Origin of the sequence: Qipengyuania flavescens (genome assembly GCF_029688735.1) — a bacterium.
GTDB lineage: Bacteria > Pseudomonadota > Alphaproteobacteria > Sphingomonadales > Sphingomonadaceae > Qipengyuania.
This window is the reverse complement of the sequence record NZ_JARULD010000007.1, coordinates 1-41,422: the sequence shown is the minus strand read 5'-3', so window position 1 is coordinate 41,422 and position 41,422 is coordinate 1. Positions and strand designations below refer to the sequence as shown.

General features: G+C 59.8%; 37 protein-coding genes and 1 pseudogene. 19 read left to right on the top strand and 19 right to left on the bottom strand.

What is annotated here, in order from left to right; all coding sequences use genetic code 11:
- Nucleotides 1-182, bottom strand: a pseudogene (locus P8R33_RS14575) (c-type cytochrome); the annotation flags it as partial.
- A 230-nt stretch (nucleotides 183-412) separates the two neighbouring features.
- Here P8R33_RS14575 and P8R33_RS14570 point away from each other — a divergent pair.
- Nucleotides 413-1,135: a c-type cytochrome gene (locus P8R33_RS14570; protein WP_224801992.1), complete on the top strand. Its 723-nt coding sequence runs from the start codon at nucleotides 413-415 to the stop codon at nucleotides 1,133-1,135.
- On the opposite strand, the gene P8R33_RS14565 is transcribed toward P8R33_RS14570, so the two are convergent.
- The 6 genes from P8R33_RS14565 to P8R33_RS14540 form a co-directional block, all read right to left on the bottom strand.
- Nucleotides 1,059-1,709, bottom strand: coding sequence for a cytochrome b (locus P8R33_RS14565; protein WP_224801991.1), 651 nt, complete (start codon nucleotides 1,707-1,709; stop codon nucleotides 1,059-1,061). The two genes, P8R33_RS14570 and P8R33_RS14565, sit on opposite strands and share 77 nt — an antisense overlap.
- Complete coding sequence (locus P8R33_RS14560) at nucleotides 1,706-2,326, bottom strand: cytochrome c oxidase assembly protein (RefSeq protein WP_224801990.1); 621 nt, start codon at nucleotides 2,324-2,326, stop codon at nucleotides 1,706-1,708. The genes P8R33_RS14565 and P8R33_RS14560 overlap by 4 nt, the downstream gene beginning before the upstream one ends.
- Nucleotides 2,327-3,170: 844 nt before the next feature.
- Complete coding sequence (locus tag P8R33_RS14555) at nucleotides 3,171-4,799, bottom strand: sulfatase-like hydrolase/transferase (protein ID WP_278329687.1); 1,629 nt, start codon at nucleotides 4,797-4,799, stop codon at nucleotides 3,171-3,173.
- A complete protein-coding gene (locus P8R33_RS14550; protein ID WP_230832775.1) occupies nucleotides 4,796-5,254 on the bottom strand; it encodes a hypothetical protein in 459 nt (152 codons plus the stop codon). The genes P8R33_RS14555 and P8R33_RS14550 overlap by 4 nt, the downstream gene beginning before the upstream one ends.
- Nucleotides 5,251-5,883, bottom strand: a complete 633-nt coding sequence (locus P8R33_RS14545) for a hypothetical protein (RefSeq protein ID WP_230832774.1) — start codon at nucleotides 5,881-5,883, stop codon at nucleotides 5,251-5,253. The genes P8R33_RS14550 and P8R33_RS14545 overlap by 4 nt, the downstream gene beginning before the upstream one ends.
- A 3-nt stretch (nucleotides 5,884-5,886) precedes the next feature.
- Nucleotides 5,887-6,138 (bottom strand): hypothetical protein, encoded by a 252-nt coding sequence (locus P8R33_RS14540; protein WP_230832773.1) that lies wholly within the window; start codon nucleotides 6,136-6,138, stop codon nucleotides 5,887-5,889.
- Between the two features lie 114 nt (nucleotides 6,139-6,252).
- Between P8R33_RS14540 and P8R33_RS14535 the strand changes: the two genes are divergently transcribed.
- The 6 genes from P8R33_RS14535 to P8R33_RS14510 are packed head-to-tail and all read left to right on the top strand — an operon-like array spanning nucleotide 6,253 to nucleotide 10,706.
- Entirely contained in the window at nucleotides 6,253-6,873 is a 621-nt protein-coding gene (locus tag P8R33_RS14535; RefSeq protein ID WP_230832772.1) for a TetR/AcrR family transcriptional regulator, read from the top strand.
- Nucleotides 6,873-7,787, top strand: a complete 915-nt coding sequence (locus P8R33_RS14530) for a formylglycine-generating enzyme family protein (RefSeq protein WP_413775940.1) — start codon at nucleotides 6,873-6,875, stop codon at nucleotides 7,785-7,787. The genes P8R33_RS14535 and P8R33_RS14530 overlap by 1 nt, the downstream gene beginning before the upstream one ends.
- Nucleotides 7,788-7,846: 59 nt before the next feature.
- Nucleotides 7,847-8,743: a haloalkane dehalogenase gene (locus P8R33_RS14525; protein ID WP_230832770.1), complete on the top strand. Its 897-nt coding sequence runs from the start codon at nucleotides 7,847-7,849 to the stop codon at nucleotides 8,741-8,743.
- On the top strand, nucleotides 8,740-9,645 hold the full coding sequence (locus tag P8R33_RS14520; RefSeq protein WP_230832769.1) for a haloalkane dehalogenase: 906 nt from the start codon (nucleotides 8,740-8,742) through the stop codon (nucleotides 9,643-9,645). The genes P8R33_RS14525 and P8R33_RS14520 overlap by 4 nt, the downstream gene beginning before the upstream one ends.
- A complete protein-coding gene (locus P8R33_RS14515) occupies nucleotides 9,646-10,056 on the top strand; it encodes a DUF1330 domain-containing protein (protein WP_230832768.1) in 411 nt (136 codons plus the stop codon). It begins immediately after the preceding gene.
- Complete coding sequence (locus P8R33_RS14510) at nucleotides 10,056-10,706, top strand: 2-hydroxychromene-2-carboxylate isomerase (RefSeq protein ID WP_230832767.1); 651 nt, start codon at nucleotides 10,056-10,058, stop codon at nucleotides 10,704-10,706. The genes P8R33_RS14515 and P8R33_RS14510 overlap by 1 nt, the downstream gene beginning before the upstream one ends.
- A 60-nt stretch (nucleotides 10,707-10,766) precedes the next feature.
- On the opposite strand, the gene P8R33_RS14505 is transcribed toward P8R33_RS14510, so the two are convergent.
- Both P8R33_RS14505 and P8R33_RS14500 read right to left on the bottom strand, forming a co-directional pair.
- Nucleotides 10,767-12,539 (bottom strand): arylsulfatase, encoded by a 1,773-nt coding sequence (locus tag P8R33_RS14505; protein ID WP_278329686.1) that lies wholly within the window; start codon nucleotides 12,537-12,539, stop codon nucleotides 10,767-10,769.
- A 26-nt stretch (nucleotides 12,540-12,565) separates the two neighbouring features.
- Nucleotides 12,566-13,558 carry a glutathione S-transferase N-terminal domain-containing protein gene (locus P8R33_RS14500; RefSeq protein ID WP_230832765.1) on the bottom strand — a complete coding sequence of 331 codons (993 nt, stop codon included), beginning with the start codon at nucleotides 13,556-13,558 and terminating at the stop codon, nucleotides 12,566-12,568.
- A gap of 261 nt (nucleotides 13,559-13,819) precedes the next feature.
- Here P8R33_RS14500 and P8R33_RS14495 point away from each other — a divergent pair, with 261 nt between their 5' ends.
- Genes P8R33_RS14495 through P8R33_RS14485 form a run of 3 tightly spaced genes read left to right on the top strand, consistent with a single transcriptional unit; the run spans nucleotide 13,820 to nucleotide 16,679 of the window.
- The gene (locus P8R33_RS14495) at nucleotides 13,820-14,512 is read left to right on the top strand and encodes a TetR/AcrR family transcriptional regulator (RefSeq protein WP_230832764.1); all 693 of its coding nucleotides are present in this window, start codon (nucleotides 13,820-13,822) and stop codon (nucleotides 14,510-14,512) included.
- Nucleotides 14,509-15,852: an FAD-binding oxidoreductase gene (locus tag P8R33_RS14490; protein WP_230832763.1), complete on the top strand. Its 1,344-nt coding sequence runs from the start codon at nucleotides 14,509-14,511 to the stop codon at nucleotides 15,850-15,852. Before P8R33_RS14495 ends, P8R33_RS14490 begins: the two co-directional genes overlap by 4 nt.
- Nucleotides 15,849-16,679, top strand: a complete 831-nt coding sequence (locus P8R33_RS14485; protein WP_230832762.1) for a DAPG hydrolase family protein — start codon at nucleotides 15,849-15,851, stop codon at nucleotides 16,677-16,679. The genes P8R33_RS14490 and P8R33_RS14485 overlap by 4 nt, the downstream gene beginning before the upstream one ends.
- Before the next feature lie 164 nt (nucleotides 16,680-16,843).
- Here P8R33_RS14485 and P8R33_RS14480 read toward each other — a convergent pair whose 3' ends face one another.
- A complete protein-coding gene (locus P8R33_RS14480) occupies nucleotides 16,844-17,182 on the bottom strand; it encodes a hypothetical protein (RefSeq protein ID WP_230832761.1) in 339 nt (112 codons plus the stop codon).
- A gap of 161 nt (nucleotides 17,183-17,343) precedes the next feature.
- On the opposite strand from P8R33_RS14480, the gene trhO reads away from it, so the two are divergent.
- Both trhO and P8R33_RS14470 read left to right on the top strand, forming a co-directional pair.
- Nucleotides 17,344-18,336, top strand: coding sequence for an oxygen-dependent tRNA uridine(34) hydroxylase TrhO (gene trhO / locus P8R33_RS14475; protein ID WP_413775937.1), 993 nt, complete (start codon nucleotides 17,344-17,346; stop codon nucleotides 18,334-18,336).
- Nucleotides 18,320-18,985, top strand: a complete 666-nt coding sequence (locus tag P8R33_RS14470; RefSeq protein WP_413775939.1) for a glutathione S-transferase — start codon at nucleotides 18,320-18,322, stop codon at nucleotides 18,983-18,985. Before trhO ends, P8R33_RS14470 begins: the two co-directional genes overlap by 17 nt.
- Before the next feature lie 271 nt (nucleotides 18,986-19,256).
- Here the strand turns inward: P8R33_RS14470 and P8R33_RS14465 are convergent, their stop codons facing one another.
- Together P8R33_RS14465 and P8R33_RS14460 are read right to left on the bottom strand one after the other, a co-directional pair.
- Nucleotides 19,257-20,147 (bottom strand): hypothetical protein, encoded by an 891-nt coding sequence (locus tag P8R33_RS14465; protein WP_278329684.1) that lies wholly within the window; start codon nucleotides 20,145-20,147, stop codon nucleotides 19,257-19,259.
- 377 nt (nucleotides 20,148-20,524) lie between these two features.
- Nucleotides 20,525-21,082 carry a hypothetical protein gene (locus P8R33_RS14460; RefSeq protein WP_278329683.1) on the bottom strand — a complete coding sequence of 186 codons (558 nt, stop codon included), beginning with the start codon at nucleotides 21,080-21,082 and terminating at the stop codon, nucleotides 20,525-20,527.
- An 877-nt stretch (nucleotides 21,083-21,959) separates the two neighbouring features.
- On the opposite strand from P8R33_RS14460, the gene P8R33_RS14455 reads away from it, so the two are divergent.
- Nucleotides 21,960-23,270: a S1 family peptidase gene (locus P8R33_RS14455; protein WP_278329682.1), complete on the top strand. Its 1,311-nt coding sequence runs from the start codon at nucleotides 21,960-21,962 to the stop codon at nucleotides 23,268-23,270.
- Nucleotides 23,271-23,751: 481 nt separating this feature from the next.
- Here P8R33_RS14455 and P8R33_RS14450 read toward each other — a convergent pair whose 3' ends face one another.
- Nucleotides 23,752-24,747, bottom strand: a complete 996-nt coding sequence (locus tag P8R33_RS14450; RefSeq protein ID WP_278329681.1) for a YihY/virulence factor BrkB family protein — start codon at nucleotides 24,745-24,747, stop codon at nucleotides 23,752-23,754.
- A gap of 225 nt (nucleotides 24,748-24,972) precedes the next feature.
- Between P8R33_RS14450 and P8R33_RS14445 the strand changes: the two genes are divergently transcribed.
- The 3 genes from P8R33_RS14445 to P8R33_RS14435 are packed head-to-tail and all read left to right on the top strand — an operon-like array spanning nucleotide 24,973 to nucleotide 31,618.
- On the top strand, nucleotides 24,973-27,222 hold the full coding sequence (locus tag P8R33_RS14445) for an autotransporter assembly complex protein TamA (RefSeq protein ID WP_278329680.1): 2,250 nt from the start codon (nucleotides 24,973-24,975) through the stop codon (nucleotides 27,220-27,222).
- On the top strand, nucleotides 27,222-31,430 hold the full coding sequence (locus tag P8R33_RS14440; protein WP_278329679.1) for a translocation/assembly module TamB domain-containing protein: 4,209 nt from the start codon (nucleotides 27,222-27,224) through the stop codon (nucleotides 31,428-31,430). Before P8R33_RS14445 ends, P8R33_RS14440 begins: the two co-directional genes overlap by 1 nt.
- Nucleotides 31,430-31,618, top strand: coding sequence for a hypothetical protein (locus P8R33_RS14435; protein WP_278329678.1), 189 nt, complete (start codon nucleotides 31,430-31,432; stop codon nucleotides 31,616-31,618). The genes P8R33_RS14440 and P8R33_RS14435 overlap by 1 nt, the downstream gene beginning before the upstream one ends.
- Before the next feature lie 197 nt (nucleotides 31,619-31,815).
- On the opposite strand, the gene P8R33_RS14430 is transcribed toward P8R33_RS14435, so the two are convergent.
- The 5 genes from P8R33_RS14430 to P8R33_RS14410 form a co-directional block, all read right to left on the bottom strand.
- Nucleotides 31,816-32,109, bottom strand: a complete 294-nt coding sequence (locus tag P8R33_RS14430) for a putative quinol monooxygenase (RefSeq protein ID WP_160683805.1) — start codon at nucleotides 32,107-32,109, stop codon at nucleotides 31,816-31,818.
- 266 nt (nucleotides 32,110-32,375) lie between these two features.
- Nucleotides 32,376-33,392, bottom strand: coding sequence for an RNA 3'-terminal phosphate cyclase (rtcA, locus tag P8R33_RS14425; RefSeq protein WP_278329677.1), 1,017 nt, complete (start codon nucleotides 33,390-33,392; stop codon nucleotides 32,376-32,378).
- Nucleotides 33,389-33,811: a hypothetical protein gene (locus P8R33_RS14420; RefSeq protein WP_278329676.1), complete on the bottom strand. Its 423-nt coding sequence runs from the start codon at nucleotides 33,809-33,811 to the stop codon at nucleotides 33,389-33,391. The genes rtcA and P8R33_RS14420 overlap by 4 nt, the downstream gene beginning before the upstream one ends.
- A 30-nt stretch (nucleotides 33,812-33,841) precedes the next feature.
- A complete protein-coding gene (locus P8R33_RS14415; protein WP_278329675.1) occupies nucleotides 33,842-35,068 on the bottom strand; it encodes an RtcB family protein in 1,227 nt (408 codons plus the stop codon).
- Nucleotides 35,069-35,891: 823 nt separating this feature from the next.
- A complete protein-coding gene (locus P8R33_RS14410) occupies nucleotides 35,892-37,451 on the bottom strand; it encodes a vWA domain-containing protein (protein ID WP_278329674.1) in 1,560 nt (519 codons plus the stop codon).
- Between the two features lie 268 nt (nucleotides 37,452-37,719).
- Here P8R33_RS14410 and rtcR point away from each other — a divergent pair, with 268 nt between their 5' ends.
- A complete protein-coding gene (gene rtcR / locus P8R33_RS14405; protein WP_278329673.1) occupies nucleotides 37,720-39,306 on the top strand; it encodes an RNA repair transcriptional activator RtcR in 1,587 nt (528 codons plus the stop codon).
- Between the two features lie 115 nt (nucleotides 39,307-39,421).
- Here rtcR and P8R33_RS14400 read toward each other — a convergent pair whose 3' ends face one another.
- The gene (locus tag P8R33_RS14400; protein WP_278329672.1) at nucleotides 39,422-40,069 is read right to left on the bottom strand and encodes a TetR/AcrR family transcriptional regulator; all 648 of its coding nucleotides are present in this window, start codon (nucleotides 40,067-40,069) and stop codon (nucleotides 39,422-39,424) included.
- Nucleotides 40,070-40,188: 119 nt separating this feature from the next.
- Between P8R33_RS14400 and P8R33_RS14395 the strand changes: the two genes are divergently transcribed.
- Together P8R33_RS14395 and P8R33_RS14390 are read left to right on the top strand one after the other, a co-directional pair.
- On the top strand, nucleotides 40,189-40,929 hold the full coding sequence (locus P8R33_RS14395) for a CPBP family intramembrane glutamic endopeptidase (RefSeq protein ID WP_278329671.1): 741 nt from the start codon (nucleotides 40,189-40,191) through the stop codon (nucleotides 40,927-40,929).
- Nucleotides 40,930-40,963: 34 nt separating this feature from the next.
- The gene (locus tag P8R33_RS14390) at nucleotides 40,964-41,203 is read left to right on the top strand and encodes a hypothetical protein (protein ID WP_278329670.1); all 240 of its coding nucleotides are present in this window, start codon (nucleotides 40,964-40,966) and stop codon (nucleotides 41,201-41,203) included.
- The last annotated feature ends 219 nt before the right edge of the window (nucleotides 41,204-41,422 follow it).

Sequence of the window (41,422 nt, the reverse complement as noted above, 5' to 3'; positions counted from 1 at the left end):
AGACCATATAAATAGGCTGCGATATCTGCCGCCTCAGCCTCGCTAATTGGCATTGGCGGCATGGAAGAGCCCTCCTTCACGGAAGGTGCGTTGCGGATGAAGGCCGCCAATACGTCCGGCCGGTTCGGCAATTGGCCAGCTATCAAGCCGACATCGTCGAAGCCATCAAGCGATGGTCCCAAGCGCCCGGATGGCCAGTCCAGCCCGGGAATTTCGTGGCAAGATCCACAGCCTGCGCGCTTGATTGCTATTAAGCCGCGATCCTTCGGTCCGATAGCCGGCTCTCGCCGCGTCTCGACCGGGTCCTTGCATGCGGCAAGCGCTGCACAAGCGGCTAAGGCTACGCCGGCCACGATGGCTTTCCAATTCCGATGCTCCACACTCCCCATTCCCATGGGAACCGGACAATTGCATGCTTCGTTCCCGCCAGACGATGCTTTTCCGCTCTAACCTGTCCGTCGCCGCCTTTGCTATGGCGCTGGCGTCATGCACTCCTGCCCCGATCGACGATCCATTCGACGACACCGGCGAATTGATTGCCTTATCAGGCGGGGACGCGGGTCCGCAGGCCGCTTGCCACACTTGTCATGGGCTGGACGGCGGCGGCGACGGAGCGTTGGTGCCGAGAATAGCGGGCATGGATACGGGATATCTTGTGCGGCAGCTGGGCTTTTACGCGGACGGCCAACGTAGCCATCCCCAAATGACTTGGCTTGCAGGCCGTCTAAATTCCGAGGAGCGGTTGGCTGTGTCAGCCTATTACGCGGCCATGGACTTTCCCGAGGGCATGGAGGGAAGCACGACTTTGACTGAACCCTCGTGCGAAATTGCGAAAGCATACGAGATCTACCATGCAGGCTTACCCGAACGCGCTCTATCGTCCTGCGCATCTTGCCATGGGGAAACCGGTCTGGGCTTGGGTGGCGGCAATCCACCCCTGGTTGGTCAAAGCGCTGCGTACCACGCCGAACAATTGCGCCGCTGGCGAAACGGTGAGCGATACGGCGATGCACTCAACGTCATGCACGATACGGCCAGCAAATTGCGAGAGGACGAGATCAGCCCACTCGCGGCGTATATTGCTTATGGTCCGGAGCCGTCTCGTCGTCTCGAATTTCCGGTAGAATGCCTCTGACCGTATCATCGCGATCCCAGAAATGATGTTTCAACGCCGCTATTACATGCAGCGGCACCAGCAATGCGAGGCCGATAACGCCGAGGACATGAAGGCTTTCGGCCCAGTCGAGCACTTGATACTGCCACGCAGGGGAGAGCGAATGAAAGGGCATCGGCGGTATCGCGACCAATCCGGCAAGACGCAGAGGCTGCACCGGCTGTATCGCAGACCACATCGCCCATCCGCTCAGCGGAAGTAACGCGAACAAGCCATAAAAGAGGTACTGGGTGATGTGCGCTGCCGTGCTCTGCCAGCCGGGCGCATCAGCGTCATTGACCGGATCAGGGACAAAAAGCCGCCAAGCGAACCTCAAAATGGCAAAAAACAGGATGGTCAGCCCCAGCTCGCTATGCAATTCGTAGGTGGCAAGCTTGCTGGCGCCTACGGGATAGCGCGACATCATCCACCCTGAGCCTAGCTGAAAGAGCACCAGCCCCGCCATTATCCAGTGAAACCAGACACCGACCGGAGAATACTTCCCATGCTCGGTATAACTGACCGCCCATCTGCGGATCAGGTCATGTAGCCTCATGCGGGCGCTCTGCTACCAAGCGATCGATAGAGTATCGTCAAGGCTGCGATTAAATAAACCAGGCTCGCCGGGGCCCACATAACGATACCCGCAATCTGCTGATCCTCTATTGGCGAGAGATCCCACAAGCGGGTCGTTAGCCAATGTGGCGCATAATACGCACGGTGCGCGAAGGTAAGTAGCGCGCCAAGTGCCCCCATTGCGACCATCGTCGCCAACAGTCCTGTCGCGGCAGCTGGTGCCGGCGATCGAATTACCTTGACCCACCATGCTGCTGCCGTAGCGACGATGCTGATTTGCATAAGCCAGAAAACCGCGTGGCTACTCATCGCAAGCTCGTACAATGGAGGTGCATGCCAGGCCCAGAATATGATGGCATGTACCGCAGTCCATACGGTCAACGTCCCGGGCAAGCTCTTGTCCTCGAGCCGAAAGGCCGCAATGAGCAGTGGGGCGAAGACCGCTGCGAGTATGACATCGTGAATGATGCGGACTGTGAACAATGCGGACCCGAGCGCGCAGAAGGGGCTGATGTAGAGAAAGCAGAAGACGGCTAGGAGTGCGTATGTCGGCGTGGTTCTCAGACTTTCGCGTTGCCAATATGCGACCCCGGTCACGACCAGAAGGCAAGCAATCAATTCGGGTGCGAAATTCCAATGGGTCAACCAGCCCCCAGGATCTGGAGCTTTTCCGCAATAGGGCAACCAATCGTGCAGCAGCCGTCTCCCGTGAACGTGTGGTTCGGTCAGCAATTAAATGATCACAACACCTATTGGTGTCCTGCAAACCGACGAAATGAGCAGAAAGCGATCGCAACCTAGGATGAAATACGCTCGGACAGAACTTAGGGTCCCGAGGGCATGTAGGTAGACCAAAATCGGTGAAGTGCATTTGCTCTGGTCATACCCGTGAGCCAGGTGAAGGTCGGCTTTGGCTAGAATCGCATCAGAAGCGGACTGTCCGCTTCCGGCCCATTTCCTGCCATTCCGCCACTCTTCCACAGCTAATACGTGATCGAGTGTAGGCATATCCAACCTGCTCAAAATGGCTCAGCCGCCAATTGCATTTCACGCAACGGCAGCTTCGCGCCCTCATTCCCGCCATCCCAACCCCTTTGCCGATCACCCGAAAGCGGACATCGCTTTGCTGAAGCTCGAATGATGGCAAAGTTGGACGGTGCCGACAGTCCGGATTTAGAAGGCGATTGCGGTCAGCAGACGTTCGTACAGGTGGATCAAATCATCTCAGCAATGCGCCATTGTTGTTATCGGCATCAAAAGATTGCAACGACTTCAACATCCAAAAGGCGTGGCGGGTCAGTGTCTGCGAATTTAGGAGCGGCCTCTACAGCCGGAGCCATTTCGCGTGCCATACGCGCTATCGTGCCATACGCGCTATTAGGTGGAAAGAGGTGAAGGCCGCTGTAAAGGCGACGGACATGACCCAAACATCGCTGCGCGATCAGTTGGCCCAATAGACATATTCCTGATCCTTCTTCCACGGCGCATTGAGCGGAACGTCGATCCGGATCGCACCTTCGAGCAGGCCGGGCCAGAGCGGCTTGGGAAGTCCGGCATTTTGAGCTGCAATCAACTTGCGCAGTTCCGCCACGCGCGCGGGATCCTTGGCGGCCAGATTGACTTGCTCGGTCGGATCGATGGCGAGGTTGAACAGCCAGACCTTGTCAGGCCGCTTTGAAACCTGCAATTTCCAATCGCCTGCGCGCACCACGCGGTAGTCGCCAGAGCGCCAGAAGGTGATTTCGCGCTTCGGCCCGGCCGCCAGCAGGTTGAAGCTGTCCATCTTGCGATCTCCTGGCACGTTCGCACCGGTTGCCGCGGCGATGGTCGCAAACATGTCGAGGTGCTGGGCGACATCGTTGCGGACCGTGCCCGGCGCGATCTTGCCCGGCCAGCGCATCATCATCGGCACATGGATGCCGCCTTCGAAGAAAGTTCCTTTGTAACCGCGATAGGGCGTGTTGTGATCCTTGATGCCGGTATACCAGGCGCCGCCATTGTCGCTTGTGAAGATCACAAGAGTATTCTCGTCGAGCCCCGTGTCCTTCAGCTTTTGCATCACATCGCCGATCCGCCGGTCGAGCTGGCGGATCATCGCGCCATAGACGCGCTGGGTATGGTCCTTGATCTGCGGTAGCGCATCATAGTCACTTTTGAGCGCCTGCAGCGGGGTGTGCGGCGCATTATAGGCCAAGTACATGAAAAAAGGCCGGTTCTTGTTGGCCTCGATCGCGGCCAGCGCATTGTCGGTAAAATAGTCCGTCAGATGGCCCTTTGGGCGAAACCGCTGACTGTTTCCCCAATAGACGGCATGGGGCAGGTTCGCCCATAGGAAGCGGTCGATTGGATCCCATGGCAGCTTCGCGTTGACGACCTGGGGGTCTTCTTCGGCCATGAACAGATCTCCGCCCGAACGCATGCAAAGACTTTCGTCAAATCCCTGCGATGTTGGCCGTAATGGTTCGGCCTCGCCCAGATGCCACTTGCCGATATGGATATTGTGATAGCCCTTGGCCTTCAGCGCCTCGGGCAGCATGATTTCCGCATTGGGCACACCCATGTCGGCATAGGCAGGCAGATCGCGGTTCAGCTCTTCATGATAGATCGGTGGATAGGGTGAATCGCCACCACTATGAGCCAGGTTTGAAGCAAAGGCGGCTGGAACGGCGGTAAATTCAAAACCGAAACGCGTCGGATAACGCCCCGTCATCAAGGCCGCGCGCGACGGCGAACAGGTGGCATTGGCAGCATAGCCGTTGGCAAAGCTGACACCCTGCCTGGCTATTGAATCGATATTGGGGGTCGGCACAGCGCCACCAGCAACACCGCCGCCGTAAAGCGAGATGTCGTTCATCCCCAGATCGTCGGCGACAATCAGGATGACATTGGGCGGACGCTCGCCTGAAGGTGCCACCGCAGGACCCTGCGCCCAGCTGATCGGGCGATTCTCTGCAATGGGTTCCCGCCATTCGCCGATAATGCCGGGAAGGTAGATTTTATACTGCTGAAAACCCAGATAGCCAGCGCCGACCAGCAGCGCCAAAGCCCCGATCCATTTCAGCTTTTTCATGCAAGAATCTCCGGCTGGTGTAGACTCGATTGCCGCACTGACAGCCACAGAAACAGCAGAATTGCCGGCAGCGAAATCAGGCTGGCATAATGTTCGGGTGGGTGGTGGCCGTTAACGGGGAGGTGCTTCACCCAGCCTGACCAGCTGAGCAACAGGCGTTCGATCAGGCTGACCAACAGGAACAGCGGCACAAGCGCCCGGTAACGGAGCGCCACGATCAACGTGACGATCCCGTGCGCGATTTGCGTGGCCCCCGCCCAGGCGAACATCCCGAAAATCATTGTTGGATTGTGGCTCAGGTCCAGCCCCGCAATGGTGCCCGCGCCGCCATCGGGCAGGAAGCTGTGGATCATGCCCGGCACGATCCAGGCGACCCCGTAAAAGGCGAGAAACCAGGCTGCATAGCGCGAGCCGTGATACTGATCACTGGTACTCGGCGGTAGGAAGGCGCTCATCCCGCAAGGCTCAAAAGCGCGAGATGCGCCAATGCCGCGATCAATGCCAGCACCAGCGCCACCGTCACGCGCGGGCTGAGATAGAACGACACCACCCGCTGCGCCGGGAAGGAAAAGGTCGCAAGCGTACCGCGCAGCTTGTCCGGATGGCCCTCCATGAAGGCCGGGTCCATCACCAGCTTCATCATGTCGCGCCGACTGCGGTAACGCATCAGCCCGAAAATCGTCCAGCCTGGATCAGGTTCTGTGTTCCAGGCATCGACATAGCCGCCCACTTTGCGACCGACCATGCCGGGGTGACCGCCATTGTGCAACAGCACCGGCATAAAGCGTTTGGAATAGCGTTTGAGCAGGTCAAAGCCTTGAACCATCTGCCCGGTCTTCGGGTCTGCCACCTGCTCCATTTGCGCCTTGACCAGGTTCAGCATTACGAACTCGCGGCCGTCATCGGCTTCCAGAAATGCGCGCATGACCTCGGGGCTGTTTCCTGTGCCTTCGAACCGTCCGGCCATTTGCGCAAGAAACGCATCAATCTCCGCAGGCTTCAGCGGGCCGGACCAATTATCATACCAGAGCCTAAATGCTCCATAGGCCAGCAGGGCCGCGCCCCAGATGATCAAGACAGCCATGGTTTAGCTCTCCCTCTTCTTGGAGCGCTCGGCATCGCGCTGCGCCTTTGCTGCCGCTTGACAGGCTGGTGACGTTTCTCTGATGTTCTTGATGAGACAGGCGCGAACCTTTTCGCGGCTAAAGGTACCCAATTCTGCAGAGCAAAATTGGCGGATGTCCGGCATGCATGCCTCGCGCACATTGTCCTGCGCCGACAGCGGTGCGGCAGATAGCAGCAGTGCCGTTGCCGCCAAAATCATCACCGGTTTTGACATTCTATCCTCTTCCAACAGCTCAGCGGAATGTTATTGGCATTAATTGTGCCAAAATATATTTGCAATCGCTTTTGTCGCTTGCACCATTTCCTGATTGCCGCAAAACACAGGCTTATGACCAACGGATCGCAAAAACTGGCATCACGCTCGACAGCACAACTGGCTGATGGTCGCCGCGAACGCAGCCGCTCGAGCCGCTCGAAGATCGTCGCCGCCTTGCTCGATCTGGTCGGCAAGGGCGATGTCTCTCCCAGCGCCGCCAAGGTGGCCGAGGTCGCCGGGGTGGGGCTGCGCTCGGTGTTTCGGCATTTCGAGGACATGGACGCGCTCTACCGCGAAATGGGCGAAGTGATCGAGGCAGGGATCCTGCCGATCCTGCTCCAGCCGCCGATCGGTGCGACCTGGAAGGACAAGATCTTCGACCTGGCCGAGCGCCGGGCCAAGGTCTTCGAAACGATCATGCCTTACCGCATTTCAGGCAATCTCAGGCGATTTGAATCGCCCTATCTGATGCAAGATTACCGGCGAATGCTGCGCCTTGAGAGCGAATCGATCGAGGCGCATTTGCCGCAGGCAGTCCGGGCCGATACTGCTGGCGCGCGCGGACTGAACGTGATCCTCAGCTTCCAGACCTGGCGGCTGCTGCGGCATGATCAGGAACTGCCGGTTGAAGAGGCGAAGGCTGTCGTGCGGCGTTTGCTGGGCGATGCCATGGCCGGAATGCTGGACGATTGATGCAGCGTCTCGCGGTTGTAGTTGCTCTGGCGTTGCTACTGACTGCATGCGGAGATGCAAGCGCTCCGCCGAGCGCATCGTGCGCCGGTCTGCCAGACAGCAAAATGGTCTGGGTGCCCGGCGGCAGCTTCGTAATGGGCGATGATTCGCATTATCCCGAGGAAGGGCCGCCGCGCAGCGTCACCGTCAAGGGATTCTGGATCGACGCACATGAAGTGACCAACGCCGAATTCGCAGCCTTTGTGAAGGCGACCGGTTACAAGACCATGGCCGAGCGAAATCCGCCCAAGCTTCCCGGCGCACCGCCCGAGATGCTGGTCCCTGGGTCTGCGGTGTTTAACATTCCGTCACAAGAGGAACCGCGCTGGTGGCGCTGGATCGCTGGCGCACAATGGCGGCATCCTGCGGGGGTGCAGGAAAGCATTGCCGGGCGAGACCGCAAACCCGTTGTCCAGATCGCCTGGCAGGATGCAGAGGCCTATGCGCAATGGGCGGGCAAGCAATTGCCGAGCGAGGAGCAATGGGAGTATGCCGCGCGCGGCGGCGCGGCGGCGCTGCCGGAGCCGGTTGATGCGAAAGGCCAGCCGCAAGCCAATTACTATCAAGGCATCTTTCCGGTCAAAAATCTGAACACCGACGGCTACGTCGGCCGCGCGCCGGTGGGCTGTTTCAAGCCGAACGGCTTCGGTCTCTACGATATGATCGGCAATGTCTGGGAATGGACCAGTGCCCAAGGATCACGCGCCGACGCCAGCGAACCGGTCAACGTCATCAAAGGCGGCTCATACCTGTGCGCTGCCAATTATTGCGCCCGCTATCGCCCCGCCGCGCGGCAGTTCCAGGAACGCGGGCTGGGCACCGACCATATCGGGTTCCGGCTGATAGACGGGACGAAGGCTGGGCCTGCTTCTTGACCTGTCTTTGGTAATATGGCACTTATAGTGCCAATAATATCAATCTTAGGGGAGACCTAGTGAAAGTCCTACGCACGCCCGATAGCGCCTTTGCGGCTATCCGCGATTTCCCCTTTGCGCCGCACTACCTGGAGATCACCGATCCCGATGAAGGCACCAAGCTGCGCGTGCACTATGTCGATGAAGGGCCGCGCGATGCGCCGGTGGTGCTGATGATGCATGGTGAGCCGAGCTGGTGCTATCTTTATCGCCATATGATCGGCCCAGTGGTTGCGGCCGGATTTCGCGTGGTTGCGCCCGACCTGATCGGCTTTGGCAAATCGGACAAGCCAACGAAAAAGACTGACTACAGCTATGCTCGCCACGTCGGCTGGATGCGCCAGTGGATCGAAGCGCTGGACCTGACGCGGATGACGCTGGTTTGCCAGGACTGGGGCTCGCTGATCGGCCTGCGCCTTGTCGCGGAAATGCCTGATCGGTTTGCAGGCGTGGCGCTGTCGAATGGCGGCCTGCCCGAAGGCGGCAGCCCGCCGCGCGCCTTTGCGATCTGGCGGGCGTTCTCCAAATGGAGTCCCGTCTTCCCGATCGGCCGCATCGTCAACGTAGGGGCCAAACGCGCGCTCAGCTCTGCGGAAATCGCAGCTTATGATGCACCGTTCCCGGACAGCAGCTACAAAGCCGGTGCTCGGATATTCCCCAGCTTCGTCCCGTTTGAAAACAATGTCGCGATTCCCGACCAGAAGCGCGCGTGGCAGGTGTTCGAGCAATGGCACAAGCCGTTCCTGTGCTGCTTCAGCGATGGCGATCCGGTGACCCGCGGCGGCGAAGCCCGGTTCATCGGCCGCGTTCCCGGCACCAAGGGCCAGCCGCATTGCACCTTGCACGGCGGCCATTTCATCCAGGAGAACGATCCGCAAGGTTTCGTCGATTGCATCCTGAAAGTAGCCAAGCTTTGAAGGTCCTGCGCACCCCTGATGCCGCTTTCGCCGACCTCACGGATTATCCCTTCGCGCCGCATTACCTTGAGGTTGAGGTGCCAAGCGCACCGCCTATGCGCCTGCACTACTTGGATGAAGGGCCAAGACACGCCGCGCCGATCCTTTTGCTCCATGGGGAGCCGACCTGGTCCTATCTCTATCGCAAATTCGTACCCCCGCTCGCCGCGGCTGGCCACCGCGTGCTGGCACCCGACCTGATCGGGTTCGGCAAATCAGACAAGCCCGCTGAGGGCGCCGACTATAGCTATGAACGCCATGTCGCCTGGATGAGTGACTGGCTGACTAAGCTTGATCTGCGCGATATCACGCTGTTCTGTCAGGATTGGGGTGGGTTGATCGGGCTACGACTGGTCGCGGCTTTCCCCGATCGCTTTGCCCGGCTGGTGATTTCAAACACCTACCTGCCAGAGGGCGAAAGCATTGGCTCAGGGTTCGATGCCTGGCGCACATTCAGTCAGGCCACTCCCGAATTCAAGACCGGCCGGATCGTCGATGGCGGCTGCGTTCGCGGACTCAGCAGCTCCGAGGTGGCCGCGTATGATGCACCTTTTCCTGACGAAAACTATCAGGCGGGCGCGCGCCAGTTTCCCGTGCTGGTGCCGGTAACGCCGGAACACGCATCGGTCGCGGAAAACCAAGCGGCATGGGCGGTGTTGGAAAGCTTCACAAAGCCGGTGGTCACTTGCTTTGGCGAACAGGACAAGGTGCTTGGGCATCTCGATGCCGAAATTCAGCGGCGGATCCCCGGAGCCAAGGGTCAGCCGCATTGCCGGATCGAGGCCAGCCATTTCTGTCAGGAAGATCAGCCCGAGCGGCTTGTCGACCTGATCCTCAAGTTTATCGCTGCACAGGAGCCCTGAATGAAAGTCACCAACCTGGTCCACCCCAGCCCCGAACAAGCCAAGGCCTTTTTCGGCGGCGCTGAAGACGGGCCGATGTGTATGGTCAACCTGCTCAAGTTCAAGGACAAGGCCACCTATGCTGACGGGTCCGAGCCGGAGCTTCCGGGGCGCGATGCTTATCTGCGCTATGGCGCGGGGGTCCAGGCCTGCCTCGCCGCTGTTGGTGGCAAGGCGCGGTTCTCCGGTATGGTCACCGACCTGATGCTGGGTGAGGTGGAAGAGCTGTGGGACATGGTCGCGATCGCCGAATACCCCTCGCGTGCGGCAATGCTTAAGATGGTTCAGTCGCCTGAATATCAGGCGATCACCAAGCACCGCGATGCCGGGCTTGCAGGCCAGCTCAATATACGCACAAAGGCGATCGGCTGATGACCTTCACCTACGACCTCTATTGGTCTTTTCGCTCACCCTACAGCTATTTCGTGATGAAGCGGCTGGTCGAGCTGGAGCGTGATTATGACGTCGCTTGCAACGTCCGCGTCGTCTATCCCATCGCGGTTCGCCAGCCCGATTTCTTCGACAATAACGATCCGCTCTGGATCCAGTATTTCATGCGCGACATCTTCCGCTGTGCTGAGTTTCTGGAGATTCCGTTCTCCTGGCCAAGCCCCGATCCGGTGGTGATGGACATGGCGACGCGAAAGTATCCCAAGGAACAGCCCTATATCTACCGCCTCACCCAGCTTGGTCAGGCTGCGACTGAAGCGGGCAAGGGCCTAGCGTTCCTCGATGAAGTGAGCCGCACCATCTGGGGCGGCGAAGTGAAGGGCTGGCATGAGGGCGATCACCTCGCCAAAGCCGCTGAGCGCGCGGGCCTCAACTTGGCCGAGCTCGACGCCAAAATCGCCACTGACCCCGATCATTACGACAAGGCGATCAAGGCATCGCAAGATGCCCAGCGCGAAGGCGGTCATTATGGCGTCCCTCTGATGGTGTTCGATGGAGAACCGTTTTTCGGGCAGGACCGGTTTGATCAGATGAAGTGGCGGATGGAGCAAAAGGGACTAGCGATACGGTGACCGAAGTTCTTCACAATAGGGCACGCCCTGCCGCCGAGGGATGAACTCGGCCCGCAAAGTTTAGCTTGGCGATGCCCTTCGCCGTCGTCTGCGCCACCAGATCAAGGCCGCAATTGCTATCACCAGTACCGCAGCAACTGGCCACAGCTTGAGCAACCGCGGTATCAGCAAAGTCCGCAAGGCATTGGCGGTAATCTGGCTAGGCGCCGTGTAGCCTTCGGGCATCGGCAGCACCTTGTTTGCCTTGGCAAAGGCGACATAATCGTCCTGCATAACGGCAAAGCGTTTCGGATCGGAGCGCGACAAATCATTGGTCTCTCCCGGATCTGCGGTGATATTGTAAAGCCGCCATCGGCCATCACCATAGGGCGGCAGGTTTTTGACCAGCTTGTAATCGCCCTTGAACAGCACAGCGTTGCCCGACAATTCATACCCCAATGGCCGATCCGTAGGATGGACAGTGGATGCAGTGCCCGTGAGCATTGGCGATAGGTTCAACCCGATCATTGGCTCGACGCGACGTCCGGCAAAGCTGCCTTGCTGCGGTGCGACCCCGGCGAACGCCAGCAAAGTAGGCGACATATCGGTGACATGCGCAAAGCCTGCCGCAACGCTGCCGCCCTTGATCGCCGGGTTGCCCGGCCAGGCTATGATCATCGGCACACGCAAGCCCCCTTCGCTCGCGGTAAACTTGTATCCGCGCAGCGGCGAGACGGAAGCACTGGCAAAGCCTGCGCCTTGTGCGGTCAGCGAACCCGGGCGTCCCTGTTGGGCGATGCTTTGATCATATTGAAGATTGGTGTTCCAGCGCGCGAATGCACTCATCGCCATCGGGTCCGTAGCTTCGGCACCATTGTCAGAAAGAAAGACGAAGATTGTATTTTCATATGCGCCGATGGCCTTCAGATGCGCGATCAACCGGCCGATTTCGCGGTCCATCGCCGTGCCCATGCCAGCATAGGCCGCCATCGCCCCTGCGCGCTGCCGCCGTTCCAGTGGCGACAATTTTGACCAGTCTCCGCTTGTGTCCATGGTCCCCATTGCAACACCCCCGGGCATCACGCCCTTGGCAATCGCAGCGGCGCGGCGTTCGTTGCGCAGCGCGGTCCAGCCCGCCGTGTAGCGCTCGGCATAAGCCGCTATGTCAGCATCGGGTGCCTGCACCGGAATATGGTTCGCGATGAAATTGACCGATGCCAGAAAGGGCTTTCCGCTCGACCTGCCGCTGTCGATATAGCTGATCATCTTATCGATAATGAGGGTCGAGGAGTAGAAGCGCGTGGGCAGTTTCGCCGGCTTTCCATCCTCACTCCATTCGGTCTTGTCATAAATCAGCAGGTTGGGTTTATCTTCAAAATTGTCGGCGCCCGATTGTGCGAGCGCGAGAGCGTGATCATAGCCGCGCGCGGTGGGCAAGGTATCGGGCGTGTGGCCCAAATGCCATTTCCCGGTCAGATAGGTGCGGTAGCCGCCAGCACGCAGCTGGTCAGCAATCGTCACTACGCGGTTGTTGAGTTGCGCTTCATAGCCGGGCCTACCCAAATGTTCCGGCGGGATTGTCTCTGGCATATTGCCAAGGCCAGCGCGGTGGTTGATCACCCCCGTCTGCAGCATCGCCCGCGTGGGAGAGCAGGATCCTGCCACATGGAAGTTCGAAAAGCGCACGCCCGTGGCAGCAAGCGCGTCGATATTGGGCGTCGCAATCTCGCCGCCAAACGCCCCGACATCAGTAAACCCCCAATCATCTGCAAGGAGGATGACGATATTGGGGCGCTTCGTCGCCGTGGCCTGGGCGCCGAGCGTGAAAGGGTTCAGCAACGCCAAGGCGGCCAAGGCGGTCGCCGGACACTTCATCCTCATTACCTCAGCAGAGCGTCGAGACACCCCGCCTCCGCCAGCAGCGGATCGACCTTCGCCCGCGCCGCGCTGTCCAGTGCCGCGTATCGCGCGCGCAAATCCGCCAGACATTTGACCTGATATTTGAACACGCCCTGCGTGTACGGCAGGCCCATGGCGGTGATGCTGAAGGTCTCTTTGCCCGCTTCGATCGCGGCAGCGTTGGCGAGGAGGAAGGGCATGTAGATTTCGCCCACCTGTTTCAGCCAGGCGGTGATGATCGGCGCAAAGGGCGCGTCCGCCGCATCCCATTCGCCTTCGATCCCCGACATATCGTCGATATGGAGCAGCCAGCGATAGCTATAGGGATAGTTCTTGCGCATCATCGCCTGCGCGGTCGGGTCAACGCCGAGCTGTGACAATTGCCCGTACATGCCGAATTCGGCGAGGCTGGGGCGGGTGCCGAACAGGAAGTGGCGGTCAACCACATGCGCCTCAAGCGCGTCGAGCAATGCGTGGGTCGAGGCCTCGATCAGCGGGAAATTTTCCTGCGTGCAGCCGACAATCGCCATCCGCCCGACCTGCCGCGCGCGGAATTGTTCGGCAAAGCCCTGGCTCTGCTGCAGCCCGCCGCCCTTCATCGCATCGAACGCCAGCCAGCGGCTCATCTGGATCTGGTCCACCTCCTCCAGCCAGCGATAGCCGAACATCGCCTTGGTCACCCACTCATCGGCAAAGTCTTCGATCAGGTGCGCGATAAAGGCGCACGCGGGATCAGGCGGGACAACCGATCGTTCGGCGTGCCGCGCCTCCAGATCATAGATCAGCGGCGTTGAATCATTGTGGAAGTTGCCATCGGGATATTCCATCACCGGGATGACAGGAGCCCTGACCTTGGTCAGCGCCTCGCGCGAGTCCGGCCCGTGGACCCAAAGATGCGGGATGCGGCGATAACGCATCAGCGCGCGGATTTTCATCGAATAGGGCGAACCGAGTGCGCCGTTGATTGTGTACATTGGGGTGGTGCCTTGTTTCATTTTGTCGCGGGTCAACTGCGCCATGCTTTTGATGCCCTTGGCCTCCAGACCCGCGATGACGACATTGCTTACCATCATACGTATCGCGAAATAATGACACCATCAATGCCATATTGTCCGCTAGGCGGCATCAAGCCACCTCTTCGCCAAAATCTGGAGCATTCAAGGCATGGGATGAGCACCGCAAATCCCAATCGCATATATTGACAGTATGTCATTAATGACATTATGTCATTTGTTATGATGCCCACCTTAGAAAGCCGCTCCGGCACAAAGCGCGAGCGAACCCGCGATCAGTTGCTGATTTCCGCCCAAGCCCTGTTGATGGAAGCGGACGCGGCAGCACTTGGCCTTCGTCAGATCACCGCCCATGCCGGTCTGGTGCATGCGAGCTTCTACAATTACTATCCCGACGTGGCCGCGCTGATCGGCGATCTGGGCGAGTTGCTTGGCGCCACGCACGCGGCGGCGATGGCGATACACGGAAATGACCGTGACGACCCGGCCGCGCGTTTTGCGCGGATCACCCGTCAGACCTTACGGATCGTGGCCGAGCAGCCCGGCTTCGGAAGGTTGATGTTTGACGTTGGCTTGCCGTCTGACCGGTTGGGCGCCGAGTTGCGGTTGCGGTTGAAAATGGACATTGAAGAGGGCGTCGCGCGTGGTCTCTTCACGGTGGCTGACGTCGATCTTGCTACCTCGATAGTCGCAGGCGCAATTACGGGGCTGGCACTCGATCTGCATCGGGGCACCTTGGGTTTCGCCAAGATTGATCCGGCAACCGCCCAGCTTCTGACATATTTGGGTCTCGATGCAGCCGAAGCGAAGCGGCTGGCGCATGCGGCCTTTGATTTTCCGCCCCCACCCGAATTGCCGATGCGCTGGCTGGCGCTGCCTCCATCCCCGCAATCACAAACAGGAGACATGCGATGAAGCGCACAGCGAGCCGGGGCGTCGTGATCGACAAGGGCTCGCCGGATTTTGACGCGGCGCTGCTCGGCACCAGCTTCAATGCGCAAGACCCGGGTCGCCGTCCCGATCGGATCGTGCAGGTCAATGACGTTGAAGAGGTCATCGCAGCCGTGAAGCGCGCGCATGATGAAGGCCTGACAATCGGCATCTGTTCGGGCGGGCATAGCTGGGCGCAAAACCACATCCGCGATGGCGGGATGCTGCTCGAAATGTCGCGATTGAACGGCATTGCCATCAACGAAGCTGACGACACCGCGGTCATCGGCCCGGGCTGCCTTGCGGGTGAACTCAATGCCGCGCTGGCCAAGCGCCGCCTCTTCTTTCCTGTCGCGCATGCCTATACTGTCGGCATGGGCGGCTTCCTGCTGCAAGGCGGCTTTGGCTGGAACAGTCGGGCGTCGGGGCTTGCGTGCCAGAGCGTCATCGGCATCGATGTCGTTCTCGCCGATGGCACCTTGGTGCATGCCAGCGAACAGGAAAATCCGGAATTACTCTGGGCCGCGCGGGGCGCTGGGCCAGGCTTTTTCGGTGTCGTGGTTCGCTTCCATCTGAAGCTCCACCGCCGACCCAAATTTGTCGGCTTGAAGCTGCAGATTTTCCGCATGCGCCATCTGGAAGAGGTGATGGCCTGGGCAGATAAAGCGGGACCGGATGTGTCCCCTTCGGTCGAATTCCAGCTGGTGTTCAACCGGCGGGCGACCGGAATCTTTGCGCATGGGATCGAAGTCCTGGCCCCGGTGCTTACCGATCGCTGGAGCGACGCGCGCGAGGCGGTAGCGTTCATCGACAGGAGCCCGCTGCGCAAAAAGGCCAGCCTGACCCTGCCGCTGATGCCAATGTCGCTCAACATGATGATGAAGACCGGCGAAAAGATGCTGTTTCTGCCCAACACCCGCTGGACCGCCGACAGCATGTGGATGAATGATCCGATCGATCCGATGCTGCCCGCGCTCCGCAAGATTGCAGACAGTCAGCCGACCGCACCCAGCCATGCCTTATGGCTCAACTGGAACGCACCGCCGTCGCGACCCGACATGGCCTTCTCACTTGAAGCGCGCACCTATCTCGCGCTTTATGGCGGGCTGCGCGGCAAGGCGGGGGCACCCGCCGATGAAGGCTGGGCGACCGACCATATGCGGGCCTTGCAAGCGTACAGTGTCGGCATTCAGCTCGCTGATGAAAACCTGGGGCGCAGGCCGATGCCGTTCATGGCCCCAGCCAATCTGGAACGGCTGGACGCATTGCGCGCCAAGTTTGATCCCGAAGGCCGGTTCAATGCTTATATGGGGCGTGTATCATGAAAAGCAGTAAGCCGATTGCAGGGCGCTATCTGGGCTATCGCGAGGCAGATCGCGCCGCGCCCTATGCCCGGTTCTTCAACCCAGAGCTTGCCCCGCTGGCACCGCATGTGTGCGCCGCGCTTGATCGAGGCGGGGTGCCGGACATTCTGCTGCCGGACATCGATCAGGCGACTACCAACCTGTTTGGCGGAGAGGCTGTGCTGGAAGACGGCTTTGTGCTGACCAGCGACGGCGGCATGCGAGTCAGCGTGCGCTCCGCCATGCCGAGCGTCACCCCGGCGATGGTCGATTGGTGGTTCGGCTGGCACGGCGATGCTGCGTCTAAGTATAAGCTGTGGCATCCGCAGGCGCATGTGCATGTCGGCTGGCGCGAAACGCCGCCCGCTGGCGCCAGCGGCCGCGTGCTCTATGTCGGGCAGACGTCAATCGTTGACGAATATATCGGTAGCGATCTGATCCGCGGCGCGATTCGCTTTGTGCCGCCCGCGACGCTTGGTTTCACTGACAAGAGTCTGGACGACGACCAACAGGCCACCATCATCTGCGCCCAGATCGGCCTTGGCGACGCCCCGATCGACATCGGCTATCTGGCGCACCATGTCCGCGCGGTTCCCGGAGGCAGCGAGATGCGGTCGCGCTTCTGGATGGGCGGCAGGCACGTCGCAGGGCGCAACCTCATTGGTGGTATGGCCGCAGTCGTTGCCAAGCGTGTGCTGAGTGTAACGGAAAGTGATGCCCGTGCGCTGCTCGTCCACTGCGCGCAGGAGATGCCGCATCTGGCATCCTTCCTGCCGGAGCTGTTCGGCGAATTCAAAGACGCCGAATAGCTCGTTAGAGCCACTACGGGGTAATTCGGCCGCCAATGCTGGCCGTTCGCCCGCCGCAGAAACCGCCTGAACGTATGGCTGATTCCAGCGAGATCCTTTGAACTCGTTAAGAGCCGATTTGTTGGCGGTTGACGACACCAGCGCTGTGTCGGATACATAATAATTCAGCGTTGCTTCTTCGCCGAGGTCGCGGTGAAATTGGGGTCCTTGTTCGCCACCCAATCGACAAATTTGCGCACGCTGGGGTTGGCCAGAAGGCCCTCCACATCCATCCCATGGCGCTGCAGTTCGGAATTGGTGAAATTGGCGATCAGCGTCTGCTGGCAAAGGGGGTGCGTGGGCACAACATCTCGCCCGCCCCGGCTCTTGGGCACGGGATGATGCCAGACAATGGCCTTGCCAGTCGGCCGACCGCATAACCAGCAGGGTACCGCCGGCGCCGGAGCCTCCTCCTCGCTATGCAAGTGGCCATAGGGATCGTGTTTCGAATGTCTGCGGGCCATGCGTCTGCCTCAATTTGCGCGGCCCGCCTCTAGCGGGTGGGGTCAGAATTACCACACCAGCCTTTCCTGCCTGGGAGTTCGCCATCGCATCGACCATTGTGCAGCACGCGGGTTGGGCGTGATAGCTGACGCGCCTTCTGCATGACGCTATGGGACCTGACATGCACATGCTTCCGCGCGAATCCCATGAGCCTCTGCACGTGGCAGCCCTGTACCGCTTCACTCGGTTCGAGAATTGCGAGGGTTTGAAAGCGCCACTTGAGCGCCTGTGCCGTGAGCAACGGGTTCGCGGCACGTTGCTTCTTGCCCCTGAGGGCATCAACGGCACGATTGCCGGACCGTCTGAAGGGATCACCAGAGTCCTGGAGGCCATTCGCGCCCTGCCGGACTGCGCTGAACTCGACGTCAAACTGTCGGGCGCATCGGCGATGCCGTTTCATCGCATGAAGGTACGCCTAAAGCGCGAGATCGTGACGATGGGCCAGCCCGAGATTGATCCTCGGGCGAGCGCCGGAACCTACGTCGAGCCGCAGGAATGGAACGCCCTGATCGCGGACCCCGACACCATCGTGATCGACACACGCAACGACTACGAGGTGGCAGTGGGAATGTTCGAAGGCGCGATCGATCCGCAGACAACGAGCTTCCGCGATTTCCCGGCATGGTTTCGCCACGAGCGCGAAAGGCTGCTGGGCCCCGATTACATCAAGGGGGGAAAGCCTGCGAGGGTCGCGATGTTCTGCACCGGCGGGGTTCGCTGCGAGAAGTCCACTGCCTTCCTGAAGCAGGAGGGCGTCGACGAGGTCTTCCACCTCAAGGGCGGAATCCTGAAGTACCTGGAGACGGTTCCCGCGGAAGCGAGCCTTTGGCGGGGGGAGTGCTTCGTGTTCGACCAGCGGGTAACGATCGGCCACGGTCTCGCCCAGAGCACTTACACACTTTGCCACGCCTGCCGGCGCCCGGTCAGTGCAGGTGACGCTGCATCACCACTCTACGAAGCGGGGGTAAGTTGCCCTGCGTGCCATTCCGAGAGGAGCGAACAGCAGCGTGCGTCCTGCCGCGAACGCCACCGCCAGGAACTGCTCGCGGCCGCGCAGGGTCGCGCTCACATCGGCGCAGTTCAGATAAAGCTGCATGATGGTCACACCGACTGATCCGGTTCTCTACAGTTTTCGGCGCTGCCCATACGCGATGCGGGCGCGGCTGGCGCTGGCGGTGAGCGGAACGCGCGGTGAACTGCGCGAGGTCAAGCTTTCAGCCAAGCCCCAGGCGATGTTGGACGCCTCGACCAAGGGGACCGTTCCCGTGCTCGTCCTGCCAGGCGGAGCAGTGTTGGATGAGAGCCTCGACATCATGCGCTGGGCCCTCGCGAACCGGGATCCCGAAGGCTGGCTGGCGCGGGACGACGCGGAGCTGATCGCGATGAACGATGGCCCGTTCAAACGTGACCTCGACTGCTACAAGTATCCCGAGTATTGCAGCGCGGACGCGCGCGCGCATCGCGAAAGTGGCCTGGCGTTCCTGCGCGAGATTGACGGACGCCTGGCCGGTGTGGGCCAGCTATGCGGGCCTGCCCGCGGGCTGACGGACGCTGCGATTATGCCTTTCGTGCGGCAGTTCGCAGCCGTCGACCGGCAATGGTTCAGCGCTCTACCGTTGCCGCATCTCCAGGGCTGGCTGGCCGGTCACCTGGCCTCCGGACTGTTCGCGACGATCATGGCGCGGGCAACCACCTGGTCGCCGGATGATTCCCCGCTTGCCGTCACGCTGCCTCAGCTCAGTCCAGGCGATTGGCGCTCCTGACAACGAGCAGATGATCGGTCGGCAGCTTTCGGGGCGTTTGTTCGCCGGTTGGAATTACCGGAATGTTGGCGGGAGCGGCCTACTGACCGGAAACCTAAGAATGGCGGCTGTCCCCCAATCATTTCCTGAAACCTGCCAGTCCGCAATCGGCCCAGTTCCTGCCATTCCTGCACCATATCCACAGCAATCGATGGGCCGGGTGTAGGTATATCGAACCTCCTCATGGTCGTACGGCCGCGTATTGCAAAAATCTGAACGGAATTTGTTCGTTTTATCTTAAGCGATTTGTTCTGAACTCATGCGTAAGCATATCGATTTCCATTACGATGCAACCTCTGTCCACGTGGACCTTTTTTATAGTTGCGTCGAATTGCAACCCTTCAATCTGTAGCAAGGTATATAGTGGCCGTCCGACACAGGACGAAAGGGTTGTCGCAGGAAGATTGGAAGGGTGCGAAAGTATGACCCTTCTGCCATCGATCCAGCACCGGCCTTTGCGCAATTCGAGCGAGCACTCGAGCGTTCCTCTCATCCAATAGAACCGCCCCGCGGAAAACGGGAGAGAGCCATCGACCGATGTGAAGGGTTGATCACCATCGTCATTGAAGAGCAACGGCAGTTCGTCCGGGCTGATGCCAGCGAGCTCGAGAACATGGGCGGCAAGACCTGTGATCTTTCTTCGACGAGATCCCGATTCGTCAACTGTCAGGGCAGCGACATTGCGATCATGTTCGCGAAGGTCGAAGTCAATCGCCTCGATCAGCTCTTCGATATCGGAAGCAATCCGCCTCGATCGGGTTGTCGAAAAATCGTGATCGAGGCGAAGAAACTCGGCATGCAGCATAAGGCCGTCATGAGACCCTTCCGCGAAATCCATCCGTTCTAAGGAAGCTTTCGGCCTCTTTGCAAACCGGGGCAGGAGTTTGCTGTAGGTATCGACCCAGATCTGATCGTACATCGCCGCGTCCGCGAGCATCAGTCCGATGGATCGGGCAAGCGATGCCTCAATCGCGCGCTCGTCCGGATGGGACTGGGGATCTATCGGAATGAGCAGCCGAGGTCCGGATCCAGATGCCTGCTGGAAGTCGAGCACACTTAGGGCTATATTTGTGAACCTGCGACCGCCTGCCAGTTCTATGGGGAAGGACTGTTCGAAACCCATCCGACGCAAGACTTTGCGGAAAGTATGCTCGTGCCATTGAGTGTTTGCCCAAAACGCGCGCCACCTCATCTGATCGTTAGTCAATACGATCTTCTGGACACGGTCCGACTGCATCGATGTTGGTGAGTTGGACATAATAGCACCTCTACCGGCAAGAACTTACAACCGGTTATAGGATGCTCGCGTTAAGCAGCCCAAGCATCTTCAAGCTCAGCATTCGTGATGTCCGCTTCGCGCCCCATCTCTTTCATTAGCCTAACCGGCCACGGCTCCCGAAAACGGACATAGCCGTCAGGCTTCAGCGACATTCGCTTCATGGGCATTCTGGTCGGCCCCGAGATGTCAGAGATCGGGGTAGATAGCTGCCACCCTCACGATCAACGCCACCCGTAACCTTCGGCCCCATCAAGTTCGGGAAGCTTAGAAAGGATGTCCTTAAGGTCAGCCTTGGTCCTCGCCGCACTTGGTCCCACGCATCCTTCCTGCAGCACGAAGTATCCGCTTTTACCACTCGCGTCTTCGAAACCAACGTTGATGACGCCCTGACTGTGGCTGATGAAGCCGCAGCCTCTAGGGAACATTATTGGCTCGTCCTTTGCTAGTTCCGGTGGGCGATAGACGCTAAGCCTCGTCCGCAGCTCTTTAAAAAGCCGTTCGCTTACGTGCTCGGTGTCCAGCGTGTGAGTGATCAATTCGGATCGTTCTTTGGACCGGTCGACGTCGTATCTTTCGACGCGCAGAGTGTGATCTGGCTTGATTACGATAGATATTTGATCCGGAGGATCACCTTGCGCTTGCCAGAGTGTAACGGATATCTCCTCGTCGGGATAAACTTTAGCCGGACGAAGCGCACCGTCTCCAATATCCGACCGCAAGGCAGCTTCAGGCGGGCTACAAGAGCAGAGAGCCAGCAACAGAAGATAGGGCAGCCTCATCAAGTTATGTGATCATAGGCAGCCAGAGTCCGCAAGGGAGTCGTTAGCGATCAGTCCGGTTTTGGCCGGGTCGGCGGGATAGCTGCCGGTCTGCCTTCGGCGCGGGCACCAGATCGATCGAACGTCCAATATTGAGGTGGTTTTGCGACCGTTAACTTCTAGGTCGGGATAGCCGAAAAACGGCCATTCTTTGCGGGATGGCCTCGCAAAAATATTCCAATTTCGTGAAAGCTACCATCTTCCCGAAACCGCAGCGACAACATTAAACAGGAATATCATCGCTGCGGGTTGGGCGCTTCTGCCGGCGCTGATGGGTGTCACCATTAAGCGGTTTTGAAGCAGCAAACCTACTGGAAACCTTCTACGACAAAAGCGTTAGAATAGAAATTTGAAAGCAAATATTATGCAGATTAGATCGCGAACCCTATCTTCCGTTATTCTGGCATGCGCTGCGCTTGCTAGCGCTAGCTGTGATCGGAGCGGTTCAATTGATCCTGCCACAAATCAAGCAGACTTGATTCCAGAATCAGGTAAACTTCTAGGCACTTGGCAAGTTTCGCGAATAAATGACAAAAATATCGCTGTCATGCCACCTATCAGCCTAAACTTAAAAGAAGCTGAACTAGAGGCGATATCTGGCTGTATAACATGGGTTTGGGAGATTGAGCGATCCTCCTCCACAGTGCTTGTCAATAATATGGTCCCTATACCGGTCTGTGAGCGTGGCCGGACGCCGGAAGAACTGGCGTTTCTCGATATCATGAAAGCTGGCCCTAAGATTATGAACAAAGATGGAGACCTTCTTATTGTCGGAGAGGAAGGATCGATATCAGCAGCTCATAATACGGACGAGAGATAATTAGTAAGGAGATGGAGGATGAAGAAGCTGGCGATTTTTACAGGAGTAGCGGCATTTGCTTTCACCGCCGCATCCGCACAACAAGTAGCCGAAGCTCCCACACCACCACCTCTGGGAACTCAAACAGATGATGGTGGTCGAAATCCTGCCGTCACTTACCTCATGCAAGTCTATAAACTTTCCGAGACAGAAGCAGCAGAAAGGATTGCGCTTCAGGATGAGGTCGGAAAGCTTGCTGAACGATTGAATAATTCAGATGATCCAACGTTTTCCGACATCGAAATACAGCACGAACCTACATTTAAAATCATCGTAAGCTTTGCTGATAAGTCAGATCGAAAAGCTTTTCTCCAGTCGGTTGATCCAAAAATTAGGCGCTATGTTCAAATCAAGCAGGTCAAACGTTCAAAGAGTGCCCGCAAAGGAGAAATGCGGCGACTGGAAGAGAGCCTCAATGGAGGAAAACGTGTTGATGTCAGGGCAGGAGAAGCCCCGTTCGTCGTCACCTATGATAATGACGAAGAAATATTTACGGTCTATGTTCCGACTAATGCCATGCAGGAAGAACTTGCCGCACGGGTTCCAAGTAATATTAAATCCGAAGTGAGGTTCGTGGCAGGGGCTCTTCCTCGCCCGTCACAAAGTGGTCCGGAAGGTGTGCAGCCAGGTGACTGGGCGACCGCTGGATATACCATCTACCCTGCAAAAGACCCAAACTCCCTTCGGTGCACTATAGGATTTTCGGTTCGATACGGACTTGCAAAAAAACCGGCCGTGTTGACGTCGGCACACTGTAATCTTCCCCAGCATCTTTATTATAACAATCACTGGATTACTCTGAAGAGTCCGCTCTTTAAGCGTTGGGATTCATCGCATGATTTTCAGATTCTCGATATAGGGTCGATGAACACCGCGTCGTGGGTATATGCTTGGGAAGCCGAGAACATACCTGAATTTACTAACCCCGAATGGTTTGAGGTTACGGGTATGAACTCGTACGCATCTCAAACTGAAGGCACAGTTGTTTGCAAGTCAGGTGCCAAGACAGGTATCACTTGCGGTCAGATTGTTGATGCTGATTATCCCTATGGTGGAACCTACGGTCAACCGTGGATCAAAGTAAGCAAAACCTATCAGTCTGACATTTCTCAGCCTGGAGATAGTGGTGGCGCTTGGTTCGTATATCCGGGTTCGTCTCAACGAGTAAGAGCTGTGGGCGTGCATACTGCTGGACCTGAAGGCGACGCGGGATTCAACAGCGTCGCTATCTACATGCCAATTGATCGTGTGTTTAAAGCCGCTACCGCCGAGCTGATAACTTCCCCGTGATCGACTGTTAGAAAGCCGCTGCGTGGTTGCGCAGCGGCTTTCGTTCTGGTCTAAATTCACAGCTACGTAGATCGTTCGACGCCGTCTGTCGCTCACCCGAGCGCAACTCGAGCGCGTCGGCCACCTTCTTGCGGTTGGCGATGTAGTTGCCTCATTGTGGCTCGCGCGGCCGATCACGATATAGGTAGTCTTGGCGTCCACCATCATCGCTGGGTGGTCTTCCAGGTAGGTCATCGATCCGTCGGCGGCCGCACCCTAATTGGCTGCAGCGTGTGGCACGGCCTACAATCGCCGAAGGTATCACGAGGTTTCCTTTCGGGATTGGAGATCAACCGTCGAATGACCGATACTGGGTCGTTAGCCGAACGGCAGCTACCCGCTTCGCGTCGACCCAAAGCGGACTGACCGCAAACGGCCCCTAAATTGTCATCTCGGGCGAACCTTCCTAGCCAAACGTCGCAAAGGGTAGACACCCATCGCCTCAATTCCTGAACGAGGACTTGATCTTATGAGATCGCAAGTGACGGCGGACGGCACGACGTTCTGCCTTTTCCATCCACTGGCTAATGGAGAGCCCGCCTTCGGCCAAATCGGCGAGAACCGCGCCCCGTTCTCCAATCGGCATTTCCTGACCGGTCGTCGTGTCGACCGTTGTTTGGCGCTCGATCTCGGCGTTCAGCAACGCACCACCCAGAACGCCATATGCGGACAGAAAAAGCCACATCAGAAAAACTACGATAGCGGACAACGACCCATACGTAGCGTTGTAGTCGCTGACATAAGCTACGTAGAACGAAAATCCAAACGAGACCACGATCCAGAGCAGCGTCGCGGCGATCGCTCCGGGAACGAGCCATAGCCATCGGGCCGGTTCTCGGTCCGGGCCGTAGCGCATAATGAGAGCAAAACCGGCACTCCCAAACAGGATGGATGCGATCCAAGTCAGACACTTGATTGCAAATGCGGCTGCTTCCCCGAGCAGATTACCGGCTTGCATTTGCAACCAGGCGAACATTCCGCTGCTGATTAATCCTGTCAATGCCACGAAAATCGCTGCCAACGTAAGCGCCGCCGCACGAAAATTCAGCGAAATGATGCCCCGTGTCTCGTGCTCTTCGTTGATGATGTTGAGTGCGCCAATCAGCCCGTTGGCGGCACGCATCCCTCCGAATACTGCGAAACCCAACGCAATGGCGAGTGCCAGCCCGGTCACTCCGGCATTCGCCGTGACGACGCTGAGCAACTGATTTTCGATGACCGCCGCCGCTTCGCGCGGGACCAGTTCAATGGACCGCATCTGTCTCTGGACGGTTTCGACGTCCCCAACCAATCCATAGACCATTACGGTCGCGGCGATGAGCGGCGTGAGCGCAAGGAAGGTGAAAAAAGCCACACCAGCGCCCAAAAGAGAAAGGTTGTGAAATCCCCACATAGTCCACACACGCCTAAGAATCTGTTTCCAAGCAGCTTTTGGCATCTGCCAAGGGCTTTTTGCAGTTGCGCCGGGAGCGTGTTTGGGTGATGAACTTGCACCATGGGTGGGATTATCGGCCTCATCTGAGGCTTGCCGACCGCTTGGCGATGATCCGGTTAGTCCTTCGTTATGCACCTTGGGTCGCTTTCTATGGTCGTTGATAATTTGCCTCTTGTTCAAACACCTCCGCGAAAAAATCGTGCCCCGGTTCGGCCTTATGCTGTCTCCATGCTTGCATGCGCGCTCGCTATCGTTGCTAACCCAGCGCTGGCACAGGATGTCGAGCCGACGGGTGGTGATCCTTCAGAGCCTCCCGTTCCAGTTCCTCCTGCCGACGCGGACCTGCCCGAACTTGGCCCCGTAATAACCGATGAGGAATTCGAGGACACGATACCGGAACTGGACCCGCTTTCCGATCCTGAACTCGACTCACCGCTCGAGTCGATCGAGGAATTCGAGCGCCGGATCGCCGCGGCGCAGCCCGATGGCAATCCGGCCGCGGGCGAGGCGCCGCCACTCAACGACCCTGCTCTGGCTGACGGCGAGACGGTCGAAGAAATCGGCGATGCTCCGGTCCGTGATGCCGAACTGGTGGTTCCCCTTCCGCCGCTTGAACAGTTCGAAGTGGAGCCCGTCGAGTTCGCTCAGGACGAGAGCGACGAGGAGGTCGTCGAGATCGCCTACTCGGTTCAGGTGAACGGACTCGATGCGGCCGATGAACAAACGGACACGAGCCTGCGCGGGCAGTTCGATGATTTGTCTGCGCTCGAGGACGGCGACGGCGAAGCAGCAAATGTCGCGCAGGTTTCGGCGAGGCTGACCGAGGACAGCGCCTTGATGCAACGCATCCTCGCCGCGGAGGGTTGGTACGAGGCACGCGCCACGACGCGTGTTGATCGATCGAATGAGCCGGGCGGACAGCCATTGACTGCAGTGATCGATGTCTTGCCGGGACCACGCTATGTTTTCTCCGACATCGTGATTGATGCGCCGCCTACCGAGCCAGCTAACCTCATCCGTGATAATCTGGCACTGCAAGTAGGCGAACCGATTATCGCCACGCGCGTGCAGGGGGCCGAAGCCCAGGTGGCGGTCACTCTTCCGCAAAACGGCTACCCCTTCGCAGAGATCGGCCAGCGCGACATTCTGCTCGATCAGGAAACCGGCGACGGGGTTTATACCTTGCCGGTCACCACCGGACCACGTTCGCGGTTTGGCGAAATCCGCACGACGGGGAATCTGGCCTTCGACGCCGAGCATGTGGAAGTGCTGGCGCGCTTTGAGCGCGGCGAGCTCTACGACAGCCGAATGGTCGACGATTTGCGGCAGGCGCTGGTCGCAACGGGCCTGTTCAATACCGTCTCGGTGCTGCCCGAAGAGAGCGGAGAAGCGGCAGGCGACGGCACCGAATACGCGTCCATCCTCGTCGAGCAGGATGCCGGGCCACCGCGCACCCTGGCCGGAAGTGCGGGCTTTGGGACGGGGCAAGGCTTCAGGATCGAAGGCAGCTGGACTCACCGCAATCTTTTTCCGCCCGAAGGCGCGTTGATTGCCCGCGCGGTGGCGGGGACGCAGGAACAGGGGGCGGGCCTGACATTCCGCCGCTCCAACGCGGGCAGGCGTGATCGCACCTTTCAGGCGTCCGCTGAGGCGCTTCACAGCAACTACGACGCCTACGAGGCGTTTACCGGACGCCTATCCGCGCTGGTGAGCTACGATTCGACCAATATCTGGCAGAAGCCCTTCACCTATGCTTACGGCGCGCAGCTGATCGGCACCAACGAACAGGACTACGACCTAGCTCTCGGAGAACTCGATCGGCGCACCTTCTTCATCGGCGGGCTGATCGGCCAGATCGGAATCGATCGTACCGACAGCCTGCTCGATGCGCGCGAGGGTTTCCGCGTCACCGCGCTGGTCGAACCTGAAGGCTCGCTGGAGGACGGCTTCACGCCCTATGTCCGCGCGCGGGTGGACGGATCGGCCTATTTCTCGCCGACCGACGCGATCACGCTGGCGGGTCGTGTGCGCGTCGGGACCATCCAAGGCATCGAGCGCTTGGATCTCGCGCCCTCGCGCCGATTTTACAGCGGTGGCGGCGGATCGGTGCGCGGCTTCGGTTACCAGCAATTGGGCCCGCGCGTCGTTTATCCCGATCCGGATTTCGAACCCGATCCGGACGAACCGGACGAGGAAGCGCCGCTCATCTACCGGCCGCTTGGCGGGCGCAGTCTCAACGAAGCGGCGGCCGAAGTGCGCTATCGCTTCGGCAATTTTGGCGTCGTCGGTTTCGTCGATGTCGGGCAGGTCTATGAAAGCACCGTGCCCGATTTCAGCGATTTGCGTTTCGGTGCCGGCGTGGGCGGGCGCTACTACACCAATTTCGGCCCGCTACGGCTCGATGTCGCGATGCCGCTCGACCGGCGCGAGGGCGAGAGCAAGTTCGCAGTTTACGTCTCGATCGGGCAGGCGTTCTGATGGCCGAAGACACGCAGATCGAACCGCCCCGCCGCAACCGCGCGCGGATCGTCGCGAAATGGAGCGCGATCGTGGTCGGCGGCTTGGTGCTGCTGGTGGCGGCGCTTCTGATCGGCCTCAACACAGGTCCGGGCAAACGGTTCGTCGCGGACCAGATCGGCGCGCTGGAGTTTGAGAACGGGATGGAAATCGATGTCGGGCGGATCGAGGGTTCGCTCTATGGCGAAATGATCCTGCACGACGTATCGCTATCCGATCCCAAAGGCACCTTCCTGACCTCGCCAGAAATGCGGATGGACTGGCGCCCGTTCGCCTTCATCAACAGCCATATCGATATTCGTTCGCTGACATCGCGGCTGGTAACGCTGCAGCGCCTGCCCGAATTCAACGAGACGCCGCCATCCGAAGATCCGCTGCTGCCCGATTACGACATCGATATCGGCACGCTCCAGATTGACAGCTTCGTCGCCGAAGCGCCGGTCAGCGGCGAGCGCCGGGTGGCGTCGCTCGCGGGCGAGGCGCATATTGCCGACGGTCGCGCGCAGGCCAGATTCGATGCCGCGACCATAGCGGCCCAAGGCCGTGCGGGAGGCGACCGCATCGCGCTGCTGCTCGACGCCCTGCCTGAGGAAAACAAGCTCGATCTCGACCTCGACCTGAATGCACCCGGTGACGGCGTGCTCGCGGCAATGGCAGGCCTGACCGAGCCGGTCCGCATCCGCCTCAATGGCAATGGCAGCTGGGAAGCGTGGAACGGGCGGCTCGACGCCAACCTCGCCGGTAGCGAGTTCGCCCGACTGAAGCTCTCCGCGCGCGAGGGAACTTTCGCCGTACGCGGTCCGACCCGGATTGCGCGGATGTTCGAAGGGCCTACCGCCGCCCTGCTCGGCCCGGTGATGAATATTGACGTGACCGCCACGCTCGACGAACGCCGCGCAACGCTCGCGGGTAATCTCGACAGCGACGCCTTCCGCCTCAACACCAATGGGCTGGTCGATCTTTCGGACAACAGCTTCGAAGATCTCAAGCTCGCGTTCGTGCTGCTGAAACCCTCGGCAATGGCGGAAAACCTGCGCGGCAGAGGGCTGCGCGCGCTGCTCACTCTGAACGGCGAATTCGCCACTCCGCGAGTGCAGTATGCGATCAACGCAAATCGCCTCGTCATGAACGACATGGGGCTGGAAAACCTTCGCGCGAGCGGCGAAGCGACGGTCGACGCCGACCGGATCATGATACCGGTCGAAGCCAGCGTCTCCCGGATCGAGGGTCTCGACACCGTCGCTGGCGGAACCTTGCGCGATGTCCGCCTCGGGGGCGACCTCGCAATCGACGGCTCGCGCATCCTGTCGGACAACATGCGGATCCGTTCGGACCGGATCGATGCCGGGCTGATCCTGCTCGCCGATATCTCCACCGGTCTCTACACGGGCGCGATTGACGGCAGGATCGACAATTACAGGGTGGAAAGCGTCGGCATCTTCAACATCGAGACCAACGTCGATCTCGAATCGCAGGACGGCGGTTTCGCGCTGGCGGGCCGGGTCCGCGCTCGCTCGACCAGCCTGTTCAATGAGAGCGTGCGCAATTTCCTCGGCGGCAATGCCGTTGCCGCAAGCGATGTGCGCTATGGACCGGACGGGGTCATTCGCTTCTCGAACCTTTCGCTGCGTGCTCCCGCCGTGCGCATAACTGGCGGCAATGGCTTCTACGCGCCCGACGGACGGCTCGCGCTCAATGCCGACGGCATCACAGATGCCTATGGCCGGGTCGGGGTGCGGGTGGCGGGGACGCTCACCGATCCCCAAGCCGTGGTCACCGCCGAGCGGCCAGATTTCGGCATCGGCCTCGCCAATTTGCGCGCGGACATCACCGGTACACGGAACGGCTACCGGCTCGATGCCACCGCCGATACCGATTATGGCCCGCTAACCGCAGATGTCGTGCTCGGGACGGGCAATCAGCTGACGCTCGATATCAATAGCGCGAACCTGGCCGGAATAGATTTCTCCGGCTCGCTGTCGCAGACTCCGGCGGGGCCATTCGCTGGCCGGCTCGATGCCAATGGGCGGGGCGTGGCGGGGATAGTGCGTCTCGACGCGGTCGGGCAATATCAGCAAGCGCTGGTCAATCTGCGCGCACGCGACACGGTGCTGCCCGGCCCCGCCAACCTCGCGATCGGTTCGGCAATCGTGGATGCGAGGATAATACTCTACGACCAGCCTTACGTCGTGGCCGATGCGCAACTTGCACAGACGGTCTTCGGCAGTCTCAACCTCAACGCCGCGCGCGCCAAGATCGACTATCGCGACGGCAGCGGCACCGCGAAAGTGCTCGCGGAAGGTGTCAGCGGAGTGCCGTTCCGCGTCGCCGCGAATGCCGAACTCCGGCCCGACCTGTGGCGCGCCGCTCTCAAGGGGCGGGTGCGCGGGATCGACTTTGCGACCACCAGTCCGGCGCGTATCATCCCGCGCACGGGCGAATACGAATTGCTGCCCACGCGGATCGATTTCGGCCGTGGCAATATTCGGCTGGCGGGTACTTACGGCAAAGGCATCAAGCTTCAGAGCCGCCTCGACTCGCTCGATATAGCGATGATCGACGCATTCGTGCCGGGACTTGGCATCAACGGCCGCGCCACCGGCAGTCTCGATTTCAGCCAAGCCAATTCTTCCGCTTTCCCGCGCGCGGACGCACGCTTGCGGATCGCGAATTTCAGTCGCACCACGGCAGTGTCGGTCAGCCAGCCGGTCGATATCAACTTCGTCGGCAAGCTGCTTCCCAACGGCGGCGAGGCACGCGCCGTTATGCGCCGGCGTGGCAGCGTGATCGGGCGAATGACTGCCTCTCTCACTCCGCTGCCGCCCGGCTCGGGCAGCTGGACGACGCGCCTACTGGCGGCGCCGCTCGACGGCGGGATCCGCTACAACGGGCCGGCGGATACGCTGTTCTCCTTTGCCGGCCAGCCCGACCAACGGCTGTCGGGTCCGATCGGTGTGGCGGCGGATTTCTCGGGACGGGTGCAGAGTCCGCAACTGGCCGGCATCGTGCGTGCCAGCAATCTCACCTACGAAAATCAGACCTATGGCACGCGGCTGTCGAACATGGCCATTGCCGGGCGCTTCAGCGGCGATCGGTTCGAGATCGAACGGCTGACCGCGACCGCAGGCGACGGCACCGTCAGTGCGCAGGGCTATGTCAGCCTGGCGGAAGCGAGCGGCTATCCGATGAATGTCGAGGTCGCACTGGACGATGCGCGGCTAGCGCGGAGCGACGCGCTGTCCGCCACGGCGACCGGTAATCTGCGGCTGGCCAAGGCGGCCGGACAGACTGCGCTGCTGTCGGGCGAAATCACCTTGCCCGAAACGCGCTACGAAATCATCCGCCAGGGTTCGGCGCAGGTGCCCGAACTCACCGGCGTGCGCTTCAAGCCCCCGCGCGGACCGAAGCGGATAACGGGCGACGAGCCAGCCGAACCGCAACCCGGCCTGTTCGACCAGCTGCGGCTCGATATCACGCTCAATGCTCCGGAAAGGCTCTATGTTTCGGGTATGGGGCTCGAATCCGAATGGCGGGCCGATATGCGCCTTGGCGGCACCAGTAACGCACCGCGCATCTCGGGCGACGTCGAACTGGTTCGCGGGACGCTTGGTTTCGCCGGTCGCTCGTTCGAACTGAGCGACGGGCGCGTGGACTTCACCGGCGGCACCTCGATCGATCCGGTCATCCGCCTGACGGCCACCGAGGATATCGAGGACGTCACGGTCAACGTGAACATCACCGGCCGGGCCTACGATCCGCAGATTGCGTTTTCGAGCGTACCCGGCCTGCCGCAGGACGAAATCCTGTCGCGCATCCTGTTCGGCAGCTCGATCGGCAACCTCTCGACGATCCAGGCAGTGCAGCTCGCCGCGTCGCTCAACTCGCTGCGCGGCAGCGGCGGCGGTCTCAATCCGCTCGGCAAACTGCGTTCCGCAACCGGAGTTGACCGCCTGCGCATTCTCGGTCCCGACGATACAAGCGGCCGCGGAACCGCCCTCGCTGCGGGACAGTATTTGACCGATGACATCTATATCGAATTCATCACCGATGCGCGGGGTTTCACGGCTACGCAACTCGAAGTGAGCCTGACGCCGTTCCTGTCGATTCTAAGTCAGGCTGGCGGGTCGGGGGCGACCAATATCAACGTGCGCTACCGAAAGAATTATTGATGCGTAATTTAGTAGGCCTGCTCGCACTCTTCGCTGTCTGCGCGTGCAAAAGCGAGCCGACTTTCGACGAGCGCTACGAAGCTGCGCAAGAGCAAATCACGGACAAAGCAGAAGAACTGGATCACGACTTGGACACCCCTTCCGCGGCTGACACTGAAGTAGCAAAGGAAAATAAGTCCAAGAATTAATCTGCAGGAGGCTAACGCGCGAAGTCCGATGGCCGACTTACCGTTCTAAGCGCCATTCGCGGACCGACCGCTTACGGCCCAAAAATGGCTGGCCATCAACGTGCCTTTACAGCAGTTACACTCGGCAGAAGCGGTTAAACCCACAAGCAGCCGTTGCTTCGACATCAAATCGAAATGACAGGACCGGCGGGCGCGCCCTATTTCGCGGCTAGAAGCGTGAGCTTATGGATCTGAGGCGGCTCGGCGAACAAATCTTCCGCCTTTTCCATTAGTGCAGCAGCCACTTTACCGTCGAGATGAGCCTGTCGATCCTCCTCAGTGTCAAAAGTATCGAAGATGGCGTAAGCGCCGGGGCCTTCTTCGATCGCATACCATGTCAGCGTGCCGGGCTCGTCTTGCACGAGCGGGAGTGCCGACTTGAGGAAAGCAGCGATGTCACTCTCCCTGCCGGGTTTGGCCTTCAAAGGCACGTAAAGAGCTAGTTTGGGCATGATCACCTCCTAGATGGTGCGGCCGGGTAAGTCGGCCAACGCTATAACGAACAAGTAGGTCGAAAGAGGCCCGCGTGCCGACCATGCATTTTTGAAAACGGGGGTTCAGTGTCGGCAACCCGCACTGCGCTTAGAACCGGCGCGGAGGTCACTGCAATCACGGACATAAGGGCGATCACATTCAGCGCGATGCCGCAAATGAACGTCCGCTAAGTCCACTCCGCTGCCAAAACCGGTCAGTCCGAAATCGGCCCCATTCGCGCCGGTCAGCAAACCTCCGCAAGATGTGCTCCATCGGTGGTTTCCGAGAAGCGAAAACCCCTTCCCGAAAATCGTTCGATCAGGTTCACTGCGGTGCGGGTATGCTCACTGAGCTTGACTGTGGTGAACGCTCCACGGCCTGCCATTGCGAACGGCAGCAAGAGCTGGTCCTGCAGGTAAGGCCCGGCAAAAGCTTGCGACGCCAGATAGCCCGCCATCCGCTTCGCCGCTGTCTTTGCCAGGCGTTCTGCAGGCACGCCAAGCTTGCCGAAGCCAGACATGACTTCGGTGACATGTTCGAATTCGGCTTCCATGAGCAGGGCATTCCCCGGGCCATTTTCAGCCGGGAGTTGCACGGGCGCGAAGGCTTCGTCCGGCCATTCGGCAAGCACCTTGCGCGCCGCCTTCAGTTCGCGGTCAGCGATATCGAACGGAATTCCGGCAACCAGCGCTTCTACCTTGCCAGCCTTGAATGCGCCGCGCGTTACGCATTCGATCGGACGCAATGGCGCTGGATCGATATCCACGACGATGCGCCCGCCACCGCGCGGGAAGAAACCGTGGCGCTCAAGCGTGATGGAAATCCTTGGACCCATCCGCTCCAGCACCGGCAGCAGCGTCTTTTGCAGGAATTCGAAAGGCGGTGCGGCCATCGCATGCGTCCCGCCCTCGATCACCAGTTTCGACGGCTCATCGGCCAACATCAGCGGTACCAGCACGGTCTGAAGCACCAGCCCGGTCGAACCGGCGGTGCCGACGGCGAAATGATATTCGCCCGGCGTGACGCTGCCGGGCCGAAAGGTCAGTTCGCTGGCACCAACCGTCAACCCGGAGCATTCCGCTCCGCCGATCGCGCAGGCTGCTTCCAGCGCGGTGACATGCTGGCGCATCAGGCCGGGCTTGGCCCTGCCTCCGCGGATGTTGTGGATGGTGAATGGCTCGTTGGTTAGCAGCGACAGGGCTGCGGAATACCGCAACACCTGTCCGCCGCCTTCACCCTCGGAGCCGTCGATCGTGATCATGTTTCAGTCTTTCGGAATTCGGTATTGTCTGGGTCCGGAACAAATATGAGCGGCGTCCAACAATCGGACTGCTTGGTTCCAATCTCGGTTCCGCACTCGCGGCATTCGATGTTGGGGCCGTCGCAGCCGTCCATTCCGCAACAGCCATTTGTGCGGCCACGCTTGCTGGTAATTTTCCCGGTCGCTTCGAAATCTGCTGGGTTGAGCCAATACTGCGGCACAAATTCCAAAGCAGCCGGGTTGCTCGAGTCATGCGAACGCTGGAGCGGTTCGTAAGATTTGAAGCCGCTTCCCTCGGCGCAGACAGGCCGCTGATCGATGAAATCGGGATTCTGAACGCCCGGATCTTTCAGCGATTGAACAGTAACTTCACCGGTCAGCGCACGGCCACAACTGCGACAATGGAACTTGCCCTTCATGCGAACCTCCCAACGGCGGCGTGAAGGGTGTTACCCCTTCACGCACACCACCTGCTTCAAGGTATGGACGATCTCCACCAGATCGGCCTGCGCGGCCATCACGGCTTCGATCGGCTTGTAGGCCTTGGGCGTTTCATCGATCACGCCCTCGTCCTTACGGCATTCGACACCGGCGGTATCGGCGATATGCTCGTCGAGCGTCACCAGCTTCTTCGCCTGCGTGCGGGACATCACGCGCCCCGCCCCGTGCGAGCAGCTGTCAAAGCTCTCGGCATTGCCGAGCCCGCGCACGATGAAGCTCTTCGCCCCCATCGATCCGGGGATGATGCCCATCGTACCCTTCGCCGCCCGCACCGCACCCTTCCGGGTAACGAGCACGTTTTCGCCGAAGTGGTTTTCACGCGTCACATAGTTGTGATGGCAGTTCACCGCTTCGCATTCGGCATCGAACGGTTTGGCGATCTGGCTCCGCAGTGCATCGAGCACATGCATCATCATCACGCGCCGGTTTAGCGCTGCGAAGTCCTGCGCCCATTCGACCGCTTCGACATAATCGTCGAAATGGTCCGTCCCTTCCGGGAAATAGGCGAGGTCCTGATCAGGCAGGTTGATATGCCATTTGCGCATGTCCTGCTTGGCCAGTTCGATGAAGAACGTGCCGATCGCATTGCCAACCCCGCGCGAGCCCGAGTGGAGCATAACCCACACCCGCTGTTCGGTATCGAGGCACAGCTCGATGAAGTGATTGCCGGTTCCCAGCGTCCCCAGATGCACGAGGTTGTTCGTGTTCTTGAGCCGCGGGTACTTGGCGACGATCCGGCCAAACCGTTCGGCGAGCTTTGCCCAGGCATCGACCACGGCCGGAGGCGGATCGCCCCACGAACCCTTGTCGCGCTTGCCGCGCCCGACATCGCGGCCATGCGGCACCGCCGCCTCGATCGCGGAGCGAATACCGGCAAGGTTATCCGGCAGGTCGCTCGCGACGAGCCAGGTGCGCGCGGCCATCATGCCGCAGCCAATGTCGACGCCGACCGCAGCCGGGATCACCGCGCCTTTGGTCGGAATTACTGAGCCGACGGTCGCGCCGATCCCCACATGCACGTCGGGCATGGCCGCAACATGCTTGAAGATGAACGGCATCTTCGCCGCCTTGGTCAGCTGCTCGCGCGCCTTGTCGTCAACGGGAACGCCGCGGGTCCACATCTTGATCGGCGACCCGCCTTCCACGTCCTGATATTCATACGTCGTCTGGGTCATCGCGACCTCCTCATGCTTCTTCATAGGTGCTGGCAACAAGTTTTGGCGAGACTTCTCCGCATGTTGCCATGCAGGGGCGGGTTCGAACCGCCTGGTTACCGATGTAGTCCCGACCGGCATTCGCCAGCGCTGATGTAATTCTGCACTATCGCTTCGCTGCGTGAGCGCGGGGTGCTGGCGGCGAGTGATTGATGAGACGCTTTACTGAGCTACTCCGGTTGCCCGGGGGCGGACTCGGACCGCCGACCTCCTGCTTTCGCAGGCGCTCTACCCATGTAGTCCCACCGGCATCCGCCAGCGTTAATTGATACTCGGTTCACGGCGACGAGGTTTGGGTAAGACGTTGCCCCGAGGGGCGCCGCTCTATCCGCTGAGCTACGGGCCCGCATTTGGTGGACCCGGCGGGATTCGAACCCGCGACCTGCATCGTGCAAGGATGTAGTCCTAACCCGGCATTCGCCGTGAATTTGAAAAACAGTCGAGGCGACGAGAAATGTCGAGACGTCGGCCCTTAAGCTACTACTCCAAGCGGGATTTGAACCCGATCTCTCCAAACCGCTTACGCGACGCTGGAGCGCTTTTCCCGACGGGGCCTTTCATGGTGGAGGATGTAGTCCCAGACTGCATTCGCCACGGCTGCTTTTCAAAGGTTTATTATATTTCGGTCGCGGCGACGAGGGATGGAAAAGACGTGCCCTTTCGGGCCAGTGCTCTACCAGGCTGAGCTACCGCCGGTTTCCCGGCAGGCGGGATTCGAACCCGCGACACCTGCCTCCTGAGTGTAGTCCTTCCCGGCATTCGCCGCGACCTTGTGTGTTCCTTCCTAAATCTGCATTTCGTTGACGATCTCGACCCAATCCTTCGCATCGCCGTTGGCGAAGCGTGCCATTGCGTCGAACACCGCGTCGGTGAAACCACCGACATTCATGATGTCTTTGCGATCCTTGGCCTGCGTCGAGCCATAGGGCTGGATGTCGATGCAGATCAGCTTCGCGCCCGGGTTACGGGCCTTCAGCTTGTTCCACTCCTTCATCGTCGCCGAAGCATCGCCATAGGACCACGGACGCGGCGCATCGAACCAGGACTCATTGTCCGAAACGATGACTACGCAATCGACCATCGCCTTCTCGCGATTCAGCAGGGCAAGCGGGGCCGAGACATTCGTTCCGCCACCGCCGACCCCTGCCAGCTTGGCGGCATTCACCGCCACGCGGGCCTTCGGATCGAGCTTGAGCTTCACCACGTCCACTTCGAACGGCAGCACGCGGGTCTGCGAATTGCTCCGCAGCATCGCGGCTGAAACCAGCGCGGCGATGTCGATGCAGCGCACAACCGAAGTCGCGCCCTTGCGGTAGCCGGTCGCGGGCGAGCCCATCGAGCCCGACACGTCCGGACACACTACGACATTGCCTTCCAGCACCGGGACCTTCGCAAGCGACAGGTCCAGAGCCTTCTCAAGCGCAGCCTGCACCGCCAGCGGGACCCCGTCACCGACTTGGGTCAGTGCAGTCATCAACTGGTAGGGCATCGGCTTCACGCGGGCGATGGCATTGGGATCGGCCAGTCGGGCAGCAACCATCTCGGTCACTCCGTCGATCTGGAACACTCCCTTACGCGCCAGCGTGTTGAGGTTCATCCGCAACGCCTGCCACCCGATGCGCTCCGCCAGCACAGCCCACTGTTTCGCGGTCAGCTCGAAGGCGGTCAGCCATTCAAAGGGCACATCGGGCAGGGGCCGCGAACGGTCCGCCTTCCACGCCTCGAATTCGGCGACCTCCTTTGGCAGCGCCGCGACATCATAGGGCTTGCCGATCAGCCAGCCGTAGAAGGCGCGCCGCTCGGCCGAAGCCGGAGCCGGGTGAACCATCTTGACGATATCGGCCAAGCTCGGATCATTGCCCGTCGCCGCCTGCATCAGCTGGCGGGTCGAGGCATTTTCCAGCCATTCACGCACTAGCCGCTTCGGCCGCGAGCCAAGCGACGTCCGCCCGGTCTGGCCCGACCGCATGATCTGCACAAAGTTGCGGAGCATGCGACCGTTATCGATCACGCGCTTGAACACCGGGACCATCAGGTCCGGATCGGATATCGACAGCACTGCGGTCAGCAATGCTGGCATATCCTTCATCGCGCCCGAATGGCGAGCATAGATCGCGCACTTGGCGACCCATTCGGCGTCCACCGCCCAGGCTGCTTCGAGCACCTTGGCAAGCTGGTCCTGCGCATCGGCGTAGAAACCGTCCGACAAAGTGCCGGTTGCGGCTAGCTGCGCAAGCAGGGCTTCGGGGCCATAGGCATAGGCGTTGCCGCCTGCCTGGTTCACCGTGTCCGTACGCGGCAGGAACTTCGCCAGCGCCGAGGAAAAAAGCGTCTTGTTGGCCATAGTCCAACTCCATCATGAAACTTCATCGGGCTTTGGGCGGCCGGCCGATTCCGGCCGCCCATTTCCCGCATCTCGCCGGGTGTTCGACTTACCCGACGGTTTGGATAGAGCACGAGGCGTGCCAGTTATGAGCCGCTCGCTCCGGATTTCGTATAGTGTGCTGAAATATATAGGATTCTTGAGGCCCAGCCCTCTCAGCAGTACATCGTAAATTTATGAGAGATCTATTCTCTTGTATCGCTTATGATAAAATTTTATCAAAGCGGGCATGAAGCCCATCACTGTAATTGGTTTTCTTGGCTCAACACTCGATGCCGCAAAGTTTGGTCCGTCACGCTGGAGCAAGTGGCGGCCCACGGTCAGCATCTGCATGCAGGAGGACCTGCGGGTGGATCGGTTTGTGCTGATCCACGGCAGCTATCACCGACGCCTCGCCGAATTCGTCATGGAGGATATTCGGGATGTTTCGCCCGAGACCGAAGTCGTCCCCCACGTCATGGATTTCGAAGACGCATGGGACTTCGAGGAGGTTTATGGAAAGCTGCTCGATTTCGCGCGTGAGTTCGAATTCGATCCAGACGCCCATGATTACCTAATACACATAACCACCGGCACGCATGTGGCGCAGATCTGCCTCTTCTTGCTTACAGAGGCGCGCTATCTGCCCGGTAAGCTCTTGCAGACACAGCCTCACAAGGGAGCGCCGCAGCCGATCGGCACTTGGGCCTCGATAGATCTCGACCTTTCCCGCTACGATTCCATCGCCAGTCGCTTTGCCGAGGCGAGCGCGGAAAGCACCAGCTTCCTCAAGAGCGGGATCGAAACCCGCAACGCGGCCTTCAACCGCATGATCGAGGAGATCGAACAGGTCGCTGTCCGCAGCCGCGCGCCGATCCTGCTGATGGGCCCGACCGGCGCAGGCAAAAGCCAGCTCGCGCGCAAGGTCTACGAGCTCAAGAAGCTGCGCCACCAGGTCGAAGGGCCATTCGTGGAGGTCAACTGTGCAACGCTGAAGGGCGACAGCGCCATGTCTGCCCTGTTCGGCCACAAGAAGGGAGCTTTCACGGGTGCGGTGCAGGACCGGCCCGGCCTGCTCAAGAGTGCCGACAATGGCCTCCTGTTCCTCGACGAGATTGGTGAGCTAGGCCTTGACGAACAGGCGATGATCCTGCGCGCGATCGAGGACGGGCGCTTCCTTCCGGTTGGTGCGGACAGCGAGGCCAAGAGCGAGTTCCAACTGATCGCCGGGACCAACCGCAACCTCATGGATGAAGTCGCCGCTGGCAATTTCCGCGAAGACCTGTTCGCACGCCTGAATCTTTGGACTTTCGCGTTGCCCGGGCTCGCCGAGCGGCGCGAAGATATCGAACCCAATCTCGACTACGAACTCGAACGCTTCGCAGAACGCGAAGGCACGCGCGTTACATTCAACAAGGAAGCGCGCGACCGCTATCTCGCTTTTGCCGAGAGCCCGTCCGCACGGTGGCAAGGCAATTTCCGCGACCTCGCCGCCAGCGTAACCCGCATGGCGACACTTTGCCCGACCGGCAGGATCGACCGCGAGGCTGTGGAGTTCGAAACTGGTCGCCTCGCACGGCTCTGGTCAGGCGACAAGGCAGAGATAGGCGTGTTGACTGACTTGCTCGAAAAGGATCGCGTGGAGGCGATCGACCCTTTCGACCGGGTGCAGCTGGAATATGTGGTTGAAGTGTGCCGACGCTCAGCCAGCCTGTCTGACGCAGGACGCACATTGTTTGCTGCTTCTCGCGAACAACGCAAATCGACCAACGACTCTGATCGACTGCGGAAATACCTAGCTAAGTTTGGATTGGATTGGGACATAGTCGCAAGATAGCCGAGTCAGCTATCCGCACTTTCATCGCCAAAACCGGACAGTCCGCTAACGGCCCATCAGTCGCCTTATCTCTTGTCCAGCGGCATCCGAGAGAATCTACTCTGTTAGGGATCCCCTATCGTCCAGTGAGATAGTGCAAAATCATACCTGTATAGGCGTCGATTAAACTTTCATCCGAGGGCCGTAAATCATCCTTGGTCGCCGCTGCCGGCAGCACGATGCGATCGAGAAACGCGATGTTGAGGAAATAGCTCACCATCCGCGCGGCCTCGTGGAGATCCTCACGGACGATCTCGTCGTGATATTTGTCCAACTCTGCGGCCAGCAACTCAATAGCGTCGCGGCCAAGCTTGGATACTAGCGGAACTTCGACATCGGGATTGAGCCGACGATAGGTCAGCAACGCTCGGCGAAGGCCGAGAGTCTCGGTGACCTGGCGATGCGCCCCGCGGATTGATTGTTCTATGGCCCCGCGAAGATCAGGCGCCGCGCTGGGCTCATACTTCTCGCCGTCAATCGTGCCATGCTCGACAAACTCGGCGACGCGCGCCCCGATGCGCTCAACATAGCGATCGAAGAGCGCGGGAAGCAGCGCCTCCTTGTCCTCGAAATGGCTGTAGATCGATCCGACCGCCACCTCACCCTGGCGTGCGATATCGGCGATGCTGATCGCTTCGAATTCCTTGCTTTCGAGCAGCTGTTCGAGCGCAGCGAGGATCTTTTCCCGGGTTCTCGCCGCGCGCTTCTGCTTAACTTTCGCCATCGCACCGCTCCTTTCGCATCGGCACGCATCCCGCAAGCCTCAATTCGATATTGAATTTGAATTCATATTCAGTATTAGGCGGGAGAACCGTTTGCAAGACTGATTCGAAAGGACCCTCCATGACCATGACCACCCCCTGGACGGCTAACGTGGTTGACCCCGCGCAGCCGACCCAACGCCGCACCCCCGTTCCCGCTTGGGCCGAAATCCTGCTGGTGATCGCCACCTTCTGCATCGTGCGCGAAATCCCCGGGATCGAATATACCGGTCCGGTGGCGCTGATCGCATCGGTGCTGGTCATCACCGTCCTTCTCCGGTTGCGTGGGACGGGATGGAGCTCGCTGGGCTTACGCGGGCCGCAAAGCGCACGCGACGTGCTCAAGGGGGCGGGTATGGTGGTTCTCGTTTTTCTCGGCGCGGCGCTGACCAATGCGATCTCGATGGTCGTGCTTGGCTCGCTGCTCGGCGCGGAGGCCGAACGCGAATTTATGGATGTCTCCACCTTTCCAAAATATCTCATGATGATGGGGATCGTATGGACCACCGCTTCCTTCTGCGAGGAAATGGTCTTCCGCGGTTTCCTGATGCACCGTGCAGTGGAAATGCTCGGATCCAGCCGCTTCGCCTGGATCCTCGCCGCAATCTTCCAGGCCGTGCTGTTCGGCCTCGTCCACGCCTATCAGGGGATCGGCGGAATCCTGACCACCGGCCTCATCGGCCTCACTTTCGGGCTGCTTTATCTCGTCGCGCGGCGCAATCTCTGGCCAACGATCATCGGCCACGGGCTGGTCAACACTTTCGGAATCACCGTGCTGCACCTGCAGGCGACCGGCGCGATCAACACCAGCGGCCTCGGCTGAACCAACCCGCATCAAATGCGAAGGATACCCCACTATGAACTGGAAGAAGCCCACTCTTATCGCCCTCTGGTCGCTCGTCGCGCTTGCCTGGCTCGGCGTGGTCGGGATCTATTTCACAGATCCGTCGAAGGCGCTCTGGGTTGGCACCGTCGCCGGTGCGGCCGTCATTTCCGAAATCGCCGTCTGGACCACTGCCGCCATCCTTGGCTTGAGCGTGATTGAAAGCCGTAAGCGCATCTGGGCTCGCATTCGAGCGCCCTTCGGGCCACGGTAACAGCGAAAATTTGAGAGGGTCGCCATTTGGCGAATAGCGACCCTTTCTCCGCTTCGCCGCTCGAAGTTGGGCGCTCTGCCTTCCTACCCGAGGAAAATGACTGCTTAGGCGTAGTTTCAACCAAATGCGGAAGGTCCGCAATCGTTTAGAGTTTCGGACGCCGCGAGGCGTCGGAAAGTCGACGGTGCCCGAACCCGCGGGCCGCACGCGGTGCGCTAT

Excerpts from the sequence above, each read along its gene's own strand:
- P8R33_RS14570 (WP_224801992.1), top strand. The coding sequence starts at position 413 with ATGCTTCGTTCCCGCCAGACGATGCTTTTCCGCTCTAACCTGTCCGTC.
- P8R33_RS14565 (WP_224801991.1), bottom strand. The coding sequence starts at position 1,709 with ATGAGGCTACATGACCTGATCCGCAGATGGGCGGTCAGTTATACCGAG.
- P8R33_RS14555 (WP_278329687.1), bottom strand. The coding sequence starts at position 4,799 with ATGAAAAAGCTGAAATGGATCGGGGCTTTGGCGCTGCTGGTCGGCGCT.
- P8R33_RS14550 (WP_230832775.1), bottom strand. The coding sequence starts at position 5,254 with ATGAGCGCCTTCCTACCGCCGAGTACCAGTGATCAGTATCACGGCTCG.
- P8R33_RS14545 (WP_230832774.1), bottom strand. The coding sequence starts at position 5,883 with ATGGCTGTCTTGATCATCTGGGGCGCGGCCCTGCTGGCCTATGGAGCA.
- P8R33_RS14540 (WP_230832773.1), bottom strand. The coding sequence starts at position 6,138 with ATGTCAAAACCGGTGATGATTTTGGCGGCAACGGCACTGCTGCTATCT.
- P8R33_RS14535 (WP_230832772.1), top strand. The coding sequence starts at position 6,253 with ATGACCAACGGATCGCAAAAACTGGCATCACGCTCGACAGCACAACTG.
- P8R33_RS14530 (WP_413775940.1), top strand. The coding sequence starts at position 6,873 with ATGCAGCGTCTCGCGGTTGTAGTTGCTCTGGCGTTGCTACTGACTGCA.
- P8R33_RS14515 (WP_230832768.1), top strand. The coding sequence starts at position 9,646 with ATGAAAGTCACCAACCTGGTCCACCCCAGCCCCGAACAAGCCAAGGCC.
- P8R33_RS14510 (WP_230832767.1), top strand. The coding sequence starts at position 10,056 with ATGACCTTCACCTACGACCTCTATTGGTCTTTTCGCTCACCCTACAGC.
- P8R33_RS14500 (WP_230832765.1), bottom strand. The coding sequence starts at position 13,558 with ATGTACACAATCAACGGCGCACTCGGTTCGCCCTATTCGATGAAAATC.
- P8R33_RS14495 (WP_230832764.1), top strand. The coding sequence starts at position 13,820 with ATGATGCCCACCTTAGAAAGCCGCTCCGGCACAAAGCGCGAGCGAACC.
- P8R33_RS14490 (WP_230832763.1), top strand. The coding sequence starts at position 14,509 with ATGAAGCGCACAGCGAGCCGGGGCGTCGTGATCGACAAGGGCTCGCCG.
- P8R33_RS14485 (WP_230832762.1), top strand. The coding sequence starts at position 15,849 with ATGAAAAGCAGTAAGCCGATTGCAGGGCGCTATCTGGGCTATCGCGAG.
- P8R33_RS14480 (WP_230832761.1), bottom strand. The coding sequence starts at position 17,182 with ATGGCCCGCAGACATTCGAAACACGATCCCTATGGCCACTTGCATAGC.
- trhO (WP_413775937.1), top strand. The coding sequence starts at position 17,344 with ATGCACATGCTTCCGCGCGAATCCCATGAGCCTCTGCACGTGGCAGCC.
- P8R33_RS14470 (WP_413775939.1), top strand. The coding sequence starts at position 18,320 with ATGGTCACACCGACTGATCCGGTTCTCTACAGTTTTCGGCGCTGCCCA.
- P8R33_RS14465 (WP_278329684.1), bottom strand. The coding sequence starts at position 20,147 with ATGGGTTTCGAACAGTCCTTCCCCATAGAACTGGCAGGCGGTCGCAGG.
- P8R33_RS14460 (WP_278329683.1), bottom strand. The coding sequence starts at position 21,082 with ATGAGGCTGCCCTATCTTCTGTTGCTGGCTCTCTGCTCTTGTAGCCCG.
- P8R33_RS14455 (WP_278329682.1), top strand. The coding sequence starts at position 21,960 with ATGAAGAAGCTGGCGATTTTTACAGGAGTAGCGGCATTTGCTTTCACC.
- P8R33_RS14450 (WP_278329681.1), bottom strand. The coding sequence starts at position 24,747 with ATGCCAAAAGCTGCTTGGAAACAGATTCTTAGGCGTGTGTGGACTATG.
- P8R33_RS14445 (WP_278329680.1), top strand. The coding sequence starts at position 24,973 with ATGCTTGCATGCGCGCTCGCTATCGTTGCTAACCCAGCGCTGGCACAG.
- P8R33_RS14440 (WP_278329679.1), top strand. The coding sequence starts at position 27,222 with ATGGCCGAAGACACGCAGATCGAACCGCCCCGCCGCAACCGCGCGCGG.
- P8R33_RS14435 (WP_278329678.1), top strand. The coding sequence starts at position 31,430 with ATGCGTAATTTAGTAGGCCTGCTCGCACTCTTCGCTGTCTGCGCGTGC.
- P8R33_RS14430 (WP_160683805.1), bottom strand. The coding sequence starts at position 32,109 with ATGCCCAAACTAGCTCTTTACGTGCCTTTGAAGGCCAAACCCGGCAGG.
- rtcA (WP_278329677.1), bottom strand. The coding sequence starts at position 33,392 with ATGATCACGATCGACGGCTCCGAGGGTGAAGGCGGCGGACAGGTGTTG.
- P8R33_RS14420 (WP_278329676.1), bottom strand. The coding sequence starts at position 33,811 with ATGAAGGGCAAGTTCCATTGTCGCAGTTGTGGCCGTGCGCTGACCGGT.
- P8R33_RS14415 (WP_278329675.1), bottom strand. The coding sequence starts at position 35,068 with ATGACCCAGACGACGTATGAATATCAGGACGTGGAAGGCGGGTCGCCG.
- P8R33_RS14410 (WP_278329674.1), bottom strand. The coding sequence starts at position 37,451 with ATGGCCAACAAGACGCTTTTTTCCTCGGCGCTGGCGAAGTTCCTGCCG.
- rtcR (WP_278329673.1), top strand. The coding sequence starts at position 37,720 with ATGAAGCCCATCACTGTAATTGGTTTTCTTGGCTCAACACTCGATGCC.
- P8R33_RS14400 (WP_278329672.1), bottom strand. The coding sequence starts at position 40,069 with ATGGCGAAAGTTAAGCAGAAGCGCGCGGCGAGAACCCGGGAAAAGATC.
- P8R33_RS14395 (WP_278329671.1), top strand. The coding sequence starts at position 40,189 with ATGACCATGACCACCCCCTGGACGGCTAACGTGGTTGACCCCGCGCAG.
- P8R33_RS14390 (WP_278329670.1), top strand. The coding sequence starts at position 40,964 with ATGAACTGGAAGAAGCCCACTCTTATCGCCCTCTGGTCGCTCGTCGCG.